The organism is Amycolatopsis coloradensis (assembly GCF_001953865.1).
GTDB lineage: Bacteria > Actinomycetota > Actinomycetes > Mycobacteriales > Pseudonocardiaceae > Amycolatopsis > Amycolatopsis coloradensis.
Map to the genome: position 1 here is coordinate 109379 of NZ_MQUQ01000021.1, position 56362 is coordinate 165740.

Genomic DNA, 56362 nt, shown 5'->3' on the forward strand with positions numbered 1-56362 from the left:
CCGCGGCCTCCTGTGTCCTGGTCTTCGAACTCCCAGGACAACGCGTTCAGTTCCTTGAGGTAGTCCTCGATCGCATCGGCCTCGATGCGATCTGGGTCGAGCAACTCGTACAGACTGGGGTGTTTTTCTTGAATCTCCTGCAGATACTCCTGAAAGGTAAGATCGGATATGTAGTTGTTGCTGGTCATCGGACTGCCTCCGAGCGAATGTCAGGCGTCGCCGTCGAGCGCGTGGTGTCAACTGTGGCGATATCGTCAAAAATCCCGAGCACGATCCGTTCGGCATCGACAGTCTGCCTCGACGCAATTCCCGGACGAGGCAAGGCATGCGTATAGAAGTGCGGCCCTTCGACCACGAACCCGACGGCCCACAACCTGGAGTGGACTCGCCCGTCAGCCTTCTTCACGCGCAGGTTCTCGTCGATGTCGATCCCGGAAGGATGGTACTCCCCGTTCATGAACGGTCTGACCAGACGACGCCGCAAAAGGTTCGCCGACAGGGGAGAAGAGTCGGTGCGGGGCGAGTACTTGTCGAGTCTCGCGGAAATCACCACGTCGGCGGCGGTATATTCTGGCCCATCGGGGTAGTCCAGTGAAATCCGGTAGTTGGGCTCGTTTTCGGGTGTATCGATCCTGCTGGCGGCGCCACCGGCGACATCGAGGATTCCGGCTTCGAACAGAGCCAGCCATTCTTCATTGCGGCGCAGGGGAGGGCCAAAGGCAACCCGGTTCACGATCGGGTCGAACTGCTCGACGAAATAGCGATGTGAGGCTGGTGTCAAGCCGCCGTACTCCACTGCTGCGCGGAACGCCTCGCGGGCATCCCGCAAGACATCGGTCGCGGCCTTGACGCCGCTTGTGCGGTTACCGCGATACGCTTCGCCGAGATCGTTTGTCATGAATGCCAAGAACCATCGGCGAAACTCCGCCCGCGATCTGAAGTGCTCGTCCTCCAGCGGCCACAGGATCTGCCGGATCAAACGAATTTCTTCTGGAGTCGTTGTGAAGCCGGTTACGTCGACGTGCTCATTGCCTTCCGCGGTCCGATAGGCATAGGCCATCTCAGTAATGAGCAGCGGTAGAAGATCAGTACCGAAATCGATCCGCGCATCACCCAGCGTCATGGCGCGGGCGCGAAGTCGAGCGACGGCCTGCGGCGTGAAAAACTGGCAAATGTGGCGTCCGGTCCGCCCCTTCTGGTTGACGCCGCGGGCTGCGAAAGGCAGTGCCTGACGAGAGCAGAGCCAGAGCCGTGGCTCACGTCCAGAAGCTTTGTACACCAACTTGCTCTTCTCGGTCCGGTACGTGCCACCACGGCCCAGAGTGAGCGCCGATACCACATCGTGAGCAGTGAGACCGAGGCCCTGGATCGCCACCCGCGCGTCGCTTGCGATCGCGTCCAGCTTGCCGATCGGATAGGGAGACGCGAAGTAGGCGAGATGCGGGTTCGCGGCTCCTTTGTCGTGCGCGAAGGCGGCTAGCCGCCGATCCTCAGCTGTCTGCACACGTTGCCCATGTCCCATGGCCAGCACGGAATACCGCGCGAAGACTGTCTGCCCATTGTCGAGACCAATCGCGTACACATCGTTCTCGAACCGCATATCGATTGCCCGTGCGCGCACGTGCTGGACACGGATATTGAGAGGCAGCGCGGAGACGACCTGACGGCCGAAGGCGGCCAGGTACTCGCCAAGGAGGACGCGAGGGAGGTGGCTTCGCTCCGCCACTGGTTGCTCTTCATGTCCATCAGGAGCACGGGCTCCACCCAGATGCCGGCGATAGCGCTGCTCAGCGGCCCAGTCGAGCACCGATGGCGTGCTGTCATCTCCGACGGAGCTCAGCGGTGGGCGCATCGTGACCTGTGACGCGAGGGTGTTGATCAGAAGATGACTGGGCTGATCCGTGGGATGACTGCCCTCACCGAGGTTTCCGGGGTCGATCACCACCACGTGAAGGCTTACGTGCTGGGGTAGCTGTTTTCTGTGCTCCACAAGCCGCTCGAGGATGGTCAGCGCCCGGGGGCCGCCACCGATGATGGCGAGCCGGAAGCTAGACATTGGCCGCGTCCGCACGCGAATCCGCGAAAGCCAGACTTGCGACCGGGGCGGAGTGCACCATCGCGATGTCAGGACCGAACTGAGAGGGGGGAAACGCGGTCAAGACCAACGGATCGTGCCCCGGGATGATGCGATCAAGGTCTTTGGCCCGCGCCGCGAGACGCTCGTAACCGTCGAGATACTCCGCGAAGTCGACAAAGCTCGGGAAGGGAAGGCGCCGACGAATATTTTCGTAATAGTGCACGGCATCGCTGGCGAGTATGATCTCCCCGCGTGCTGTGGCAACGGTGACGAACTGCAGACCTTTGGTATGACCACCACACAGGTGCACGGAGATGCCTGGAGCGATCTCCTCGTCTCCGTCGACGAAGTGTAGCCGACCCTCGTAAAGACTCTGCACGGCGGCAGCCACGTCGACGGCCTCGTAGGTCCTTCGCAATTGCGGATGCCGCATGCTGCGCCCCGTGCAGTACTGCATCTCGGCGGTTTGCATATGAATTCGCGCGCCAGGAAATTCGGAGATGTTTCCAGCGTGGTCGTAATGCATGTGGGTCACGATCACGTCGCTGACATCGTTGGCGGTGACACCCAAACGCCCCAGCAGGTCGAGCGGATGCGAGTGGTAGTGCCGACCACGACGGATAGCGGTTTCGGGCGTGAAGCCGGTATCGACCAGCACGGTGCGCCCTTGTCCGCGAATCAGCCAGACGAAGAAGTCGAGCGGCATTTCCGCCCCATGGAGCGGATCCTCGCCGAGAAAGTTGTCGGCGCTACTGCGGCCGTAGTGCGAGGCGTATCGCAGGGCGAAAACCTCGTAAACGGGCGGGTCGGAAACACTCGGGGTCATCGCTGGGCCGCCAAGGGAGAAGGGTCGACGTTCGTGCACCACAGGATTCCGCCGGTGCGTGTGCTGCCCGCCGGAAAACGACCGCCGATGGTTGTACCGAATCGCGCAAGCGAGGAACTGAGTATGACTGTGACTGTCGGTAGACCTAGGGAGATCATAGCTATATAACATAGCGGGCATCAAACGCCTGCGGCAACAGGTCACATTGACTCATCGAAAACGCGCCAACTGCTTACGGCTGCACGACCTCGATCGGAGTCGCCCGTAGGTGCGGCGTGATTCGGCGTGCATGGCTTGGACGTGTTTCAACGGCACGCCATTCGTACTAACCCGAGCACGACACATTCAAAGCCCGGCATGCCTTTTGGGTGATTTTCGTTGCAGGCGGCCGGTCCGCTGAAAGAAGGGTGCATTTACGGTAAAGCGCGCACACTGTCGATCAGAACAGAATGCGGCTGCCCAATTGTTGAACGTGTTGTCTATTCACGGTACTGAAGCGTCCGCTATCCGGTATTACGGTTCGGCTGCCTCAGTTCGTTGGCAAGATTTTTCCATCGTTCGGCGCACACCAAGGCAAGCTCGGCGAAGTTGTCGCGGCGGTATTCAGGGACACCCTGAATGAGATTATGTCGCTGGTCGTCATTGATGTCACAGATGCTGAGCCAGTGCAGCAAGGTCCGCGCGACGGCATTGAACCGCAATGAAGGATCCTTGCGCAGGCCCTGCAAGTCCGGGCTGACCGAGCCCGGCCGTGGCGGCTCCGGGAGCACCTTCTCTTTCGAATACTTCATCGGCACAGGATCGTCACCGCGTCGCAGCCGGTCGCGGACATCGCGGGCCGTTCCGGTCGAGATTCCGGCCGTGCTCGCGATCTCGCGTAACGGGGCATCCGGTCGTTCGGCGATGATCTTGGCGGCTGCCCGTCGCCCTTCCGCGGTGGTCAGCGGCCGTATCCTGCCGTCTCTGCCGATCCGTGCGTGCGACTGACTGGAATTGTCGGTTGCACGGCTTCGGATGGCCCCTACCGTCGGCGCGCTCAACCCCGTCACCTCGGCAATGGCCCGATCGGACCATGCCGCTTGCGACTCCAGTATCCGCAAGACCGCCGCCTCGCGATCTGCTCGGGTAAGCGGGAGCCCATGCCGCACATTCGACCGGACGGACTGCACGAATGCTTCGAAATCCGTACCGTCGAAGTACGTGATTGTGATTTCCGAGTCTCCACGCAAGCGGGCAGCGAGGATTCGATGTTTCCCATCGATCACCCGCATGGTAGACCGCTGCACGAGAACCGGCGGCAGATCTGCGTCCGCCTCGGCGAGCAATTCGACGTGCTTCGGGTCCTCACCGTCAAGCCGCAGTGAGTCGGCAAGCATCAACGCATCAAGCGACACTGAATCTGACACTGTTTCCCCCACCCCAAGATGCCCGAGTCGTCCACCTCCGACAGAGTTACCACTGTCGCAGACAGGATCCCCGGTTGGCAATAATCGTTCATCCAGGCCAGCTGGTGGACCATCTGCTTGGACTCCCGCGAATCCAGTGCCTTCTTCGCGGCAGTGTGCACCCTGGGCCTCGACCATCACAGCTCCATGGTCCCGATGGCCGGACGGGCATATTCGCCCTGCTGAGAGCACCTTCGGTACTTGACTGCGAATGGTGTCGGATGTGTCCTTATCTCGCGTCCGACGGCTACCGTCCACCACGCCGCTGACAAACAGGACGAAAGTCCGCACGGACTCTGACTCCGGTAGTCCAGGTTCGAGCCCCGGGCCGGGATCCGGCGAGTTCTGCCATATTGGTCCATATGCCTACCGTTCCCGAAAACGTTGCCGTGCCCGTGGAGAACGACTACGACTCCTTCGCCGAGGCGTACGCGGCCGAGAACGAGACCAGTCTCAACAACGCTTACTACACGCAGCCCGCGATCGTGGACCTGGCAGGGGATGTGGCGGGCAGGCGGATCCTCGACGCGGGCTGCGGGGCCGGCCCGATATTCGCGGAACTGCGCGACCGGGGCGCCATCATGACCGGTTTCGACTCCAGCGCCAAGATGGTGGAGCTGGCCAGGAAACGACTCGGTGACGACGCCGCACTGCGGGTCGCCGACATCGGCGACCCGCTGCCGTTTCCCGACGGCGAGTTCGACGACGTCATCTCGGCTCTCGTTCTGCACTACCTCGAAGACTGGTCCGCGCCACTGGCCGAGATCAGGCGTGTGCTGAAGCCCGGCGGCCGGCTGATCATGGCCGTCAACCATCCCGTCATCTTCAAGCTGCTGTATCCCGACGCCGACTACTTCGCGACCGTCAAGTGGTCCGACGAGTACAACTTCAACGGTCGGCAAGCCGTGCTCACCTTCTGGCATCGGCCGCTGCACGCGATGACCGACGCCTTCACCGCGGCCGGTTTTCGCACGGCCGTCGTCAGCGAGCCCTATCCCGCGCCGGGCGCTCGCGAGCGGTTCCCCGACGAGCTGGCGGGGAAGACGGCTTTCCTGAGCTTCCTGTTCTTCGTCCTCGAGGCCGTCTAGCTCCGGCGGCGCTCTCTTCCCCAGTACAGGAAGGCCTCCTTCCTTGCGTTAGGCGCAAGGAAGGAGGCCTTCCTGTACTTCAGGCCGGGGCCGCGAAGGTGCAGCCCTCTGACCAGGCAAAACGCTCTCAGATCGCCGCTGAGCGCCGAAATCCGTCGCCCGGGTGTCCTCACCCCGGCGACTTCCGATTCGCGCGGGCGCGTTTGCCGTCCCCTCGTGCCCACTTTTTGAGCGAGCGCACCGGTCGATCGAGCCCCGGCGATTTGATACTTCTCGATGCTCAGTCATAAGAGGCATTATCACTTTGCATCATCCTGCCTTGAGTTACGCGTCAAGCTGGCGCGTAACTAGTTTCACGTATCGCGTATCACGCGAAAATGGGGGTGTACCCCGGGAAAACGGCCCGGATTTCGCCGGTGGCGATACCGGCGCCCCGCAGGCGATCGCCGCCCTACCGTGACCCCATGAACTCACCGATCACGGGCACCGCCGCCGGAGTCCCGTTCACCGCGTTGCCACCGGACGGCGACGGCGGCGAAAACGCGCCGCTGATCGTCACCTGGCACATGCTCGACGCGCCGAGGTCCGATGCCGCGTTCGCCGCGGCGCTGCCGATGCGCGGGCTGCCCGCGTGGCGGGTGCACCTCGGGATGCCGATGTGCGGGGCGCGCATGATCGACGGCACCATGGACGCGGGCTTGGCGCTGATCCGCGAGGACGTCCTGATGTCCTTCCTGCACCCGTTCGTCGTGCAGGCGACCGAGGAATTCCCGGACGCGCTGTCCTCGATCCGGGCACAGCTGCCGGTCGGCGACGGCCCGATCGGAGTGCTCGGCGGGTCACTGGGCGGGGCCGTCGCGTTGCGCGTTCTCGCCGACACCCAGATCCCGGTCTTCGCCGGAGCCCTCGTGAACGCCGCCATCCGGATGCGGTCGGTCGTCGACCTGTTCCCCGGTGACTACCCGTACGGCGCCGAGTCCGAAAAGGCCGTCGACAACTTGGACTTCCTTCCCCAGGCGGCCGTCATCGCCGAGCGGGCACCGCTGCTGATCGTCAGCGGCGAGCAGGATCATCCGGATCTCCGCGCCGACGCGATCCGGCTCGCCGATGCGCTGGGGGAGAGGTCCGAGCTGCTGTCGATCCCCGGGCTGGCGCATCCGCTCGCCGAGGAGCCCGGCATCGAGCCCGCGCCGCAGTTGCCGGTGGCGCGCGAGGTGGACGCCGGTCTCATCGCGTGGTTTCGGCACCACCTCGCGCGAAGGGGCTAGCTCACCATGCCGCCGTCGAGAGGAGCGGTCACTCAGCAGCCATGCGGCGGCTTCCGCGACCACCCCGGGTTCGGCCACGCGTCCCAGCGGGGTCCGGGCGTTGAGCTGCTCCAGGGTGTCCGGCGAGGCCTCGACCCACTCGGTGAACATCTCGGTCAAGGTCGTGCCCGGGGCCACGGCGTTGATGCGGATCCCTTCCGGGCCATAGGTGACGGCGACCGCGACCAGCAGGTCTTGATCTACACCGCCGAGCCCGGCAGCCGGTCGGAGGAGGCGTTGCGGCTGCTATCGGTCGTCGGGACGCAGCGGATGGGCATCCCGCTCTGAACCCTTTGTAGGTTCCCTCGATACCAGTGGATCGACGCGCAGCGCGATCGCCAGCGCGAACCGGCCCGCCGGATCGTCGATCGTGCCGCCGAACAGCGTCCGCAGCTGCCGGATCCGGTAGCGGACGGTCTGGACGTGGATGTGCAGTTCGCCGCCGATCGCCTGTGGCTGGTCAGGGCGCGCGAGCCACGCCGAGAGGGTCGCGGTGAGCCGTTGCCGCGCCAGCTCGGGCAGACCGGCCAGTGGCGCGAGGACGTCCTGCGCGAACTCGGTGGCGAGTTCGGGATCGGCGGTCAGCAGCAGGTCGATGCGGTGATCGGTGGTGTGGACGAGGGCGCTGTCGCCGAGTGCGCCGGTGCGGGTCAGCCGCCACAGCGCACTCGCCCTGCGGGCGCTGAGCGCGGCCGAGCGCAATGGCACCACCGGGCCGACCCCGGCCTGTTCTCGGCCGAGCAGGTCACGCAGCCTGCCGAGGTACCACTCGAACCGGTCGGCGGGCATGACGACGGCCGTGAGGTCGTGGTGGCGGCCGATCAGCACCCGTCCCGGCATCCGGTCCAGCAACGGTGGTGCTACATCGGCGCTGGTGACGGCGATGACGAGACGAGTGGGCAGCACCCACGCGGCCTGGCTCGCGGCGTCGTCGAGCACGTCGCGCGGGACTGCCGTTTCGGTGAGCAGGAGGCCGAGGAGGCGGTCCCGCCGCGCCTGCCCGGCCCTCGCCGCCTGTGACCGCGCTTCGGCGTAGCCGTCGGCGGCCGCGGCCGAAAGTTCTGCGATGAAGGCGAACAGTGCCTCGCCGAGCTCGACTATCGCCTGGGTCGGCAGATCCACGGCGGGCGCAGCCGAAGTGAGCTGCCGCCAGACCCCCAGCGCGGCCGACTGGTAGAAGCCGAGCATCTCCTCCAGGCTGCGGCCCGCGGTGTGCTGAGCCCGGCCCTGTGCGCGGTAGACCTCGCGGTCGGTAGTGACGTCAGGATGGCCGATCTCGCTGAAGAAGGCGTCCAGTGCGACGTCGAGGGTGACGTGGAGGTTCGCCGCCGTCCGGCCGTCCAGCGGGATCCGGAGCCCGGCGCGGACCTGGTCCATCGCGGCGGACGCGATCGCGGCGATGTCCGGCTCCAGCCGGGTCAGCACCGAGGCGTCCAACCGGCGCCACGGCTGTGCCGACGGCGTAGTCATAGAGGAAACCTACAAAACTCCGGACAAGAACGCGCGGCTGGAATCTAGTGAAGCACCCACCGCCCGGCGGACGCTGTCCCCGGCATTCGACGACGCATGCAGGAGGCGGCAGTGACACGTTCTCGCTGGGGAAGATTCGCTCGTATCGCCGCGGTGGCAGGCACCGCGCTGACCCTCGTCGGACTCGGGACGCCCGCCCTCGCGGCGGAGCGCGAGGTGTACGTCGCCATGGGGGACTCGTTCTCCGCCGGCTCCGTCGTCCTGCCGCAGTCCGACCTGCTCACCTGCGCGCGGTCCACGATCAACTACGCGGGACTGCTGGCTAAGCAGCTGAAGGTGGACGAACTGCGCGACGTCACCTGTGGCGCCGCGACCACGACGAACTTCCCCCATCCGCAGAAGGGCATCATCTCCGGCACCAACCCGCCGCAGTACGACGCGCTCTCGGCCGACACGACACTGGTGACCGTGGGGATCGGTGGCAACGACGTCGGGCTGGTCGGGCTCGCCACGTCGTGCGTGAACCTCCTGCCGGTGGGCACGTCCTGCAAAGCGGCCAACACCGCGGGCGGGGTGGACAAGTACGCGAACAAGATCGACGCCTTCGCCGCGACCTACGGCACGGTCATCGAGACCATCCGGCAGCGCGCCCCGCAGGCGAAGATCGTCATGGTCGGCTACCCGACCGGGATCAAACCCGGTGGCTGCTGGCCGGTCGTCCCGGTGCTGCCGCAGGACGCGGACTACATCCAGGCCAACATCGACCGGCTCAACGCGCGGATGGCCGAGCAGTCCGCGGCGCACGGCGCCGAGTACGTCGACATCCGGACGCCGAGCATCGGCCACGACGCCTGTCAGCCGATCGGCGTCAAGTGGATCGAAGGGCTGATCCCGTCGGTGGTGAACAACAGCTTCGCGCCGCTGCACCCGAACGCCGCCGGTCTCGCGGCCGTGGTGCCGAGCATCCGCAAGGTGCTGTAGCGAACGGTCTCGTGAACCGCCGGAGCCCCACCAGTCACAACTTTGGCGCGTGAAGGCCCCCTTCACGCGGCTCAGCCGAGGAAACGCGACCTTCACACCTTCCCCAAGTACGTGAAGGACCCCTTCACTGCGCCCAGCGCAAGGAAGGGGTCCTTCACGTACTTCAGGTGACCGGTGACCGTCTGGTCAGGCGGTCGGTGCCCAGTACAGGAGCCGGTTCGGGGAGCCGGAGCCCGGGTTGGTCACCTTGTTCGGGGTGGCCGCGTTGATCAGCGCGGTGGCCACCTGCGCGGGCGTGGCGGTCTTGTTGTTCTGGAGGAAGCGGGCCGCGACGCCGACCACGTGCGGGGTCGCCATCGAGGTGCCGCTGATCGTGTTCGTCGCGGTGTCGCTGGTGTGCCACGACGACGTGATGTTCGAGCCCGGGGCGAAGATGTCCACCAGGCTGCCGTAGTTGGAGAAGCTGGACCGCGCGTCGGTGTTGGTGGTCGAGCCGACGGTGATCGCCTGGGACACGCGGGCGGGGGAGAAGCCGGACGCGTTCGCGTTGGAATTCCCGGCGGCCACGCCGTAGGTGACGCCCGCGGCGATCGACCGGCGGACGGCGTCGTCGAGGGTGGTGGAGGCGCCGCCGCCGAGGCTCATGTTGGCCGCGGCGGGCTTGACGTGGTTCTTGGTGACCCAGTCGATGCCGCCGATGACCCCGGCGGTGGTGCCGCTGCCGGAGTTGTTGAGCACGCGGACGCCGTAGATCGTCGCGCCCTTGGCGATGCCGTACTGCGAACCGGCGATGGTGCCGGCGACGTGGGTGCCGTGGCCGTTGCCGTCCTGGGCGACGGCGTCGTTGTCGACGAAGTCGTAGCCGTTGCGGGCGCGGCCGCCGAAGGTCTGGTGGCTGATCCGCACACCGGTGTCGATGACGTAGACGTTCACGCCGGCGCCTGTCGAGGTGTAGCTGTAGCTCTGGTCCAGCGGGAGATTGCGCTGGTCGACGCGGTCGAGACCCCAGGACGGCGGGTTGACCTGCGTCGCGTCCGCGTGGACGACCTGGTTCTGCTCGACGGAGGCCACCGACGGGTCGGCGGCGAGACGCTTGGCCTGCCTCTCCGACAGCGTCGCGGAAAAGCCCTTGAGCGAGCTGCTGTAGACCTGCTCCACCTTCGCGCCGAAGCGGCTGGCCAGCGTGTCCACGACGCCGGAGTCCTTCAGCGTGACGATGTAGCTGTTCGGGATCGCTTCGGCGGATCCCGCGGCGAGGATCTGTCCCTCGGCGGCCTGCGCGGGAGCGGCGGTCACGCTGATCGCCACTGCGACCGCGCTCGCCATTCCGGCACGGGACAGCCAACGTGCTTGTCTCATCTCTCGCATGTGTTCGTCCTGTCGTTAGCAGGGGGACCGGCCGGGTCAAGACCTCAGCGGCGGAAAGCGGTCCAGCTCGACCGCATGGGACGGCACCTGCCGAAGCCCACGGAAATCGAGGTTATTGAGCGTTTGACATGTCCGATATCGACTGAATGGGGCAGGACCTGACCTTCGTCTGGCGGCCATTGGCGGCGGGTGCCCTGCACGGAAAGTGCACGTCGGCCCCGCCGTACGCTGTGGGCGGAACACTTGCCGAGTATCTGGAGTACGAACCACCGTGCCTGTCACTTCGAGCCTGCGAGCCGACTGCGAGAACTGCTTCGGTCTGTGCTGTGTCGTCCCGGCCTTCGCGGCCTCGGCCGATTTCGCGATCACCAAACCGGCCGGACAGGCATGCCCGAATCTGCGCGAGGACTCCCGGTGCGGCATCCACGACAAGCTCCGCAAGACGGGCTTCACCGGCTGCACGGTTTACGATTGTTTCGGCGCGGGCCAGAAGGTCTCCCAGATCACCTTCGACGGCGAGGACTGGCGAAAGACGCCGAAGACGGCGAAGTCGATGTTCGCGGTCTTCCCGGTCATGCGGGACCTGCAGGAACTGCTCTACTACCTCACCGAGGCGGCTGCGCTCCCGACGTCCGCGGCGATCCGCGACGACCTGGCCGCGGCCATCGACCAGACCGAGGCGATGACGCTCGAAACGCCCGGTGTGCTGCGGAAGCTGGACGTCCACACGCACCGGGGCGCGGTGAACGGCCTGCTGCTGCGCGCGAGCGACCTCGCCCGCGCCGAGGTGCCGGGCAAGAAGAAGGACCGGCGCGGCGCCGACCTCATCGGCGCGAAGCTCAAGGGCTCGAATCTGCGCGGCGCGCTGCTTCGCGGGGCTTACCTGATCGGCGCGGACCTGCGGGGCGCGGATCTGCGGCGGGCCGACGTCATCGGGGCGGATCTGCGCGACGCCGACCTCCGGGGCGCGGACTTGCGCGACGCGTTGTTCCTCATCCAGTCGCAACTGGACGCCGCGAAGGGTGACGCGACGACGACACTGCCGCAGTCGCTCTCACACCCCGCTCACTGGTAGTCCTGTGTGGACGATTTCCTGCTCCCAGTCTTACGGTCACCGTGGCCACGTGCGCCCTTGACGGGCGAAATTCCGTGTCCAGCAAGGAAACCACGGCCCTCACACCGGCCTGCCCGAGTGAGAGGCTCGTGTAGGCCGGTACAGCGTCGGGCATCCCACCGGTGACGATGATCGTGCCCCACCCCCGTTCGGCCATCCCCGGCGCGGTCCCGCGCCGACGATCACCGCGCCTGCCATGTCTGCTCCTTCGAGGTCGGTCGCGGCTGCCCCCAAGGCCTGACACCAGCGTGAGGGTCAAGCGCGATTCGTCCTCTGGATGCGGAAAGTGCGCATCGGATGAGCGGTTTGGCTGCGACACTGGGCCTATGCGTGCCGATCGCCTGGTGGCCACCCTCCTGCTCATGCAGGCCCGTGGCCGTGTCACGGCTTCTGAGCTGGCCGACGAACTCGAGATCTCGGTCGCCACGGCCCGGCGTGACCTCGAAGCGCTCTCCGCGGCGGGTGTGCCGGTCTACCCGCAACCGGGACGGGGCGGCGGATGGTCGCTGATCGGCGGTGCGCGGACCGACCTCAGTGGACTGTCGGCGCCGGAGGCACAGGCGTTGTTCCTGCTCGCCGGGCCCGCCGCCTCGGTCTCACCCGAGGTCAAATCCGCGCTGCGGAAGCTGGTCCGTGCCTTGCCGGACACGTTCCGGGCCGATGCCCAGGCCGCTGCGGACGCGGTCGTCATCGACCAGTCGCGATGGGGTGACCGAGAGAAGGAACGGCCGGAACTGCTCACCGTGCTTCAGGCGGGCATCGTCCGGCGCCGCAAAATCCGCTTCGGTTACGCGAAGAGGGGCGCGGAACCGGTCGAGCGGGTCGTGGATCCGTGGGGCCTCGTGGACAAGGACGACGTCTGGTACCTCATCGCGGGTACCGAGAAGGGTCAGCGCACCTTTCGCGTCGATCGGATGTCCGGCGCCGAGGTGAGTGACCTGCCCGCCGGGCGCCCGGACGACTTCGAGTTGTCGCGGGCGTGGGAGCAAGTGGTCGATCGGGTCGAGCAACGCCGGTCGGGCCTGGACGCGACCGTGCTCATCGCCGAGCGGCACCTGCCGATTCTCCAGGACCACTTCGGACGGCAGTCCACTGTGGAGGAGACGCTCGACGACGGGCGCGTGCGGGTGACGGTTTCGGCGCCGGTGGCGTGGATGATCGCCCAGCAACTCGCGGGCTGGGGCTCGACGATCGAGGTGCTCGGCCCGCCGTCGGTGCAGGAGGAACTCGCGCGGATCGGCGCGGAGCTGGTCGAGCGTTACGCGGCGCCGGTGCGGTAACCCTGCGGACTGACACCGTGCTCACGTTTGAACGCGGTGCTGAGCGCGAACGAACTGCCGTAGCCGACCTGCCGCGCGACCGCGCCGATCGTGACGTCGGGGTGCTGGCGCAGCAGGTCCGCGGCGAGCGCGATGCGCCAGCTCGCGAGGTAGGCCATCGGCGGTTCGCCAACGGCGGCGGTGAACCGCCGGGCGAACGCGGCACGGGAGACTCCGGTGTCGGCCGCGAGGCTCGCCACCGTCCACGGCTCGGAAGGCTTGTGCTGCAACAGTTTCAGCGCCCGCCCGACGACGGGGTCGCTGTGCGCGCGGTACCAGGCGGGTGCCGCGGCGCCGGGCCGGTCGAACCAGGTCCGCAGCGCGGCGACCAGGAGCAGGTCGAGCACCCGGTCCAGGACGGCTTCCTGGCCCGGCGTGTCCTTGACGATCTCCCCGGCGAGCAGCGGCACGAGCGGGTTCTCCCAGTCCTCGTCGCGCACGACCAGCAGCGACGGCAGCGCGTTGAGGAGCCGTTTGCTGATCTCGCCCTCGAGCGGGTACGTGCCGGTGAGCAGCACGACGGGACCGTCCGGATCGGTGCCCCAGGTACGCACGCCGAGGTCGGACAGTTCGGTGAGGTGCCGCCCGTCCGGGGTGAGGCATTCCTGTCCCGGCAGGATCATCGCCTGCGGCGGCGTGGCCGGATCGTCGGCGACGAGATACGGGTCCGGGCCGCGGGCTATGGCGATGTCGCCGGTGCCGAGCCGGACGGCGTCCCCGTGGTCGGGCACGACCCAGGACTCGCCACGCACCTGGGCCAGCACCGTCAGCGGTGCCTCGTCCTCGACACGCAGCGACCACGGCGGTGTCATGACCGACTTCAGCAGGAACGCGCCACGCGCGCGGGGGCCGTCGAGTAGTCCGGCGAGAGGATCCATGCCCGAAGTGTAGACGATGAAACATGGAACAGAGCCTTTGAACTATGTCGCGTCTCGATTCGAGGCGCTTGACTAGTGCCATGACAAACACGAAGAACACCGAAACGGTCCTGGTCCTCGGCGCGACGGGCAAGACCGGGCGCCGGGTGGCCCAGCGGCTGACCGAGCAGGGTATCGAGGTCCGGAAGGCCTCGCGGCCCGCGTTCGACTGGGACGACCGATCGACCTGGACGGCCGCGGTCACCGGTGTCGGCGCCGCCTACCTGACCTACTACCCCGACCTCGCCTTCCTCGGCGCGGCCGAAGCGATCCGTGACTTCTCGAAACTGGCCGTGGAACACGGCGTCCGGCGGCTGGTCCTGCTCTCCGGCCGAGGCGAAGAGGAAGCCGTGGTCAGCGAACAGGGTGTGCGTGACTCGGGTGCCGAGTGGACGGTCGTGCGGGCCAGCTGGTTCGCGCAGAACTTCAGTGAGCACTTCCTGCTGGAGCCGGTGCTCGCCGGTGAGATCGTGCTGCCCGCCGGGCAGGTGACCGAGCCGTTCATCGACGTCGAGGACATCGTCGACGTCGTGGTGACGGCACTGACCACCGACGGGCACAGCGGTGAGATCTACGAGCTGACGGGCCCCCGGTTGCTGAGTTTCGCGGACGCGGCGGTGGAAATCAGCAAGGCTTCGGGGCGGGATGTCCGGTACGTTCCGGTTTCCGCTGCGGAGTTCGCGGCGGGCGCGGCCGAGCAGGGCGTGCCCGAGGAGGAGATCGAGGGCCTGACCGACCTGTTCAGCCGGGTCCTCGACGGCCGGAACGCATCACTCACCGGTGACGTCGAGAAGGTGCTGGGCAGGCCCGCGAGGGACTTCTCCGACTATGCCGCGAAGGCCGCGGCCACTGGGGTCTGGAATCGATGAACCAAGCTGTACTCGGAAGAAAGGCGACAGGGATGTCAACGCTGAGCGAGATCGTCCTGATCGCGGCCGTCATCGCGGCGGGATTGATCGCGGGCTTGTTCTACGCCTACACGTGCTCGGTGATGCCGGGACTGGCGCGGGCCGACGCCCGGACGTACGTGACGGGGATGCGGGAGATCAACATCGCGATCCTCAACGGCTGGTTCGCGCTGAGTTTCGGCGGCGCGCCACTGCTCGCCGCGGTGGCGGCGGGGCTGCACTTCCGGTCGGAGCTACGGTCGGCGCTGCCGTGGCTCATCGCGGGTTTCGTTCTGCTGCTGGTGATGCTGATCGTGACCATGGCGATCAACGTGCCGCTGAACAACGCGCTCGAAGCCGGTTTCGACGGCGACAACACGGACTTCGAGGCGCTGCGGGCGAAGTTCGAGGGCGTCTGGGAACGGTGGAACCTGGTCCGGACCCTGGCCGCGATCGGCGGCTTCGGCGCTCTGGTGGGCGGGTTGATCGTGCACGCCCGCGCTTGATCCGCTGCCGCGCGTGTTATGAACGGACCTTTCATAACAAATTCTGTTATGAAAGGTCCGTTCATAACACCGGGTCAGGCGTCGAGAGCCTCCCGAAGCCGCGGAGCGAAAGAAGCGGCGTCGGCGGCGAAGCCGCCGTGGTCACCGGGGAAGTAGGTCGGCTTCACCCCGAGGAGACCGGCGGCGAGGACAGCGGCCTCGTGCGCGGGCTGCCCGGCCGAAGTCTCCCCGACACCGACGACGATCCGCGTCCCGGACGCCTTCAGCGCCGAGTAGTCCGGCGTGAAACTCCCGATCGTCTTCATCAGGCGCACGATGAAGAACTCGAAGTTTTTCGCCATCTCCGGCGGGAAACCGCCCTCCGGCGCCTCGAAACCGGCGTCGGCCATGAACTTTCCCATCGCCGCGTCGATACCGTGCTCCTGGTGGATGTGCAGCAGTTCGTCGGGATCGATGTCGGGCTGCCCGTCCAGCAGGGTCGTCAGCGGCGGTTCGTGCGCGACGAGGGTCCGAACCCGGCCGGGATGGCGGGTGACGAGGTCGAAAGCCTGCATGCAGCCGCCACTGGACGCGAAGACGGCCGCCGGTTCATCGCTCACGCTGTCGAGCAGGCGTAGCGCGTCGTCGGCGTGGACCTCGATCCGTTGCTCCTCGTCGGGATCGTCGAGAGCGCTGCGGGAGATCCCGCGCGGGTCGTAGGTGATCACCGTGTAGTGCTCCGCGAGCGGTCCCGCGATCGGGGCGAACATGCCGGAATCGGCGGCACCGCCGGGAACGCACAGCAGCACCGGGCCGCTGCCGGTGACGGTGTGGTGGAGCCGGGCGCCGGGGACGTCGAGAATGGCCATGAGCTGACCCCTTCCTCTTGCGGGACTTGTCGCCCACCGACGAACGGCGTCACCGGGGCCCGACATCCCCGCGTCAGGAGATTTCGGCGAGTTTTCCCGACAGGTAGGCGCGTTCGGCGTCGGTGCCGGTGAGCGCGAGCGCCTCGCGGTAGGCGTCGGCGGCGTCGGCGAACCGGTCGAGGCGCCGGAGGAAGTCCGCGCGGGTCGCGGGAAGCAGGTGGTAGCCGGGGAGGCTGCCGTCCGCGGTGAGCTTGTCGACCAGTTCCAGCCCGGCCTCGGGGCCTTCGGCCATGGCGACGGCGACCGCGCGGTTCAGCTCGACGACCGGCGAGGGCACGAAACGCAGCAGCTCCCCGTACAGGGCGGCGATCTGGGCCCAGTCGGTGTCGGCGGCCTGGGCCGCCGTCGCGTGACAGGCGGCGATGGCGGCCTGGATCTGGTATTGCCCCGGCACTCCGCGGCGGAGCGCGGTCTCCAGCAGTTCGGTGCCCTCGCTGATCTCGGCGGCGTTCCAGCCGTCGCGGTCCTGGTCTTCGAGCGAGACGAGGGTGCCCTCGCCGTCGACCCGGGTGGCCCGGCGGGCGTCGTGCAGGAGCAGCAGCGCCAGCAGTCCGAGGACCTCCGGTTCGCCGGGCATGAGTTCGGCGAGGACCCTGGCGAGGCGGATGGCCTCCGCGGACAGGTCGGGCCGCAGCAGATCGGTGCCCGCGCTGGCCGAATAGCCTTCGTTGAACAGCAGGTACAGCATCCCCAGCACGGCGGACGTGCGTTCGGGCAGCAGCTCCGCCGGAGGAACGCGGTACGGGATGCCCGCGGTACGGATCTTCCGTTTCACCCGGACCAGGCGCTGCGACATCGTCGCCTCGGACACCAGGAACGCGCGGGCGATCTCGGCGGTGGTGAGCCCGGCCAGGGTCCGCAGCGCGAGCGCGACCTGCCCTTCCATTTGCAGGGCGGGGTGGCAGCAGGTGAAGATCAGGCGGAGCCTGTCGTCGTGGACGCCGCTTTCGTCCCATTCCGGCTCGGCGGCCGCGGTCAGCTCGGCCGCTTGCCTCAGCTTCTCCGCGCCGACGGCCTCCCGCCGGATCCGGTCGGTGGCGCGATTGCGGGCGGTGGTGGTCAGCCAGGCGCCGGGTTTCGCCGGGATGCCGTCGCGGGGCCAGGTGCGCAGCGCGAGCGCGAACGCCTCCTGGACGCATTCCTCGGCCAGGTCCCAGTCGCCGGTGACCCGGATCAGGGTGGCGATCACCTGGCCCGACTCCTCACGGAACGCCTGGGTGATCGAGGCGTCGAGTTCGGCCGTCACCGAACAAGCGCTTCGAGCAGCGGAACGGTCTTCTCCGGCGGCGGGTAGGCGGCGACCTCGTCCCGCAGCCGCCTGGCCGTCTCCCGGTAGGCCGGTTCCCGCAGCACCGAGGACACGGCGTCACGGATGTCGTCCGGTGTCGCCTCGATGACGTCGAGGACGGTGCCGAGCCCGAGTTCGGTGACCCGGTCGCCGTTGTGGGGCTGGTCGGCGCCCATCGGCAGCAGCGCCATCGGCAGTCCGTGCGCGATCGCGCCGAGCAGGCTGCCCGAGCCGCCGTGGGTGAGGACGGCGTCGCAGTACGGGAGGATGTCGTCCTGCGGCAGGTACTTCGCGAGGTGGATGTGGTCCGGCTGAGGGCCGAATTCCGTGGGGTCGATGAGGTTCCCGACGGTCACCACACAGGTCGCGTCGACCTCCCGCAGTCCTGCCAGCACTCGGGCGAACAGATCACCGGACTCGGTGTTGAAGATCGTGCCGAGGGTGAAGTAGAGCGTCGGCCGTCCTTCGACGTACCAGTCCGGCGCCGGGCCGCGGCCGGGAACGGGGATGTGGAAGGACTCCGCGGTCGGCGGCAGCGGGAAACGGGGATCGCGGAAGCTCGCGGGGAACGGGGAGAGCACGAGATGGCGGTAGGCCATCTCCAGGTTCCGCTGCGGTGGAAGCCCGTGTGCGGCACGGACCTCGTTGAGCGCGTCTTCCACCAGATCAGGTCGAATGAGGGCGCCGGCGGCGGTGACCAGCACGGTCGCGTGGGGGAGACCGAGCTTCTCGGCGACGATCATCGCGCCGTGATCGGCCTCGTCGCACACGAGGAGATCCGGTGCCCAGTCCTCGCACAGTGCCAGGACGTCTTCCGCGCGCCGGGGTGCGGTGCGGCGGACGAAGCCGTCGCGGAGGTCGGCGTCCTCGCGGTCCCGGTCGACGGGGAGCAACGGGTGGCGTTCACCCTCGCTGCCGAGGTTGGGGCCCGACGGGAACACGGCGAATCCGGCCGCCTCGACGATCGGGACCATCAGTGGCTCACCGGTGAACGCGATCGTGTGACCCGCGTCGGCGAGCGCGCGGGCGATCGGGAGGAGCGGCCGGAAATGGCCGTTGCCACCCGCGAAGGTGAACAGGACACGCATGTGGCTGACTCTATCGGGGGGATCGGGCAGCGCTAACCTGCTGCGGTGATCGATACGGACGCCGACGAGGTCCGGCTGTGCGCGCTGGAAGGCTGCGAGAATCCCCTGCCCCCGCCCGCGGTGGACGCCGACGGGAAACGCAAGGGCGGGCGCCCCTCGGCCTATTGCGGCAAGACGCACGCCGACGCGGCATCGCGGGCCCGGCGGGCGGCCGCGGTGGCGAGCGTGGCCGACCCGCTGCTCGAGGTCCGCCGGATCGCCGACGAGTTCACCCCGGCGTCGGCGTCGCTCGTGGAGTTGCTGGACGCGATGCGCGCCCGGTTCGACGACGCCGCCGACGCGGCGCTGGGCCGGGTCACCGAAGCCGAGACCGAGGCGGCCACGGCCCGGCGCGAGGCCGAGGACGCCCAGCAGGCGGCGGCGAAGGCCGACGCGGCCCGGGCGACGGCGCTGGCCGCGTCCCGGGACGATAAGATGGCCAAGGCCAAAGCGGAACGCACCGCCGAACAGGCCTTGAAGGACGCTGAGGAAACCCGGCAGCGTTCGTGGACCGAAGTCGCCGCGCACGAACGAGCCCGAGGTGCCGCGGAAGCCGCGACCGTCGCGGCCGAACGCGCCCGCGACGCGCTGGTCTCCGATCTCCGGGCGCTGCGGGAGGACTTCGCGGCCGTACGCGAGGAAAAGACGCGGCTGACCGCGGATCTGGGCGAGCGGGACACGGCGCTGGCGCGCGCGGTGGCCGAACTCGAAGCCTTGCTGGACCGGCTCGACGAGGCGAAGGCCAGGGTGACGGTGTCCGAAAAGGACTGTGCCGCCGCACGGGAGGAATCCGCCGGCCTCCGGGGCGAGCTGGACCGCGTCCGGGCATCACTCGCGGAAGAACACACGGCCAGAAGCCTCGCCGAGGCGCGGGCGACGGCCCTCGGCGAGGAACTGGAGCGCGCGCAGGCGCGGGCGGTCGCGGACCAGGCACGATACGACGACGTCGTCCGGAAGCTGGCCGAACTCGCCCGCCCTCCGGCGGTGACAGAAGGGCCTGTTCTCCCGCCCGAATCGGGTGGGGAGGCTTCCGAGCCCCAGTAGAGTCCCGCTGACCTATCCAGGGTTGGGGGTCGCGGCGGTGAGCGGGTACGAGGTCGAGATCGGACAGCTGCGGAACGTGGCCAAGGCCGCGGGATCCGCCACGGGCGTGGACCCCGTGCCGGCTCGGACGCGATAGCGCGGAGCCGAATATGGACAGGCCGGAAGACACTACCCGCACGAGCGCGCCGCGGACAGCGCTCCGACGCGTCGTTCTCGGCTCGTTCGCCTGCGTCGCCGCGGTGATCGTGCTGCTGGTCGGCACGGCAGTGCTCAGCGCCATCGGAGTGTCCTCCGATCCTCACGGCTACGGAATGTTCGCGGGAATCCTGTTCGCGGCGGTTTTGTCACCGGTCGCGCTCGCACTGTGGCTGCTGTACCGCTCGCTGCGACGACGCGGCAATCGGACGTAGACGCTCACGAAGGCAGTTCCTGGTCCGCCCCGGTCACCAGCTGCTCGACCCCGTCCAGGATCCGTGCCAGCCCGAACCGGAGAGTGGGCAGCGGCGCGCTCGCCGCACCGTGTGCCTCTCCGGCCGCCTGGCCGATCCGCGCCGCCAGCGGGAACAGGCCCGCGTCGGCCTCCGGGATCTCCGCGAGCACGGGAGCGCTGGCCGTCCACCACTCCATGTCCGTCATCCCGGACCGCTTCACGAGACTCGCCGATTCGACCGATCCGCGTGCGATGCCCTGAACGAAACCGTTGACCATCGCCACCACGGCGTCCATCTCCAGATCGGTGAGCCCGATCGCGTCGACGGCACGGAGTTCGCGTTCGTGTTTGGCGAAGGTGTTGGGGCCGAGGGGGAGCCGGCTGCTGATGAGCTGGAGCAGCCACGGGTGCCGGTGGTACATCTCCCAGGCGTCCTCGGCGAGAATCGTCACGGTGACCCGCCAGTCGTGGCTCGGCGGCGGGTCGGTCAGCTCGCCGTGCACCCGGTCCATCATCAGATCGAGCAGTTCGGCGCGGCTGGGGATGTAGGTGTAGAGGGACATGGGGGAGACGCCGAGCCTTTCCGCGCCCCGGCGCACCGACAGCGCGGCGATCCCCTCCTCGTCCGCGAGGTCGATCGCGGCGGTGACGATTCCGTCGACGGTGAGCTTCGGCTTGGGGCCGCGGCGAGGTTTCTCGCGCACGCCCCAGAGCAGTTCGATGGTCCGCCGTGGATCGCCGGTTCCGGTGTGGTCCGCGTAACTCATCCGCTTCTCTCTACGCCGTACGGAGTTATGTTATCCTGAACTGTACACCGTAAAGAGATTGGGGCTGAGTGACGTCTCACGACGGTTTCGACAGTGTCGTGTTCGAACCGAAAAATCCAGCTCGGACCAGCGGATTCGTCTTCTGGAACGCCGGCGGGGGCACACCGGGCACCGGGGAGGTGACGGTCGCTCTGCCGGAGATCCGGACAGTGCCGTGTGTCCGGCTCCCGATAGCCGAGGCGCTCCCCGTCCTCCTGCGGCTGCGCACGAGTGACGATCCCTCCGCGCGCTTCTGGAGCACAGCGGCCACGGCGGCGTTGAGGCTCGCCGAGGCGGGCCGCCTGCTTCCCGGTATCACGGAGTCCGATGTGGACGCCTGGCGCGCGGGGCCGCTGGAACCCGCCGATGCCTCGTGGCTGCGCGAGCTGTCCGAGGCGATGCCGCCGGAGGCACGGGCGATCCCGGGCGAGGGCAACCTGCTGCCCGCACGGTATCCGCTGTTGCGCGCGTTTCTCGACGCGGTGGCCGACACCCTTCCCCGGACACCCGCGGCCGCGCAGGCGGCAGGCGTCAAGGCCTTCGCCGCCCCACCGGCGCACCGCGTCCCGCAGCTGCGGGACTGGGCGGCCGAGGTCGCGGCCGGACTGGACTCCGGTGTCCGGGTCTCGGTGCGGATCGAGGCGTCAGGGGACGACTTCACCAGCGGCCGGTTCACCGGGATCGTCCAGGTGCACAGCCTCGCCGATCCGGGTGTCCTGGTCGACGCGGCCGCGCTGTGGTCGGGTGACGACCGGTTCGGCCCGCGTGCCCGGATCGACGTGATGCTGGCCCTGCGCCGCGCCGCCCAGCTCTGGCCACCGCTGGAACCCCTGCTCGGCGCGGCGGTGCCCGACGAGGTCGGACTCCGCGACAGCGACGTCACCGAACTGCTCACCACCGCCGCGCCCCTGCTGGCGACGGCGGGCATCGACGTCCACTGGCCCGCCGATCTCGCCCGTGATCTGAGTGCGAAAGCCGTCATCGGCGGCGGTGACGCGCCACCGGACGACCTTCCGTCGTTCTTCGCCGGCGGGAAACTACTGCAATTCGACTGGCAGCTGGCCCTCGGTGGCGCCCCGCTCACCGCCGCCGAGATGGACACGCTGGCCGAGGCTCACCGTCCCGTCGTGCGGTTGCGTGATCAGTGGGTGCTCGTCGACCCCGCGCTGGCGGCGAAGGCACGGGACCGTGCCCTGAAACCGCTGACCCCGATCGACGCGCTCGGCGCCGCCCTGAGCGGCACGGCCGAGGTCGACGGCGAACGCGTCGACGTCCTCACCGACGGCTGGCTCACCGCCCTGCGGGAACGGCTGCTCGCACCACCCGAACCGCAGGCCCCGCCGGCGGGCCTGGCCGCGACCCTGCGCGACTACCAGATGCGTGGCCTGCAATGGCTCACCGCGATGACGTCGATCGGGCTCGGTGGCTGTCTCGCCGACGACATGGGGCTCGGCAAGACGATCACGCTGATCTCGCTCCACCTGCATCGCGCGGACGGCCCGACCCTGGTCGTCTGCCCCGCCTCGCTGCTGGGCAACTGGGAACGCGAGATCACCCGGTTCGCCCCCGGCGTCCCGGTCCGGCGGTTCCACGGCACCGAACGCTCCCTCGAGGATCTCGGCGGCGGTTTCGTGCTGACGACCTACGGCACCTTGCGTGTCGACCCGGAACCGCTGGGAGGAGTCCACTGGGGACTGCTGGTCGCCGACGAGGCCCAGCACGTCAAGAACCACCGGTCCGGCACGGCGAAGGCGTTGCGGACGCTGACGTCGTCGGCCCGGGTGGCGCTGACGGGCACACCGGTGGAGAACAACCTCGCCGAACTGTGGGCGATCCTCGACTGGACCACCCCCGGCCTCCTCGGCACGATGGCCGACTTCCGCCGGGTGTGGGCGAAACCTGTCGAGTCCGGGAAGGACCCGGCCGCCGCGGAGCAACTCTCCCGGCTGGTCCGTCCCTTCCTGTTGCGGCGCCGCAAGTCCGATCCGGGGATCGCGCCGGAACTGCCGGCGAAGACCGAGACGGACCGGCCGGTCACGCTCACCACCGAGCAGGCGGCTCTGTACGAGGCGACGGTGCGGGAAATGATGGCCGAGATCGCCGGCAGTGAAGGCATCGCGCGCCGCGGCCGGATCGTCAAGCTGCTCACCGGGCTCAAACAGATCTGCAACCACCCCGCGCAATACCTCAAGGAACCGTCGGACGCGGTGCTGGACGGCCGGTCCGGCAAACTCGAACTGCTCGACGAACTCCTCGGCACGATCATCGCCGAGGACGGCGCGGTGCTGGTGTTCACGCAGTACGTCGCCATGGCGCGGCTGCTGGAACGCCATCTCGCGCAGCGCGGGATCGCCACGCTGCTGCTGCACGGTGGCACCCCGGTGCCCAAACGCGAGGACCTCGTGCGGCGGTTCCAGGCCGGTGAGGCGCCGGTGTTCCTGTTGTCGCTCAAGGCGGCCGGGACCGGGCTCAACCTGACCCGCGCCGATCACGTCGTGCACTACGACCGCTGGTGGAATCCCGCGGTGGAGGACCAGGCGACCGACCGCGCGTACCGGATCGGGCAGACCCGCCCGGTGCAGGTGCACCGGCTCATCGCCGAGGGCTCGGTCGAGGATCGGATCGCGGCGATGCTGCGGGAGAAACGCGCGCTCGCGGACGCGGTGCTCGCCGGCGGCGAGGCCGCCCTGACCGAACTGACCGACGCGGAACTGGCCGATCTGGTCGAGTTGAGGAGCCGCCGATGAGTACCCCCGACGATCGCGTCCGCGGCTTCCCCGCCTTCGGCAGGCAGGGTGGTCACGGCCAGTTCGCCCGCTCGTGGTGGGGCCGCGCGTGGATCAGCGCTATGGAGGACACCGCGCTGGACCTGCGGCAGCTCAAACAGGGCCGCAAGTACGCCGCGGCGGGCCGGGTGGGGCCGATCACGGTCAGCCCCGGCCGCATCGCCGCCGTGGTCGACGACGAGGAGGGCCAGTACCGCACCGAGGTCCGGCTCGCGGAGCTGACCGGCACCGAATGGGACCGGTTCCTCGACCGGGTCGCCTCCCGCGCCGGGCATCTGGCCGCGCTGCTGGACCGGGACATGCCGCACGACCTCGTCGAGGCCGCCGACGACGCCGGGGTGCACCTGCTGCCCGGGATCGGTGACCTCGACCCGGACTGCGACTGTCCCGGCTGGGAACTGCCGTGCCGTCATGCCGCGGCGCTGTCGTTCCAGGCCTCGTGGCTGCTCGACGCGGATCCGTTCGTGCTGCTGCTGATGCGCGGCAAAGGCGAGCGGGAGCTCCTCGACGAGTTGCAGCGGCGCAACGCGCCACGGTTCGTGCGCACCGGGGACGACGACACCCCGGCCGAGCGGGCCTACGCCGACGAGCCGGGCCCGTTGCCGGATCTCGCCGCGTTCGTGCCCGCCGGGGGACCGACCGTGCCGGAAGCACCCGGCATCCCGGCGGAGACCTTCGCCCTGCTGGCCGCCAACGCGAGTCAGGCGGCCGTCGCGCTGCTGGCGTCGCAGCCGAAGCTCACCCGCAAGCAGGACGCCGTCCGCCTCGCCGCGACCCGTCCGGAGACCGCCGGCAGGCTGCGCCCGGCGGAGAACGGTGAGAACTTCGACCGCGCGGTGCTGGCCTGGCGGCACGGTGGCCGAGCCGGTCTCGAAGTCCTGGAGACCGCGTGGACACCGCCGTCGCAGGCGATGGGCCGGGCGCGGGCGGCCTTCACCGAGGTGATGGACGATCCCGGCGAGGGCCTGGACGTCGAACGCAACCACTGCACCGTCCACGGAACGGGTGTGCAGGTGCGGCTGGGCAAGGACGGGCTCTGGTACCCGTACCGCGATCAGTGGCCCGCCGGCCCGCCCGAAACCGATCCCGGAGCGCTGTTCGCCGCGTTGCTCGGCTGATCCCACTGCCGTCCTCGCCGCAGCTCAGGCAGCTGTGGCGAGGACAGGTGGAGGATCCGGTACCGGACCTCGTCCGACTCCGGCGCCTGGTCACGCCACAGGCTGTAGCGCACCACCTCCCACGTACGCGGATCGACGGCCAGCGCGCCGGAATGCGCGCCGTCCCGCCGCAGGTGCTCGCGAAGCCCGTCGAGCGCCTCACTCAGGAACGCGACCGGGTCGGTCTCGGCGGGGATCCGCTCGACGTGCTTTCCCGCCGCCACGGGGGCAGTGCCGAACGCCGGTCCCTCCTCGAACCCGAGCACGGTCCAGTGCTGCACGGCGGGACGCCCGAACGAGTCGACGATGCCGCTGAACGGGCCGCCGAACAGGAAGGCGTTCATCCCGGCCTGGTCGTGCCACAGGTAGAAGGGCGAGTACTGGTTGAGCGTCGAGCCGTCAATGCCGCGCTCGCGGATCCCGTACACCTTCAGCCCCAGGCCGCCGAAGTCGTCGAGCAGATGTCCGCGAGTGGCGACGCGTTCGCGGATGACGCCCATGTCGTAGTCAGCGGGGAGAGTGATCTCGTACTGCATCGCATGCATGCAGTACATACTAGTAGGTACAGAACGTGGGCAGGGGACTCCGACCCGAAACTCCCGGTGGGAACTTCACCGCTCCCAGCGTAGTCCGTTACTTCCTGCTGAGCCGGACGATCCCTTCACCGTCCTGCACCGCGACGACGACGATCACCTGCCGGTTGATCTGGTGCGTCATCCCCGGTGGACCGGACACCGCCCCGCCCATCCCGCCGGACGAGGGAGCGAGACCCACCTTCCCCGCCTGGACCGTGACCGACAGCGGCCCGGCACCGCCGTCGTTGGGAACCTGATCGCCGGTCCGCACCAGCACCTCACACTCCCCGTCGGAGCAGGCTCTCAGATTCCGCCCGTCCACCGCGACGAACGGCGCACCGGACGGGGCCGCGACCCCGGCCAACGGCGCATTCTCCGCCGGCGGAGTCGAACTCGCCGCGGCGAAGATCGGTGTCGGCTGAGCCGTCGAGCAACCGGCGGCCAACAGCGCCAGGGGAACCAGGACCAGGCATCTTCGGCGATCGACCATGACCGACGAACGTAGCCGACGCAGACGTCCCTGGATGCACCCGAATTCCGCAATCCTGCCGCCGTTCGCCCTGATCAGCGGCCGTCCCGCCGGGGAAGCCGGCCGAACCGGAGCACCACGTGGTCAGGCGAGTACGGAGTGTCCGTGGACGTCTCTATTTCCCCACGCCCCTACTTCTCTCCACCGGTCCGGCCGACTTGACCTTGCTCCGTCGTCGACCCCAGACTCAGACCTCCGCACGGGCAAGGATCGCCCGCGTGTCCACACCGGACGGAAGCGTCCCGAACGCGACACCCCAGTCACCACCCAGCCGCGACGCGCAGAACGCGTCCGCCACCGCCGTCGTCCCGTGCCGCACCAGCAACGAGCCCTGCAACACCAACGCCATCGACTCGACCAGCCGCCGCGCCCGGTACTCGACGTCCGACAGATCGGACAACTCCTTGCGCAGCCTGCCCACCGCGTCGTCCAGCCGCGCGTCGGCCCCGGACGCCTGCTCGACCTCCGCGAAGTACGCCGCCACCGACTCCGGCTGCTTCGCCATCGCCCGCAACGCGTCCAGCGCCGCGACGTTGCCCGAACCTTCCCAGATCGACATCAGCGGAGCCTCACGGTAGAGCCGCGGCATCCCCGACTCCTCCACGTACCCGTTGCCGCCCAGGCACTCCAGCGCCTCCACCGCATGCGACGGACCACGTTTACACACCCAGTACTTCGTCACCGCCAGCCCCAGCCGACGGAACGCCTGCTCCTGCTCGTCATCCGGCCGGTCGGTCGCCGCCGCCAGCCGCATCCCGACCGTCGTCGCCGCCTCGGACTCCACGACGAGGTCCGCCAGCACGTTGCCCATCAGCGGCTGATCCACCAGGTTCGCCCCGAACGCGTGACGATGCCGCGCGTGGTGGAGGGCACGCACGGCGCCGTACCGCATCCCCGACGCGCTCCCGACCGCGCAGTCCAGCCGGGTGTTGTTCACCATCTCGATGATGGTGCGGACGCCGCGGCCTTCCTCGCCGACCAGCCAGCCGATCGCGTCGTCGTACTCGATCTCCGACGACGCGTTGGACCGGTTGCCCAGCTTGTCCTTCAGCCGCTGCAACCGGATCCCGTTGCGCGACCCGTCCGGCAGGACACGGGGGAGAAGGAAACACGACAGCCCGCCCGGTGCCTGGGCCAGCGTCAGGAACATGTCCGACATCGGCGCCGAGGTGAACCACTTGTGCCCGACGATCACGTAACCGCCGTCACCCAGCGGCCGCGCCGTCGTCGTGTTCACCCGGACGTCCGAACCGCCCTGCTTCTCCGTCATCGACATCCCGGCGATCAGCCCGCGTTTCGTACTCGGCTCACGCAGCCCGAAGTCGTACTCCGTCGACGCCAGCAACGGCTCGTACCGCTCGGACAGCTCAGGAGTGAACCGCAACGCCGGAACCGCCGCGTACGTCATCGAAATCGGGCACGTATGCCCCGCGTCGACCTGACCCCAGACGTACATCTTCGCCGCCCGCGCCGCGTGCGCGCCCGGCCGGGAATCCCGCCACGGAGCCGCGTGCAGCCCGTAGGACACCGCGACGTCCATCAACTCGTGCCAGTACGGATGGAACTCGACCTCGTCGATCCGGTTCCCGACCCGGTCATGCGTCCGCAGCACCGGCTCGTTCTCGTTGACCAGCCTGCCCCATTCCTGGGCCTGCTCACTCCCGGCCAGCCTGCCGAGGGCGTGCACCTCCGCCACCGCCCAGCCGGCGCCCGCCCGCTCCAGACCCTCCAGCAGAGCCGGATCCGCGGCGACGTCGTATTCCGCCAGCGGCGGCACCTGGTTGGTGACCTCATGAGTGACCGGCATCGGAACCTCCCAAAGAACGCAGGACGAAAGTGCGCAGCCCGGACACCTCGTCCGCACTGCCGGTGGTCAACGGGCCGATCAGCACTTCGGCCGCCGCCCCGACGAGCGCCGCCGCGGTGACCTCCGCGTCCTGAGCCGGGAGCACCCCGGAACGGACGCCGTCGGCCACGTGCTGGGCCACCACGTCACGGAACGCGCGCCGGAACACCAGCCGCTCGGCCTCGATCGGCGCGTCGACGGGCTCGGCCAGCAGCGCGTACGCCATCCGCGGCGTCTTCAGCGCACGGCTCGCGAAGGTGTCGAAAACCGCCACGACCCGCTCCGCCGGCGTGCCGGGCCGCTCCGACACCGCGCGCACGGCCTCGACCTCACGCGTGACGACCTTCCGGAACAGCTCCACGACCAGCGCGGCCTTGGTGGGGAAGTGGCGGTACACGCTCCCGACCGCCACCCCGGCCCGCTCCGCGACCGCCGACACCGAGCAACCCGCGTACCCACGCTCGGCCAGCTGCTCCATGGCGGCGGCGAGGACGGCGTCGCGCTGGGCGTCCAGTCGCTCCTGGACCTTCGGGGTTCGGCGGTACGGCACTCAAGAAGTGAAGCACCGATTCACACCTTCAGTCAACGCATCCGCACGAGTTCGTCCAGCGCGACGGCGATGCCCTTCCTGTCGTACGCGCTGGTGGGCATGGTCGCGGAATGAGCGTGCCGGACCACCCCCTCCCGATCGATCAGCAAGCTGCCGGACTGCTGCAAGGCACCGAACACCTTTTTCACCAGCCCGACAGCCTCATGCGGGGTACCGCGCCGACCGGTCACCACCTGAAGCGACAACCCACGCTTCGCCCGCCAAGCCGCGGCCTCCTCCCGGCCTTCGGGAACAGCGACCAGCACCCGCACACCGGCGAGCTTCGCGAGGTCCCTCACGTGGCTGTTGCAGACAGGACACGTGGTCGAACGCAGGAAATACAGCAGCACATCGTCCGTACCGCGACAGTCCGAGAGGCGGACGACCTGCCCGGCCGTGTCCTCCAGCGCGAGGTCGGGGACCGTGGAACCGATTTCGAACATGACGACTCCTCGAGAGAAATCAGGGAATGGGGTTACCGAGAAGGACACGAACCGTCGCCCGCGCCCGATGCAGCCGGGACTTCATCGCGGCCGTACTCAAACCGAGCGCGTCGGCGACCGCACGGCCCGAATACCCCTGGACGTCACGCATGATCAGCACGCGACGCTGATCAGCGGGCAACTCGGCGATCGCCGCCGCCACCCGCCGCGCCTCCAGCCGCTGCAGGACGTCGTCCTCCGCCGAGACCACCGCGTCCGACCACACCAGGTCGTCCCCGCGCAACTCCCGCCGAGCCCGCCGCAGGCACTCGTTACGTACGATCCGGAACATCCACGACGCCAGCGCACCGGAAGCCCGCAACGTGCCGATCTTGCGGTACAGGATGATCAGCGCCTCCTGCGCGGAATCCTCCGCGTCCTCCGGCGAAGCACAGAGCGACCGCGCGAAACGCTGCACATGCGGATGGGAACCCGAGACCAGGGTGGCGATGGCGGTCTCATCCCCGCCCGGCGCGGCCACGATCAACGACTCCCTCGGCCACTCGGCCTTCACGACGACCTCCTCCAGCACCGGGCTCGTCCCGGCCCCTACAAGAGCAGCCATCCAGGCCGAAGGATTCAGCCGTCCTCACGTGACCCCGCTCACCACCCCATCGCGCGGTTCACCAGCCGGCCCCACACCACCCGATGGCATGATCGCCACTATGACGTGGACCGCCCCCGAGGTGACCCGCCCGTCCGGCGACACCGCCGCCGACGAGCGCATTCTCCTGCCCGCCCTGCTGGCCTGGCACCGCAGCACCTTCCTCGGCAAACTCACCGGCCTCACCGGAGAACAACTCGCCCAGGCCTCGGTCCCGCCCTCCAACCTCACCCTCCTCGGCCTCATCCGCCACCTCGCCAAGGTCGAACGCATCTGGTTCCGCCTGCGCTACGCCGCACAGGACCTCGAACCGCTCTACGACCTCGCCCTCGGCAAGGACCACGACTTCGAAGTCCTCGACGCCACCAAAGCCGAAGAGGCCTACCACACCCTCCTCGAGGAAATCCGCCTCGCCGACGAAGCCGCCGCCGACGGATCCCTCGACGACACCTTCGACCTCGGCGGAAACCCGTTCTCACTCCGCATGCTCTACGTCCACATGATCGGCGAATACGCCCGCCACAACGGCCACGCCGACCTCATCCGCGAACGCGTCGACGGCACCACCGGCGCCTAGGGGAGTGACCATGGAATACGGATTCATCGGCGCGGGCGAGATCACCGCCGCCATCGCCGAAGGCCTCAGCAACGACATCGCCGACCCACCCACGATCTACCTCTCGCCCCGCAGCCGCAGCGTCGGACAAGAACTCTCGGCACGCTTCGCCAACGTCAAAGTCTGCGACAGCAACCAAGCCGTCCTCGACAGCGCCACGACGATCATCCTCGCCGTCCGCGCCCCGATCGCCCGAGAAGTCCTCCAGGACCTCACCTTCCGGCCCGAGCACGTCCTGATCAGCGCCCTCGCAGGCGTCCGCCTCGACCAGCTTCGCGACTGGGCCGCACCGGCACGCGAAGTCGTCCGGAGCATCCCGCTGCCCCCGGCCGCCCGCCGCCAAAGCCTCACCGCCATCCACCCCGACAACACCGAAGCCCGAGCCCTCTTCGACAGCATCGGCGGCACCGTCGTCCCCGACGCCGAGAAAGACCTCGAAATCTTCAGCGCCGCCACGGCCACCTTCGCCGCCCACCTCGACTACCTCGGCACCATCGCCGCCTGGATGACCGACCAGGGCATCGAAGACACCACCGCGACCACCTTCACCAGCCACATCTTCGGACAACTCGGCCAATCCCTGCTCCAGCAGACCGGCTCCCTCGAAACCCTCACCGGCAAGCACATGACCCCCGGCGGACTCAACGAACACTTCCTCACCGACCTGCGCACCAACGGCGTCCCCGACACCGTCCGGCACGCCCTCGACGAAATCCTCACCAGACTGCGCGACGAGTGACCATCATCGAGAAACTCCGGGCAGCCGGGTGCGTCTTCGCCGAAGACGAAGCCCGGCTCCTCGGCATCGAAGCCCGCACACCCGCCGAACTCGACACCATGGTCCAACGCCGCATCGACGGCGAACCCCTGGAAGTCATCCTCGGCTGGGCCGAATTCCACGGACTCCACATTACCGTCGAACCCGGCGTCTTCGTGCCACGCCAAAGATCCGAACTCCTCGTCCGTCACGCCGTCACCCTCGCCGGCCCCGGAGCGATCGTCCTCGACCTCTGCTGCGGCACCGGCGCACTCGGCGCCGCCATCGCCGCCGAACTCGGCGACATCCGGCTCTACGCGGCCGACATCGAACCCGCCGCCGTCCGCTGTGCCCGCGTCAACGTCGCCAAAGCCGGGGGAGAGGTCTTCGAAGGCGACCTCTACGAACCTCTTCCCGCGTCGCTACGAGGTCACGTCGACCTCCTCGTCGTCAACGCCCCGTACGTCCCCACCGACGCCATCGCGATGATGCCGCCCGAAGCACGCGACCACGAACCCCGCATCGCCCTCGACGGCGGACAAGACGGCGTCGACGTCCACCGCCGCGTCGCCGCTGAAGCTCCACAATGGCTCGCACCGGGCGGGCACCTGCTGATCGAAACCGGCGAAAGCCAGGCCGCGAACACCGCGGAAGCCATGGCACACAACGGTTTGACCCCTGAAGTGATCACCGACGACGAGCTGTACGCGACGATTGTTGTCGGTGCCGGGGGATAGGGTCTCCGCCGTGACCGACTACCTCCACAAGACCCGCACCGCCTACGACACGGTCGCGGCAGACTACGCCGAACTCCTCCACGGCCACCTCGCCGGAGCCGTCTGGGACCGCGCCGTCCTCGGCGCGTACACGGAACTCGTCCAAACAGCAGGCGGCGGCCGCGTCGCCGAGATTGGCTGCGGACCCGGCCGCATCACCGAACACCTCCACGGACTGGGACTCGACATCCACGGCGTCGACCTCTCACCGGAGATGATCGCCGTCGCCCGGAAGTCGTACCCACACCTGGACTTCCAGATCGGGCAGATGCCCGGTTTGTCCATTGAGGACGGTACACTGGCCGGCGTCGTCGCGTGGTACTCGATCATCCACACCCCACGAGAGCGGCTGCCGGAGATCTTCGCCGACTTTCACCGGATCCTCGCGCCGGGAGGTCATCTGCTGCTGGCGTTCCAGGTCGGCGACGAAGTCCGTCACATCGAGCACGCTTACGGACACGACATCTCGTGCGACGCCTACCGGCTGGTGCCGGAGAAGATCGCCGGACAGCTGGGGGAGTCGGGGTTCACCATGATCTCCCAGCTCGTCCGCGAACCGTCCGAAGAGTTCGAGAGCACACAGCAGGCGTACCTCATCGCCCGCAAGCCGTAAGTCAAGGACGCCGAGCCTCGACAAGCCAGGCCGCCGAGTCGTAAAAGACGCCTCGGCCGGTCTGGTGCTCGGCGAGATCGGCACGCAAGTCCTCGATGACCTTCGCACGCGTGGCCTCGGCCAGATCACCCAGCCGCCCGCCATGCTGCTCGACGATGAATTCGGCCGCGTCATCGACGTCCCGGCCGAAGTACATCGGCTTGTTCACCGCGGTCAGCTCGACATCGGTGTACCCGGCCGAGGTCAGCAGCTGCTCGGTTTCGAGTGGGTCGCTGAGCGCCAGATTCGAAGACGGCACCTCACGACCGGCGGCGAAGATTGTCCGGAAAGTGGTGATCCATTCGTTGAGCCGCAACGGTTGCCACGTCAACAGCACGAGACGGCCACCGGGCCGGGTCGCACGGGCCAGGTTGGTGAAAGCGGTCAGGGGAGTACCGAAGAACATCGACCCATGCCTGCTGATCACCACATCGAAGTCCGCCTCGGGGAACGGATGGACCTGTGCGTCCACCTGTTTGAAGGCGACGTTGGGAACACGTTCCTCGTCGGCAAGCCGACGAGCGAGGCCCAGCATCGCACTGGAGAGGTCAACACCGAGCGCCGAACCGTCAGTAGCTTGCCGAGCCGCGTCCCGCGTCGTCTGCCCGGCGCCACAGCCGACGTCGAGCACCCTGTCTGTCGACTGGATCCCGGCCGCGGCGAAGAAGGCTTCGCGGTACGCGGCGACGCCGTCGTTGATTCGCTGTGCGCGCTTCGCCCAGAGCGCGCCGTCCTCACCGTCCCACGCCTTCAGCATTTGCTCGTTGGACGGATCGACGCACACAGCGATGCTCTCGGACATTTTCCGCCACCCCCAGGTTCGATTCCAGGGAAGACCATAGCCGCTCGTCCTACGATGGAGATCGTGACCACAGCCGCTCAAGAAGCCTTCCTGCGCGAATTCCATGCCCGGCATCCGGCAGCGACATCGAGCATGATGAGCCACGGCCGCGCGCCCGATGGCCGGTCGAGCTACGAGATCCTCCGAGATCACGTCACAGGACACCTTCGGGTCCTCGACCTCGGCTGCGGTGACGGCTTTCTCCTCGACCTGCTCGCCGAGGCCGGCCACCAGGTCACCGGAGTGGATCTCTCAAGCGCCGACCTGGCACTCGCGCGGCAGCGACCCGCCCTCCACGGCGTGCCGCTGGCGACAGGGCGGGCACAGGAACTGCCTTTCCCCGACGGCGGCTTCGACGCGTGCGTCTCCCACATGGCCTTCATGCTGATGCCCGACATCGACCAGGTCACCGCGGAAGTGGCTCGGGTCCTGGTTCCCGGTGGACGCCTGGCGCTGATTCTCAGCGGCGGAGGAGCGGGCGGAAGTGGAAGCTACGAGCTGTTCCAGAAACTGATCCGCCCAGCACTCGACGGCGCCCCACCCGAACAGCGGATTCCCCCTTTGGGCGACAACCGCACCCTGCACCGGGACGGCATCGACGAGATTCTCGTCCCCGCCGGATTCTCACCCGTCGCGTGGACCACCGAACCCATCGACCTCGGCGGCACCGCGGAACAGGTGTGGGCACGCCTCTCGGCGATCTACAACTTCATGCCACTCGACCAGGCAGTCGTACGGTCGATCGAAGAGGAATTCCTGGCACAAGCAACGCAACTGGCCGATGCCGACGGCAGGATTCCCTGCACGATGAACGTCCACCTCGCCGTCACTGGTCGCTCCTGATTTCGCCACAGGGGAGGGGCGAGCGTCCTGACATCTGCGCGAGCCTCGCCGACACCGTCTCCATCGCTCGCGGTCGAAGATCGAACTCCGCGTCGGACGCGTCGTCTTCGGCGATGTCGAACACCGCCGACCGGGCGGCGAACAGCTCTCGGGCCGACTTCAGGTACTGCTCACCCAGAATCGAAAACGGTGAATCGGCGCAGGAGTAGCGGACCTCGTCGGCGTCCGGTCGCTGCGCCAGCGTCTCGTGCGACCAGGCCGACACCGGCGGGGAGCACTGACCTCTCGGTTACTTGACATAATGTACATTATCGGCACTTGGTCGACCTTGGGTCACGAGGCTCAAGAGAGGTCTCTGGCGCAGTGCTTAAGGGGTCTTTCGTTGCATGTAGCGGGTAAGTTCCCTTCGCCGCGTGCAATGCGGGCATGGTTCCCTTCGACCCTCCTGGACGCGGTCTGCTCCAAGTCGCCCGAAACGGCCAAGTGTGCCCCCGGGAGCGCAAAACGGATGACCGATCACCCACCCTTAAAACGTCACAGTGACGAATCAATCCCAGTGTCTCGGTCGCCGAGTGCGAACAGAAGCATTTGCGGCGACTGACCTGGTGATCCGCCGCCGAGATCATCGCCCCTTGAGGCTCCAGTTGGCCATGGTGGCTCGGATGTCATGAAGAGAAATCGTCAGGAAAGACCCATCAGGACACGCCGAGAACCGACAAGCGGACCAGGATCCCCCGCGAGGAGCTTCCGGATCCATCACTCCGCTTCATGCATAATCGCTATTATGCATGAAATGGAATATAACCCAGTGTAAGACTGTCGGTGCCATGCGGTACAAGATCTCCATGAGGGTTTCCGAGGCACAGCAAGCCTTTTTCGCCGCACGTCGTCCCCGTAAGGATTCTCCTCACACCACCGACGCCTACCGCCGGGACCTCGCTGGCATCACCGCTCTCCTGCTTCGTGAGTCGAACCTCTCCCCTGACGATCTCACCGTCGAGATGCTCACGGCTCAGTCGCTCCGGAACGCCTTCGGTGCCTTCGCGGACACTCACGCCAAGAGTTCGGTCCTGCGCGCGTGGTCGACCTGGAACCAGTTCCTGACCTTCTGCGTGTCCGACGGGCTGCTCGCAGGCAACCCGATGGGTGCGGTCGCCCGGCCGAAGGCGCCTCCGTTGACGCCGAAACCGTTGCGGGGTGAGGAAACCCCGGAGCAGTTGCTCGCGGCCGCCGCGGATGGGTCGCGCCGGACGCGGGATCCGTGGCCGGAGCGGGACGTGCTGGTGATCGCGCTCGGCCTGGTCGCCGGACTGCGTGCGGCGGAGATGCGTGCGCTGACAGCGCGGTCGCTGGTCGGTCGCCAGGGTGAGATGCGGTTGCACGTCCACGGCAAGGGAAGCCGCGATCGCTCGATTCCGGTGCAGCCGATCATGGAGAAGATCATCGAGGAGTACCTGGCCTCCTGTCGCCGTCGCTTCCCTCAGCAGAGGTTCGGGCCCTCCACTCCCCTCCTCCGGGATCGTGCCGGCGAGCCGATCGGCCGCGGCGCGCTGGAGTACCTCGTCAAGTCCTGCTATCGGTGGGCGGGCCTGCACGACCGCGTGCCGGTCGGGGCGAATCTCCACGCGTTGCGGCACACTTTCGCGACGCGGCTGGCCGAGGACGGCGCGACGGCATCGGAGATCATGGCGCTGCTGGGGCACGCGAGCCTGGCGACCAGCCAGAACTACATCGAGGCGACGGGACGGGAGCAGCGGGCGGCAGCCGCGAGCAACCGGACGTATCGGGCGCTCGACGGGATCGTGTAGGTCAGCGGAGCTGTTCAAGATCCTTGGCCGCTTGCGCGATTTCGTCGGCGAGGCCGCGGAGTTCGGTCAAGGAGGCTCCGTCGTCGGCGGCGGTGACGATGTCTTCGGCGGCGCAGCGGAGTTGGAAGAGCCGGTCTTGCAGAGTGGCGATCTCGGTGTCGGAGAGGACGACGGCGTCTTCGGGGAGGCCGCTGCGCTGGAGCGCGGTGCGGCGTTCATAGGCCCGCTGGCGGCAGGATTGCCCACAGTAACGTCGGCGCCTGCCGACGTTACCGCCCTGTTCGAGCCTGCGGCCGCACCATCCGCAGTGCTTGGGTGCCCCCGCGCGGCGTAGCTCGGACACCTCTTCGGCAGACGTCTTCGGGTGCTCGGCCACTTCCCTCACGGTTCAGACCCTAGCTGGCCACCGGACGATCATGCCGGGGCTACGACCGAAGTGCACACTAGTGGGGTGCCGACACTGTTCCCGTACCTCGCCGACCCGCTCCCTCGTGCCTTCGCCCATCGAGGCTGGCACCTCGGTGACCTGGACGGACTGGAGAACTCGCTGCCTGCCTTCCAGCAGGCGGTGACGGAGGGCTATCGCTATCTCGAGACGGACGTGCACGCGACGTCGGACGGCGTGGTCGTGGTGCATCACGACGAGTCGTTGGACCGGACGACCGATGGTTCGGGATTGATCTCCCGGCAGACGTGGGCGCAGCTGCGGAACGTCAAGGTGGGTGGCCGTGTGCCGTTGTCGCGGTTGGAGGACGTCCTCGAGGAGTTGCCGGAGGCGCGGTTCAACATCGACGTGAAGTCGGATCAGGCGGTGGCGCCTTTCGTGCGGACGATCGAGCGGATCGGGGCGCACGATCGGGTCGCGGCGGCGTCGTTCTCCGACGCGCGGTTGACGCGGATCCGGCGGCTGGCGGGTCCGAAGCTGGTGACGGCGATGGGGCCGCGTTCGGTGGCGGTGATGTGGGCGAACGGGTTTCTGCCGCTGGTGTCGTTGCGGGCGTTGGCGCGGGGTGCGATGGCGCAGGTGCCGGTGCGGCAGGGGCGGTTGAAGGTGGTGGACCGGGCTTTTCTGCGGCAGGCGACGCGGGCGGGTTTCGAGGTGCACACGTGGACGGTGGACGATCCGGCGGAGATGCGGTTGCTGCTGGATCTGGGGGTCCACGGGATCGTGACGGATCGGCCGGATCTGCTGCGTGAGGTCCTTCGGGAGCGGGGTGCCTGGCCGACCTGAACCTGCGTTTGGTCCTCTGGTCGCGAGTCAAACCGCAACCAGAGGACTAAACGCGGCGGGTTACCGGGGTGGTTTGCCATTCCAGGCGGCGTCCCAGGTCTTGGGGCCGAGGCGGCCGGAGTCCTTGATGCCGTTGGCCCGTTGGAGGGCGAGGACGGCTTCGCGGGTTTTGTCGTAGTAGCAGCCGGTGCCGGTGAAGCCGTAGCCGTAGGCGTTCATCCTCAGTTGGAACACCTTGAGCGCAGGCGCGCAGTCGCCATAGGCGTAGACGACGCCGGGCCAGTCGGGTTTGGGGCCGCCGGGCGGGGCGGGCGGGGTCGGCTTCGGTTTGGGCGGGGGCGGCGGGGCGGGCTGTCCTCCCCCGCCGATGTAGGCGGAGTCCTCATAGGACGGGACGCGTTTGCTGCGGCCGTCGCCGTCGTTGCGGAAGCCGAGTTTGCCGGCGCATTCCCAGGGTTGCCAGCCGCGCATGCGGTAGAGGTAGAGGGCCCGGTAATCCTGTTCGCGGGGGCTGGCCTGGTCGGGCCTCCCCTGGCCGCCGACGCTGCGCCAGGTGGGCAGGTCGAACTGGTAGGCGCCGTAGTAGCCGTTGCCGGTGTTGATGTTGTAGCGCCCGCTCGATTCACACATGCGGAGCTTGGCCCAGTGGGAGCCATGGGGATCCGCGGCGGCGGATCCGGTGGTGGCGACCTGCAGGCCCGTCACGGCGAGGGCGAGCAGGAGCGTTCTCGCCACTACGCGGTGTGCTGTGCGAAGGCGATGGGTCCTCATGAGCGGAACAGTAAATACCGGACACTTGCTTCACAAGAGTCACAGCTCGCACACCAGCCTCACATGAAACATACGTGGTTCGTGTCATCGACACGCCGACGATGGTCGGGGAGGTTGCCGGGAAGGGTTCGTCTCGCGTCGAAACGAACACGGTCCGCACTTGTGCCGGACAGCTGGGCGCGATCACCAGTAGTCTCCCGCTGACCTCGACATTCTCGACTTCAGGAGCAGTGCATGACGGTGGCCGTGACCCGTGAACGCAGGCGGGTGTGGCGGGCTTGGTACCTCTACGACTGGGCCAATTCGCCGTTCTATTCGTCGGTTATCACGGTGTTCGGAGCGCTCTATTTGAGCGAGATCGCGTCCGCGGATGCCAAGGCGAATTTCACCCTTAACGGGGACAGAGCGTGCACCGATTCGAGTGGAGCTTCGAGCACCCTTCAGAACTGTGACGTCTTGTTGTTCGGGCTGCACTTCCCGGCGGGGTCGCTGTGGGGGTATCTGCTGTCCATCGCGACGGTGACGCAGGTGCTGGTGCTGCCGATCGCCGGCGCGATCGCGGACCGGAGCAGGCACAAGCGGCGGATCCTCGGCGGGTTCGCGTTCCTGGGCGCGGTGGCGTCGGCGCTGATGTTCTTCGTCTCGGGGACGAACTGGGAGGTCGGGGTCTGGACGTTCATCCTGGCCAACATCGGTTACGGCGGTGCGCTGGTCGTCTACTACTCGTTCCTGGTGGACATCGCGGAGCCTGACGAGCGGGACGCGGTGTCGTCGAAGGGGTGGGCGTTCGGGTATCTCGGCGGTGGTTTGGCGCTCGCGCTCCAGCTGGGGTTCTTCATGGGGCACGAGGACTTCGGGGTGAGCGAGGGGCTGGCCGTCCAGATCTGTTTCCTGACGTCGGGGATCTGGTGGGCGGTGTTCACGTTCCCGGCGGTGCGGGCTCTCCCCCAGACTCATGTGCCGAAGTCGGCGGAGCGGGGGCTGTCGGTGTTGACGGCCGGGTTCAAGGAGTTGAAGCGGACGATCGGTGAGGCGAGGGCCTATCCGCTGACGTTGGCGTTCCTGGGGAGTTACCTGGTCTTCACCGACGGGATCACGACGGTGGTGGCGGTGTCGGCGCAGTACGGCAAGGACGAGTTGAAGTACAGCACTCAGGTGTTGATCGTCACGATTCTGGTGATCCAGTTCCTGGCGTACGCCGGGGCGATGATCCACGGGGCGATCGCGGCCCGGTTCGGGGCGAAGAAGACGATCCTGGGGAGTCTGGTGGCCTGGGTGGCGGTGTTGTGCTTCGCGTTCTTCATCCAGGCGGGGCAGCCGTTGCAGTTCTACGCGGTGGCGGTCGGGATCGGGTTGGTGCTCGGTGGAACGAACGCGTTGTCGCGGTCGTTGTTCGGGCAGATGATCCCCGAGGGGAAGGACGCGCAGTACTTCTCGCTGTACGTGGTCGGCGAGCGGGGGACGTCGTGGCTCGGTCCGCTGTTGTTCGCCGCGGTCGGGCAGATCACCGGTTCGTTCCGGTACGCGATCATCGCGCTGGTGATCTTCTTCGTGCTCGGTTTCGTGTTCGTATGGCTGGTGCCGGTGCGCCGGGCGATCGAGGCGGCGGGCAACCGACCACCGGCGGTGCTGTGAGGGCCTGTTGGCGGAGCTGATGATGTGCCTAAGGGCGACCAAACGCGTGAAACCGCCCGGCCGAAGGCCCCGCTATCGCGGTGGCAGGGCGCCCTGACAGACAATGAGGCGGGAGCGTGCCGATAGGGTCGAGCGTCGTGACCGTACTGAAGGAGAGTGGCCCGGACCCCACGGACGCGTTGTCGTCGGTGCCGGTGGCGGGTTCACGGCGGGGTGTGCCGGTCGTCGGGAAGTTGAAGTTCTGTTACGGGCCGATGGACTGCGGGAAATCGACGCTGGCGTTGCAGATCGACCACAACCACGCGCGGCAGGGTCGTCGCGGGATGGTGCTGGTGCGGCACGACCGGTCCGGTGAGCCGCAGATCACCAGCCGGATCGGGCTGACGCGCAAGGCGATCGAGGTGGGGAACGAGACCGATCTGCGGTTGCTGGTGCGGGAGCAGTGGGCGTCGGGGCGGCACGTGGACTACTTGATCGTCGACGAGGCGCAGTTCTTGTCGCCCGATCAGGTGGATCAGCTGGCTGAACTGGCCGATGACGTCCAGATCGACGTGTACTGCTTCGGGATCGCGACGGATTTCCGGAGCGTGTTGTTCCCGGGTGCGGCGCGGTTGTTCGAGTTGGCGGACGAGTTGCAGCCGGTTCAGGTCGAGGTGTTGTGCTGGTGCGGGCAGACGGGGCGGTTCAACGCGAGAGTGTCCGACGGCGAGGTGTTGCGGGCCGGGGACACCGTTGTGGTGGCGGATACCGAGCAGTTGCTAGTTGAATCTTCACCGATATCACGTTCCGAGGGTGAAATGAACACTGTCCGTTATCAGGTATTGTGCCGTCGACACTTTCGACTGGGCGACCTGGGGCCGACCTCGGCCCAACACGGTCAGTTACGGTTGACGTGACAGGCGTACTACTAGCCCATCTGGGGGATATCCGCACCAAGATGGCCGTATTGACGTCACGCCAGAGCGCGAAACCACTCCTACTAGGAGAAGCTGTTGCCACCGGGTGACGCAGCTCATCGTGAGCAAGGACATGGTGTCCAGGGAATCTCCTGGCCCCCTTCGTCGTTGCATAGGGTGAGCATCACCCTGGCTCCACCCGGAGCTGACTGAAAGGACCCCCATCATGGCCGACCGTGTTCTCCGTGGAAGCCGGCTGGGAGCGGTCAGCTACGAGACCGACCGCAACCACGACCTCGCGCCTCGGCGCACCGTGCGCTACGCCTGCCCCAAGAACCACGAGTTCGAGGTGCCCTTCTCCGACGACGCCGAGATCCCCTCGGTGTGGGAGTGCAGGCTGCACGGCAGCGAGTCCGAGATCGTGGACGGCGGACAGCCGGAGCAGAAGAAGGTCAAGCCCCCGAGGACGCACTGGGACATGCTCCTGGAGCGCCGCTCGATTCCGGAGCTCGAAGATCTGCTCAACGAACGTCTCGCCGAGCTGAAGGGACGCAGGACCACCCGGTCCGCCTGACGCACGGCCAAGTAGCTAGCCCCACCACGAACACGGCGAAGCCCCCGCGACCTCCCTTCGCGGGGGCTTCGTCATGTCTCGGCTGTGCCGGGGCGGCTTGAGACCGGCGCGACCACGGCGCGTGTGCGCAGACGGACGACCCGCGCCCGGCCGGGCGGGCTACGCGGCATGGCGCCAAGGCCAGCCCCGCGATCCGGGCGGTGCTGGCCTTGGCGCCAGGCTGCTTGGTCAGCTCGGGTACATGCTGGTCACGTTGACGAACGTGCCGGTGATCCCCATGGCGTCGTCGGAAGCGAGGAACGCCAGCGTGGCGGCGACCTCGGCGAGGCGCGGTGAACGCTTGGTCATCCGGGCCTCCGTGAGACCGGCGAGGATGTTCTCCATCATCTCCGGGCTCGCCGGCAGCTGGTTGTTGACGGCGGAGAGCTTTTCGGGGGTGAAGGTCTCCGGGATGCCCGCGACCCAGATGCCGAGCGCGCGGACGCCGTGCGGTCCGATCTCGACGGCGAGATTGCGGATGTAGGTGTCCAGCGCGGCGTCGATCGAGCCGGTCGCGCCCATCATCGGACTGCCCTGTGCGGAGCCGCTGTCGAGGGCGAGGATGACGCCGGAGCCCTGGGTGATCATGTGCCGGGCGGCCGCGCGGGCGGTGATGAAGTTGGTCGTGATGCCGGTGGTGATCGGGCGGACGAAGTCCTCGACCGACATCTCCGCGAGCGGGATGCCCTGGATGTCGCCACGCGGGACGAGGTTGAGGGAGATGTCGAGGCTGCCGGCCTCAGCCACGACGGACGCCGCGTGCGCGTCGACCGCGGTCTCGTCCAAGCCGTCGACGACGGCGACTTCGGCCAGTCCCCCGGTCTCCTTGATCTCGTCGGCGAGTTTCGTCAGCGCCGGTTCGTGGCGCCCGGTGAGGAAGACACGGGCGCCCCGCGCGGCGAATTCCCTGGCGACACCGCCGCCGATCGATCCACCGGCGCCGTAGATGACCGCGTTCTTGTCCTGGAGGCTCATGAGGGTGTTCCTTCCGTTTGGTTGGGTTCGATCGTTGAGACGCGGAAGGAGCGTGGATCTCATCGGTCCTCAGGTGATCGTGAGTGGCAGGCCGAACGCGGGGAATAGATGCGGTTCGAACGCGGTGATCTCCGCGACTTTCCCGTCCTCGATCCGCAGCACGTCGAGGACCTGTGCCCGGTAGATCCGGGTGCCCGGCCGCCGGACGTAGCCCGCCGCGGCGGGGAGCCGGTTGGCGATGGCCGGGAGGTGTTTCCATTCGCCGAAGTACGCCGGTGACGCGGGGTCGAAGGACTCGGCGACGAAGTTGAGGAAGACGTCGCGGCCGGAGAACCACAGCGGGTTCGGCGGCATCGTGACCAGTACGTCTTCCCTGAGCAGCTCGGCCATCACCCGGCTGTCGCCGCTGCCGGTGGCGGCGGCCATGTAGCGCCGCAGGATCACCTGCTCCTCCTCGGTCGGCTGGGCCGTCCGTGCCCAGTCGGTGCGGCGTTCCGGCAGGCGTTGGCGCAGGGTGGGCCGGGCCCGCTGGAGTGCGCTGGTGACCGACGCGACGGTGGTTTCCAGCAGTTCGGCGGTCTCCGCGGCCTTCCAGCCGAGGACGTCGTTGAGGATCACCACGGCCCGCTGTCTCGGCGGGAGGTGCTGGATGGCGGCGAGGAAGACCAGCTCCATCGTTTCCCTGGTCTCCGCGATCTCACCGGGTTCGGCTTCCGCCGAGGCGAGCTGGCTGTCCGGGAAGGGTTGCAGCCAGGGCATGAACTGGGGTGGTTCGCCCTGCTGGTCGACGCCGGGCAGCTGGTCGTAGGGGCGCGGGCTTCGCTTGGTGCGCCGCAGGAAATCGAGACAGGTGTTGGTGGCGATCCGGTAGAGCCAGGCACGGAAACTCGACCGGCCTTCGAAGCCTTCGCGGCCACGCCAGGCCCGGAGGAAGGTCTCCTGAACCAGGTCTTCCGCGTCGTCGTACGAGCCGACCATGCGGTAGCAGTGGACGCGCAGCTCTCGCTGGTGCTGCTCGATCTTCCCGGCGAAGGCGACCTCGTCCAGCGTTTCCGTCACGGGGGCAGGCGTGACGTTTTCCTCCTTGCCCCGCAGAGCGAGCTGGGCGATCCGCCGCAACCTGCCGACGTCCGAAGTGAGTGCGGTGAGGTCGGCGAAGAAGGTGTCCGACGGTCGAGGTGTCAGGCGGTTCGCGACGCGGCCGACTTCGGCGATGAGGGTTTCCACGTCCGGGGTGGGGTCGTGCCGTGACCGGTAGGCCCGCTGGCGGCACGCGGCCGAGCAATAGAGGGCCGCACGTCCGCGCGAACCCGCCTTCGACGGCAGCGGCCCGCCGCACATTCCGCAGACCTTTCCGGTCACGGCTCACCTTCCCCCAGAAACGTCACACGCGATCGAGTTACGCATTATGCGGCTTGGTAGCCCGGGATGTCCTCGACACGGTGGTATACGGCGAGTCCTCGGGAGAGTGCGATGGCGACGTCCTGGTCGGCGCCGGTGGAGTCCCCCGGCAGGCGCAGGACGGCGTCGCAGTGGTGCAGCAACCTGTCGGCTGTCGGGTACATGACCTCCTTGGCGACCGGGTCGGCCACGGTCTTCCCGCCGGCTCCGCGCAGCACCGGGAGCGCGACCCATTCGCCGATCATCGGCACGTGGCCGCTGCGGAAGATCGGCCAGGCGGCCTCTTCGAGCCGGGCGAGGTTGCGGGCGAGAAGTTCGGGGTCGTCGCCGGTGCCGGAGCGGAACGGGCCGGCGATGAGGATCATCAGAGGTTTGGTCATGCGGCGGAGCCTAATGTGCAACAATCGGCAAGAACAAGGAGGATCGTGCAAATGTTGGCTGCGCAACGTCGAGACCTGTTGCTCGAACGTCTGAAGACCGAAGGCCGGATCGTGGCCAAAGACCTCGCCGTCGAACTCGGCGTGTCTGAGGACAGTATTCGCCGTGACCTGCGAGAACTCGCGGAGGCCGGGCTCTGTCAGCGGGTATACGGCGGAGCGCTGCCGATCTCCCCCGCCACCGCGGACTACGCGACCCGCATGGCGGTCAGCGTCGCGGGCAAGGAACGGATCGCGAAACGTGCAGCAGCGTTGATCCGGCTGGGGTCGACCGCCATCCTCGACGGCGGCACGACCGCGCTCGCCCTGGCGAAGGCGCTTCCGGTCGACCTCGAAGCGACGATCGTCACACACAGCCCCACGGTGGCGGCCGCGCTCGTCACGCATCCGAAGGTCGAGGTGTTCCTGATCGGCGGACGGCTCTTCAAGCACTCCGCCGTCACCTGTGGCGCGGCCGCGGCGGAGGCGGCCGAGGGAATCAACGCCGACCTGTTCTTCCTCGGCGTCACCGGCGTGCATCCCGAGACCGGGCTCACGACCGGCGACTCGGACGAGGCCGCGATGAAACGCACGCTCGCCAAACGGGCCGCCGACACCTACGTGCTGGCGAGTTCGGAGAAGATCGGCGCGGCCTCGCCGTTCACCGTGCTCCCCCTGTCCGACATCGCCGGCGTGATCACCGACGCGGCGCCGGACGAACCGACGGTGAAGGAACTGGGGAAGCTGGGGGTGAGTGTGCTGGGGGTCAGCCCTTCTTGGCCAGCCCGCGAAGCTGCTGCCAGCGACGCTTGATGCCCCACATCCCGACCATGACGATCGCCTCGCGCACGACCGAACCGCTCATCTTCGACTGACCGACCTCGCGTTCGGTGAAGGTGATCGGCACTTCGACGACCTCGAATCCGGCGAGCTTCGTCCGGAACGCCAGGTCGATCTGGAAGCAGTAGCCGCGCGAGGCGATCTCGTCGAGCGCGAGCTTCTCCAGCACGGTCCGCCGGTACGCGCGGAAGCCTGCGGTGATGTCGTTGATCTTCATGCCGAGTGCGACCTTCGCGTAGAAGTTCGCCACCCAGGACAGCGCCTTGCGCCGGAACGGCCAGTTCACCGTGCTGCCGCCGGGAACGTAGCGGGAGCCGATGGACAGGTCCGCGTCCTCGAGGGCCGCCAGTACCCGGGGCAGATCCTCCGGCGCGTGCGAGCCGTCGGCGTCCATCTCGACGATGGTGGCGTAATCACGGGCGAGACCCCAGCGGAATCCGGCGACGTACGCGGCGCCGAGGCCGGCCTTCTCGGTCCGGTGCATGACCTGGATCCGCTCGTCAGCCTTCGCGAGCTCGTCGGCGACGTCGCCGGTCCCGTCCGGGCTGCCGTCGTCGACGACGAGGGCGTGCACGTCCGGGAGTGCCTTGAGCAGGCGTTCCAGGATCGGGCCGATGTTCTCCCGCTCGTTGTACGTCGGGACCACCACCAGCACCGGGTCGATTTCCTGGGCCCCCCGTGGCGCCTGCGCCATCCGCTTTTCCTCCGTGTTCCGGCGGGTCAGCCCGCCGCTTCCCTCGTTGCCTTGGCGGCGCTCGCGCGCCGGGTGCGAAAACGGAGTACGTACCCGCCGGTAACCCCGGCGACCGCCAGGGCCAGCAGTCCGTACTCCGTCGTCACACCGAGTAGATCCGACAGCGTAGTCTGCTGCCTCAGCGGTACACGCCCCACCAGGGAATCTGCGGTGAAAAGGCTGGTGGAAGCCGTGATCGAACCGTCGGGAGCGACGATCGCGCTGACCCCGCTGGTAGCGGAAACGACCACGGCCCGGCCGTGTTCGATCGCTCGCAACCGTGACATCGCCAGCTGCTGGTAGCTCATCTCCCCCGGCCCGTACCAGGCGTTGTTGGTCGGCACGACGAGCAGTTCCGCGCCATCGGCGACCGATTCGCGGGCCGGGTAGTCGAACGCGGTCTCGTAGCAGATGAAGACGCCGACCTTGGTCCCCGCGACCGACAGCGCGGCGTTGTCGCCGTTACCCGGTGTCATGTTCGCCACGCTGTCGACGAACGGCGTCACCAGCTTCGCGACCTCACGGGCGGGGACGTACTCGCCGAACGGGACGAGCTGCTGCTTGGCGTAGCGCTGGCCCGGACCGGTGACCGGATCCCAGACGAGCGCGGAGTTCTGCGCCGAGCCGTCCGGCAGACGGACCAGCGCGCCGACGATCGCCTGCGTGCCGTAGTCGCGGACCATCTGGTCGACGCCGGCGTCACCGGCGCGCATGGCCATCGCGGTCTCGGGCCAGATCAGCAGATCGACCTTGGTGTTGTCGGCTTTGAGCTTTTCGAGCAGCCGGGCGCTCTCGGCGAGGTGGTTGCTCCGGAGTTCGTCCCGGCGCCCTTCCAGCGCCAGGCCGATGTCGGGCGCATTGCCCTGCACCGTGGCGACGGTGAGTTCGCCGTCCTGGGCCTCCGTCCCGATCGTCGGCCACACGGCGAGTCCCGCCACCACCGGCACCAGCGTCAGTGCGGACGCGGCCACGACCGAACGCCGGGCGTCGGAACCCTTGAGCCGCAAGCAAAGGGCCGCGATCCCGAATCCGGTCAGCACGACGGCGAGACCGACCAGTGGAGCACCGCCGACCGACGCCAGCGAGACGAACGCGCCCTCGGGCTGACTGAACGCCACGCGGCCCCACGGGAAACCGCCGAAGGGGAACCAGGCACGCGGCGTCTCCAGCGCGATGATCACCAGCGCCGCCCAGAGCGGCCCGAGCGGCAGGTTCCACACGACGGTGGCGAAAGCCCCGCCGAAGCCGAGATACACCGACAGCGCCATCGCCAGCCCGAGCCACGGCCAGGGCCCGAAGCCCGGTCCGAGGAAATCCAGCAGCCAGGTCAGCAGCGGCAGGAAGAACCCCATCCCGAACACGAACGCGTAACCGAACGCGCCGCGGAACCGGCGTCCGTGCACCACCAGCGCGAAACCGGTGAACGCCAGCGGCGCGAGCCACCACAGCGGACGCGGCGCGAAACTCAGGTACAGCGTGAAACCCGACGCCGCGGCGACGAGGAAACGCACGAGCCAGGCGCGGGAGAAGCGCTTTCGCGGCCCAGCTTCAGGGTCCGGGCTGGTCACGGTCGAGGACACCCCTGAACCCTAGGCCGTCAGGGTGAACACATCGTGGATGACCTGCCCGTCGCGGACCGTGCGCAGGCAGCGGGGCAGTGTCGCCCCTTCCGCCAGGTTCGGCAGCGGAGGCACACCCGCCCGCGGGTCGGTCGACCAGCGCTGCACCCGCGAGTCCGGTGTCGCGACGACCAGGTCCGTCGCGTCCCAGATCGCGTAGTGCGCGGGAGCGCCCGGGACCAGGCTGCCGGTGACGCCGTCGTTGACCCCGGCAGCACGGTGACCCGCGCGCGTGTGGGCGGTGAAGGACGCGCGAGCGGACAGCCCCGCGCCCGGGGTGCGGTGGTAGGTGCCGGCGCGGACGGTGGCCCACGGGTCGACCGGCGTGACCGGGGCGTCGGAACCGAAGGCGAGCAGGAGTCCTTCGGCGGCCATGGTGGCGAAAGGGTTGAGCTTCGCGGCCCGCTCGGCGCCGAGGCGGTCGACGTACATCCCGTGCTCGCCACCCCATTCCGCGTCGAACTGCGGCTGGACCGACGCGACCACCCCCCAGCCCGCGAGCGCCCGCGCCTGCTCGACGTCGATCATCTCGACGTGTTCGAGCCGGTGGTGCCGGGCGGCAAGGGCACGCCGGCCGACGGTCTTCTCCGAAAGACGGAATCCTTCGACGACCTCGGCGACCGCGGCATCGCCGATGACGTGGAAACCGGCCTGCAACCCCGCTTCGGTGCAGGCGGAGATGTGCTCGCCGATGCCGGCGGCGTCGAGGTAGAGCGTCCCGGAGGTGCCCTGCGCGTCGGAGTACGGCTCGTGGAGGGCGGCGGTGCGGGAGCCGAGGGCGCCGTCGACGAACAGGTCGCCCGCCACTCCCCTGGCGCCCAGCGCGCGGGCGGCGTCGACTCCGCCGCGTTCGCCCCAGTAGCCGACGACTTCCGGCAGTCCGGGTCCCGCGGCGAGCGTGAGCAGGTCGGTGAGGTCGTCGGCGCCGGAGATGTCGGGACCCGCGCACTCGTGGACGCTGACGACCCCCCTCGCGGCGGCTTCGGCGAGGAACGCGCGCTGGGCCTCGCGTCGCTGACCGGGCGTGATCGCCTCGCGCATGGCCGCGCGGACGCGGTGATGGGCGTCGCGGGTCAGTGGCCCGTCGGCCGACCAGCCCGCCGCGTCGCGCACACCCGGCGCCAGGGCGGCGAGGGCGCTGGAGACGAGGGCGGAGTGGACGTCGACCCGGCTCAGGTACACCGGGGTCCCGTTCGCCGCCTCGTCGAGTTCGGCGCGGCTGGGCAGCCTGCCGTCGGTCCAGCGGGACTCGTCCCAGCCGTGTGCGACCAGCACCTGCCCTGGCCGGACGGCGTCGCGGACCGCGGCCAGCAGTTCTCCGGCGCCGCGGATGTTCGCGAGGTTCACTCCGGTGAGGTGCAGACCGGTCGCGGTGGCGTGGACGTGCGCGTCGACGAACGCGGGGGCGACGAAGGCGCCCTCGAGGTCGATCACCTCGGCGCCGGGATGCAGTGCCTTGGCCGGGCCGTCCTGTCCCACCCAGACGACGGTGCCGTCCGTGATCGCCATGGCGGTGGCGTCCGGGGCCGAGGGGCTGTAGATGCGCCCGCCGAGCAGGAGCGTGGTTCGCGCGTTCGTCACCCTTCCGAGTTTGCAGCGTGCGGATGACCACGTGACCGGCGGGTCGGTGTGCTCCCGATACACCCGCAAGACAGGAATATTTACGTCTTCCGAACGATGTGACAGGATATTTTCACGCGTGTCCGACGACGAGGAGTACAAATGACTGCGATCCAGGAGCCGACCTCGCCGATAGCCGCCTACGATCAGCCCTACGACTACACCCGAGTCGAGCTGATCGAACCCGATTGGCGCCGCTTCCCCGGCTGGCATGACGTGACCGAGGCGGAGTGGCGCGACGCGCAGTGGCAGCGAGTGCACTGCATCCGCAACGCCAAGCAGCTACGTGCCCTGATGGGCGATCAGCTCGAGGAGCGCTTCTACGAGGACATGCTCGCCGACCAGCGCGAGATGGCCACCATGTCGATGCTGCTGCCGCCGCAGATGATCAACACGATGGCGCCCAACGCGGGCACCGACCAGGCGAAGGTGACCGAGGCCTGGTACGCCGACCCCATCCGCCGCTACATGCTCCCGGTGCGCAGCGACCGCGACACCGAGTGGCCGAGCCACCCGCACTCGGAACGAGACTCACTGCACGAGGCCGAGATGTGGGTCGTGGAGGGGCTGACGCACCGTTATCCCACCAAGGTCCTCGCCGAGATGATCTCCACCTGTCCCCAGTACTGCGGGCACTGCACCCGGATGGACCTGGTCGGCAACTCGACCGAGCTGATCGAGAAGCACAAGCTCTCGCTCAAGCCCGTCGATCGCCAGGACGCGATGATCGAGTACCTGAAGAAGACCCCCGGCGTGCGCGACGTGGTGGTTTCGGGCGGCGACGTCGCCAACGTGCCGTGGCCGCAACTGGAGTCGTTCCTCATGCGGCTGATGGACATCGACACCGTCCGCGACATCCGGCTCGCGACCAAGGCGCTCGCCGCCCTGCCACAGCACTGGATCCAGCCCAAGGTCGTCGAAGGACTCGAGCGCGTCGCCGGCACCGCCCAGCGCCGCGGCATCAACCTCGCGATCCACACCCACGTCAACCACGCGCAATCGGTCACCCCACTGGTCGCCGAAGCCGCCCGGACCGCGCTCGACGTCGGCGTCCGCGACGTGCGCAACCAGGGCGTGCTGATGAAGGGCGTCAACGCGACCCCGGCCGAACTGCTGGACCTGTGCTTCGCGTTGCAGGGCGAGGCGAACATCCTGCCGTACTACTTCTACATGTGCGACATGATCCCGAACGCCGAGCACTGGCGCGTTTCTGTGCACGAAGCACAGGAACTCCAGCACGCGATCATGGGCTACCTGCCGGGCTATGCGACTCCGCGGATCGTCTGCGACGTGCCCTATGTCGGGAAGCGCTGGGTCCACCAGCTGGCCGAGTACGACCGCGAGCTGGGGATCTCGTACTGGACCAAGAACTATCGGACCGGGATCGAACACGAGGATCCTGAGGCCTTGCAGCGCCGCTACCCCTACTACGACCCGATCTCCACCCTGCCCGAAGCCGGCCAGCGCTGGTGGCGCGAGCAACCCCCGATGGCCTGACCGGCCAGACCGCCAGGTAGGTCCCGGAGGGGGCGTTCAGGCTCATAGAGGAGCTTTGAACGCCCCCTCCGCTGTACGGGCTGTTTGTGCTGGTCAGAACTCGCGATCCGACAGTCCTATTGGTAACCACCGGAGTCAGAACTTGCTGAATTCCGAAGGGTCAGCACCGGTGCCTATGCCCGGCTGGCGTCTCCGAGCGCGGACTCGGGTCTCGTTCCATACGCCTGATGCACGGCGCGCTCAGCTGTGTCCGAGCAGGGTGTGCATGGCGGAGCGGATTGTGTCGTTCGGGTCGGTGGGGAGGCTGCGCGACCGCCAGGCGACGAACCCGTCGGGGCGAACCAGGAGTGCGCCATCCGGCTCGGTGCCGGCCATCTCGGTGAATGCAGCGGGATCGCCCTCGACCATGGCCGCGGTGATCTGCCGCACCTGCAGGTCGTTGGTGCTCGCGGTGAGCCAGCCGGTGCCGTTCGGGCCGGTCAGCAGCGTCCACTGCGCACCGACGAGGTCGAGTGTGGACAGTCGGCGGTTGCCGTCGGTGAGCCATCGATGTGGCAGGCGGCAGCCAGGCGTCGCCTGGTTGTCGAGGATGTCGGGCGATGCGGCGTCGTCGGTGAGCACGGCGTCGGAGTCGTAGCGGTAGAGCATCATCCCGCGTAGGTAGTCGGCGGCCGCCTGCACGTACAGCTGGTTGGTGTCCTGCTGGGCCTGGTATCCGCGGAGCAAGCGGCGGGACGGCGCCAGGGATGCCTCGGCGGCCGCTCGGCGTTCGGGCTCGTAGCTGTCGAGAAGGGTCTCGCCGGCTTGTCCGCGTAGCACGGCGGCGAGTTTCCAGGCGAGGTTGTGCCCGTCCTGGATGCCGGTGTTCATGCCCAGCCCGCCGGCGGAGCTCTGCACGTGGGCGGCGTCCCCGACTAGGAATACCCGGCCGCGGCGCAGCGCCGCGGCGATGCCGATCGCGGCCTCCCACGCATTGCACTCGATGAGGTCGATCGGCACGGTGTCGTCGCCGATTGCCGCGTGCAGCAGTCGCAGGGTCTGCTGCGCCGGCAGCTGGGCGAGTTCGGCGAGTTTGCCAGGGTAATCCATGATGTGCGAGGACCAACGGTCACCGCCCGCGCTCTTCGCGAACAGCGTGCAGTAGACCTGTTCGTTGCGGATGAAACAAACGTGTGTGGCTGACTCCGGCAGTAGGCTCCGCAGGTCGGCGCGGAAGAAGGCCGTGTTGAGCCTGGCGTCGACTTCCCGGTCGGGCATGTCGACGCCGAGTAGCTCCCGCACCCGGCTGCGGGCACCGTCGGCCCCGACCAGGTAGCTGGCGACCACCTCGTATTCGCGACCGGTGCCCGCCTCGGTCACCCGAGCGCACACGACCTCGGCGTCGCCGGTGAACTCGACCAGCTCGGCGCCGAACCGGACCTGCCCACCGCGGCGCTCCAACTCCGTCAAGGCGAGTCGCTGCAGCTCGTACTGCGTCATCGCGCGCCGGGAATCCACCGGGCTGCAGGTGTCCAGCCGTTCCGCGTAGTCCGGCGGAGGGGCCGCCTGATGCAATACGGCTCCGACCGCGCTGGCTTTGAACATCGATCGCATCGGCAGCGGCCCGTCCCAGCCGACGCGATCCAGCGCCGGCCCCAGCCCGATGGACCGGAACAGCTCCAGCGTCCGCACAGTCGTACTGGCGCGCGGTGGACCATCGAGCGGGTCACGCTTGTCCACCACCAGCACCCGCACTCCCCGGTCCGCCAGGAACAACGCTGTCGACAGCCCCACCGGCCCGGCGCCAGCCACTACTACCTCGTATCGCTCCACGGTGTTCTCCTCACTGATCACCCTGGGTCCACCGTGCTCGCTCAAGTGGACTTGAGCGCAACGTGCGATCATGGTGATGTGCACTACTCGATCAGCGAGGTAGCGCGGTACTTCGGTATCGCCGTCTCCGCGCTGCGCTACTACGACCAGGTTGGTCTGCTACACCCGGCTGGGCGACGTGGGACCGTCCGCGTCTACGGCCGTGACGAGCTACGCCGCCTCGCACTCGTTCAACTGCTTCACCACGACGGGATGATGAGCCTGGCGGACACCACCGCCACACTCACCGACAATCCGCCCAGCGGCAGGGCCAGGCACGTCGTGGCCGAGTCCATCCGCGTCATGCAACACCAGATAGAGCGGCTCCGCGCGGCACAACACGTCCTCGAGCACCTGCTCACCTGTCCCCGCGACGACCCCATTCGAGACTGCCCCGTCCTGCGGACACAGCTGGAGGACACCGTCGACACCGCGCTCGGCGCCAACCGGATGGCCGAGCCCGACAGTGGATCGCCGCCGCGCTCGGCGGGACGGCTGTGATGCTGAGCCGACAGGCCGACATTCAGGTCGGCGGCGTTGTGGTCGTTGTCGCGGGGGCGTTCCTCGTCGCGTTCATAATCGTCATCCTCGCTGAACTGATGGCCTTGTTCCGGCCGAGCGTGACGGCCTGACTCGTGGTGGCAGTCCTGTGCGTCACCTTGACGATTCTCATCGTGAGTGTCAGACACCTGTTCGTGGTGGTCACCGTGGCCGGGGCGAGTATGGAGCCGACGCTTCACACCGGAGATCGCTTACTCTCCCGGCGCCGATGGCCACCTCGTCGGTGGAGCGGCGGGAATCGGCGGAGTTCGGTGGTCCCTCGATGACGTAGGTCAACCGCGCGCGTTGTCAGGTCCGCGGTTCCCCACTCGACGGACGGTCGCACCGGTCCAGGCGCCTGCCGATGCCAGCAATGCCGCGTACACGGCAGTGATGACGAGCACCAGCCAGCCGAGGTCGCGGTTCGCCAGCACCATGGCGGACAGGACACGCGCGGTGTCCGGCGCGCCTCCGGTCCAGAGGATCGCGGTCGCCCACGCGGTCATCGCCGCGACGACGGGAAGCCACACCTTGCCCACCGCGAAGCCCGCGAACGCGGCGACGAGGACGGTGGCCCACCACCAGCCGAGCAGCAAGGCCGCCGACAGCACCACCGTGGTCGCGGCGAACACCACCACATTCCGTTTGCTCATCGCGGCTTCAACCTCCACTTGACCGTGCTGACCGGTTCGGCGGCCGGGCCTTCCGCGACCTGCCAGTATTCGCCCCGGCGCCACGGCTCGACGCCGTTGGCCCACCACGGCGAAGACGGGTTTTCGCTCTGTCCGCACGGGCAAATCGCCCGTGCCGCACCCTGGGGAGCGCTCCAGTCGACGACGAAGCGCCAGCTCGGGCCCGCCGTGCCTGCCTCCGCCGTCTCGCCGGACAACGCGTTCACCGTGCGGCTGTTGCCGCCCGCGGGGAACGGGCCCTCGTCCAGTGCGGGCACGCCCAGCAGTGAAGGGAACCGCACCGTGTGCTGCCCCGCCGGTTGCCCCACCGCTTCGTCGAACGCTTCCCGCAGCACGGCCGTGGCGTCGCGCCGGGTGCCGTCCGGCAGTGAGAAGAACCTGTTGCCCGGATCGCTGACGACCCATCGTGCCACCGTGGCACGCAGGACGTCCTTCACCGGTGACGACTTGCCGCTCGACAGCGGCAGCCAGCCGTCCGGGTCCTGCGGCACGTGGTACTGGTCCCACCACGGCTGGAAGGTCCTGCGCACTAACGCGGTGGCGAACCGTTCGAAGAACTCCGCCTGCGCCGAACCCGTGGACGCGCGCAGGTCCCAGCCTGCCAGAGCGGCGCGCAGGTCACTCCCCGCCCCGGCGAGTTCCTTGCCTTGCAACGCCTTCAGCAGCTGCGGCACCAGCATCACCGCCAGCTCGTCGCGTTCGTCCAGTTGCAACGCCGCCATGTCGTCGGCGGTGCGCCCGGTCGCGCCGGAGAGCGCCGCGGTGAGGGTCGCCGCGCGCCAGCCCTGGTCCGGGAAGCCGTAAGACGTCGAGTACCGGTACGGGTAGTCGCCGGTGACCTCGCGCTGGTTCGCCGACACCACCACTCCGTCCGCCGGGTCGTGCACCGCCGGAAGCGCCGCCACCGGGATGGCGCCCGCCACGTCCGCCGAGCCGTCGCCGGGCAGCGGCAGCGCCACGTCGTGTCCTTCGACCTGTGGCGTGACGCCGACGGTGAACGCCCCGATGTCCTCCGGTGAGGCGTACACGAAGTTCAGCGCGGGGGCGCTCCAGGAACTCAGGCTCGCGCGGAAGGCGGTCGTGTCCTTGGCGCGCAGTCCGTTCAACAGCGCGGAGAGGTTGTCGCTCGGCAGCGCGCCGGACCACCACAACGAAGTGGCGACGCCCTGGGTCTGCAACACCGGCCCGTGCGCGGTCAACCGGGTCACGTGCTCGCGCGGCTCCTCACCGCGGACGCCGATCCGGTTGCGTACCAGCGTCATCGGCCGCCACTCGCCCTGCCAGTGGTACTGATCCGGGCGGGCGGGGTCCGTGGCTTCCAGGTAGAACAACGATGTCGGCCGCTGGGCGTTGGTCACACCCCAGGCGAACCGGTCGGTCTTGCCCAGCACCGGCGCGGGGAAGCCCGGCACGGTGACCCCGGTGAAGTGGTAGCCGGGGCTGGTTCCCTCGACCTGGTACCAGATGGCGGGCAACGAGAACCCGAGGTGCGGATCGGCCGCGAGCATTGGCCTGCCGGTGCTGGTGTGCGCGCCGGAAACCGCCCACGCGTTGCTGTTGCCGATCCGGTTGACCGTGCCCGGCGGCAGATCGGCGAGGCGCTCGCGCAAGGGTGCCAGTCCGCCGACGGCCGGTACGCCGCCGCCCCCGCCGCCGCCCGGAACCGGATCCGCCCCGTGCGCGGCGGGATCCGCGCCGACCGGCGCCGGGGTGAGCGGCAACTTCCGGTACGGCCCCTTGTCGTAGGGGTGCTGCGCGATGGCGGGAACCTCGGGGAACCACGCCCCGAAGACATCGGCGGGCAGCGACTTCGCCAGGAACGAGAACGTCACCGGCAGGTCCGTGAAGCCGATCGACTGGGCGAACATGCGCTGCACCACCAGACTGTCGACCGGGGTCCACCGGCGCGGCGCGTAGCCGAGCAACACGAAGTTCTCCGGCAGCAGATCCCGCGCGATGAGCTCGTCGATCGCCGCGTTCACGCCGTCGCTGTAGGCCAGCAGCACCTGCCGGGCGGGCGCGTCCCGCGGCAGCTCCCGCCAGTCGCGTTCGGCGGACCTCGCGAGGCCGAGATCGAGTTGGAACATGTCGGACTCGACGGCGGACGCGCCGAGCACCTCGGCGAGCTGTCCCGCCGCGCGGCGGCGCAGCAGGTCCATCTGGAACAGCCGCTGCCTGGCGTGCGTGTAGCCGATGCCGAGGAAGAGGTCGTCGTCGCTGCCCGCGCTGACATGCGCGAGTCCGTTGGCCTCGAAGGAGATGACCGCGGGCACGGCCAGTCCCGGCACGACCGGGGCCTCGTCGGAGACCGGGGCCGAGCGTCCCCACACGCCGTCACCGGGGTTGAGCACGGGTCCCAGCGCGGGCAGCCCGCCGACCGGGAACGCGCTCGGTACGAGTACCACGAGCAGCAACGCCACGCAGCCGGTAAGTCTCAGGGCACGACGCCGACTCCGGCCACTCGGACGTTCCACAGTGGACGGTTCGGTTCGATTGGTCAAAGTTTCGCTCCCCCAAGGGTTCCGGACGTGGTAAGCATTGACGGGTGATCGCTGGGGATGAGAAGTTTCCGATGTCGCGCCAACAGGAGATCGAGTGGCGGCAAGAGCTGGTACGCCGCAACCCGGTCTTCAACATGGCCTTCGCGCGCCGCATCACCGGGCCGCTCGACGTGGCCGCGCTGACCGCGGCACTGCAGGGAATCGTGACGAGACACGCGGCGCTGCGCACGTCCTACGCGGACGTCGACGGCCGCGGCGTGCAGGTCGTCGCTCCGCACGTTGACATCGTGGTGCCACAGGAGGACCTGTCGCACGTCGCGGACGAGGCGGAGCGGATGAAGCTGCTCGACGACCTCGTGCTGCGCGACTGGGGCGCGCTCTTCGACCTGACGACCGCGCCGCTGCTGCGCGCACGGCTGGTCAAACTCGCCGAAGCCGACCACGTGCTGGTTTTGGTGCTGCACCACGGCATCGCCGACGGCTGGTCCACCACCGTGTTCTTCCCCGAGTTCGCCGAGAACTACACGGCGCACCTGATGGGGACCACGCCGGACCGTGAGCCGCTGCCGATCCAGTTCACCGACTTCGCGCTGCACGAGCGCGCCTGGACGGCGAGCGAGGAGGGACAGCGGCAGGCGGCGTGGTGGCGCGAGCGACTCGCGGGGCTCGCCGAGCCCGCCGAGCTGCCGTACTTCCGGCCGCGCGACGAGGTCGACAGCTACGAGCAGGGCAGCCACGTCCTCGTCCTGTCCGCCGAGCTGG

The 56362-nt window shown here is 68.3% G+C and carries 56 protein-coding genes and 1 pseudogene (2 of these 57 cut by a window edge); 26 read left to right on the plus strand and 31 right to left on the minus strand.

Going from position 1 to position 56362, the window contains the following annotated elements:
- The 4 genes from BS329_RS34985 to BS329_RS42965 form a co-directional block, all read right to left on the minus strand.
- On the minus strand, positions 1-188 hold the beginning of the coding sequence (locus BS329_RS34985) for a class I SAM-dependent methyltransferase (RefSeq protein WP_076166959.1). Its footprint begins 808 nt before the window's first position; only the first 188 of its 996 coding nucleotides appear in the window; the start codon lies at positions 186-188; its stop codon lies beyond the left edge, outside the window.
- On the minus strand, positions 185-2056 hold the full coding sequence (locus tag BS329_RS34990; RefSeq protein WP_076166962.1) for an FAD/NAD(P)-binding protein: 1872 nt from the start codon (positions 2054-2056) through the stop codon (positions 185-187). Before BS329_RS34990 ends, BS329_RS34985 begins: the two co-directional genes overlap by 4 nt.
- Complete coding sequence (locus BS329_RS34995) at positions 2049-2903, minus strand: N-acyl homoserine lactonase family protein (RefSeq protein WP_076166965.1); 855 nt, start codon at positions 2901-2903, stop codon at positions 2049-2051. The genes BS329_RS34990 and BS329_RS34995 overlap by 8 nt, the downstream gene beginning before the upstream one ends.
- 503 nt (positions 2904-3406) lie before the next feature.
- Positions 3407-4309, minus strand: a complete 903-nt coding sequence (locus BS329_RS42965) for a streptomycin biosynthesis regulator (protein WP_244197412.1) — start codon at positions 4307-4309, stop codon at positions 3407-3409.
- A 401-nt stretch (positions 4310-4710) separates the two neighbouring features.
- On the opposite strand from BS329_RS42965, the gene BS329_RS35010 reads away from it, so the two are divergent.
- Positions 4711-5436 carry a class I SAM-dependent methyltransferase gene (locus BS329_RS35010; protein ID WP_076166975.1) on the plus strand — a complete coding sequence of 242 codons (726 nt, stop codon included), beginning with the start codon at positions 4711-4713 and terminating at the stop codon, positions 5434-5436.
- A 464-nt stretch (positions 5437-5900) separates the two neighbouring features.
- The gene (locus BS329_RS35015; protein WP_076166977.1) at positions 5901-6704 is read left to right on the plus strand and encodes an alpha/beta hydrolase family protein; all 804 of its coding nucleotides are present in this window, start codon (positions 5901-5903) and stop codon (positions 6702-6704) included.
- Positions 6705-6782: 78 nt separating this feature from the next.
- On the opposite strand, the pseudogene BS329_RS44880 reads toward BS329_RS35015, so the two are convergent.
- Positions 6783-6881: pseudogene (locus BS329_RS44880) on the minus strand (short-chain dehydrogenase); the annotation flags it as partial.
- A gap of 108 nt (positions 6882-6989) precedes the next feature.
- Positions 6990-8213 (minus strand): PucR-like N-terminal domain-containing protein, encoded by a 1224-nt coding sequence (locus BS329_RS35025; RefSeq protein ID WP_076166981.1) that lies wholly within the window; start codon positions 8211-8213, stop codon positions 6990-6992.
- A 153-nt stretch (positions 8214-8366) separates the two neighbouring features.
- Between BS329_RS35025 and BS329_RS35030 the strand changes: the two genes are divergently transcribed.
- Positions 8367-9194, plus strand: a complete 828-nt coding sequence (locus BS329_RS35030) for an SGNH/GDSL hydrolase family protein (protein ID WP_076166984.1) — start codon at positions 8367-8369, stop codon at positions 9192-9194.
- Between the two features lie 186 nt (positions 9195-9380).
- Here BS329_RS35030 and BS329_RS35035 read toward each other — a convergent pair whose 3' ends face one another.
- Positions 9381-10562 carry a S8 family peptidase gene (locus BS329_RS35035; protein WP_341866350.1) on the minus strand — a complete coding sequence of 394 codons (1182 nt, stop codon included), beginning with the start codon at positions 10560-10562 and terminating at the stop codon, positions 9381-9383.
- Positions 10563-10833: 271 nt separating this feature from the next.
- On the opposite strand from BS329_RS35035, the gene BS329_RS35040 reads away from it, so the two are divergent.
- Positions 10834-11637 carry a pentapeptide repeat-containing protein gene (locus BS329_RS35040; RefSeq protein ID WP_076166989.1) on the plus strand — a complete coding sequence of 268 codons (804 nt, stop codon included), beginning with the start codon at positions 10834-10836 and terminating at the stop codon, positions 11635-11637.
- A gap of 365 nt (positions 11638-12002) precedes the next feature.
- A complete protein-coding gene (locus tag BS329_RS35050) occupies positions 12003-12956 on the plus strand; it encodes a helix-turn-helix transcriptional regulator (protein ID WP_076166992.1) in 954 nt (317 codons plus the stop codon).
- Here BS329_RS35050 and BS329_RS35055 read toward each other — a convergent pair.
- Positions 12935-13873: an AraC family transcriptional regulator gene (locus tag BS329_RS35055; RefSeq protein WP_076166995.1), complete on the minus strand. Its 939-nt coding sequence runs from the start codon at positions 13871-13873 to the stop codon at positions 12935-12937. The genes BS329_RS35050 and BS329_RS35055 overlap by 22 nt on opposite strands.
- Positions 13874-13953: 80 nt before the next feature.
- On the opposite strand from BS329_RS35055, the gene BS329_RS35060 reads away from it, so the two are divergent.
- Both BS329_RS35060 and BS329_RS35065 read left to right on the plus strand, forming a co-directional pair.
- Positions 13954-14781, plus strand: a complete 828-nt coding sequence (locus tag BS329_RS35060) for a Rossmann-fold NAD(P)-binding domain-containing protein (protein WP_076166997.1) — start codon at positions 13954-13956, stop codon at positions 14779-14781.
- Positions 14782-14813: 32 nt separating this feature from the next.
- The gene (locus BS329_RS35065) at positions 14814-15305 is read left to right on the plus strand and encodes an anthrone oxygenase family protein (protein ID WP_076167000.1); all 492 of its coding nucleotides are present in this window, start codon (positions 14814-14816) and stop codon (positions 15303-15305) included.
- Between the two features lie 74 nt (positions 15306-15379).
- Here the strand turns inward: BS329_RS35065 and BS329_RS35070 are convergent, their stop codons facing one another.
- The 3 genes from BS329_RS35070 to BS329_RS35080 form a co-directional block, all read right to left on the minus strand.
- Positions 15380-16153, minus strand: a complete 774-nt coding sequence (locus BS329_RS35070; protein WP_076167003.1) for an alpha/beta fold hydrolase — start codon at positions 16151-16153, stop codon at positions 15380-15382.
- Between the two features lie 73 nt (positions 16154-16226).
- Positions 16227-17459: an RNA polymerase sigma factor gene (locus BS329_RS35075; RefSeq protein ID WP_076167005.1), complete on the minus strand. Its 1233-nt coding sequence runs from the start codon at positions 17457-17459 to the stop codon at positions 16227-16229.
- Positions 17456-18589 carry a glycosyltransferase gene (locus BS329_RS35080; protein ID WP_076167008.1) on the minus strand — a complete coding sequence of 378 codons (1134 nt, stop codon included), beginning with the start codon at positions 18587-18589 and terminating at the stop codon, positions 17456-17458. Before BS329_RS35080 ends, BS329_RS35075 begins: the two co-directional genes overlap by 4 nt.
- 45 nt (positions 18590-18634) lie before the next feature.
- On the opposite strand from BS329_RS35080, the gene BS329_RS35085 reads away from it, so the two are divergent.
- Together BS329_RS35085 and BS329_RS35090 are read left to right on the plus strand one after the other, a co-directional pair.
- Positions 18635-19672, plus strand: coding sequence for a hypothetical protein (locus BS329_RS35085; protein WP_076167011.1), 1038 nt, complete (start codon positions 18635-18637; stop codon positions 19670-19672).
- Positions 19673-19821: 149 nt separating this feature from the next.
- Positions 19822-20082 carry a hypothetical protein gene (locus BS329_RS35090; RefSeq protein WP_076167013.1) on the plus strand — a complete coding sequence of 87 codons (261 nt, stop codon included), beginning with the start codon at positions 19822-19824 and terminating at the stop codon, positions 20080-20082.
- Positions 20083-20086: 4 nt separating this feature from the next.
- On the opposite strand, the gene BS329_RS35095 is transcribed toward BS329_RS35090, so the two are convergent.
- Positions 20087-20869, minus strand: coding sequence for a TetR/AcrR family transcriptional regulator (locus BS329_RS35095; protein WP_076167016.1), 783 nt, complete (start codon positions 20867-20869; stop codon positions 20087-20089).
- A gap of 68 nt (positions 20870-20937) precedes the next feature.
- On the opposite strand from BS329_RS35095, the gene BS329_RS35100 reads away from it, so the two are divergent.
- Together BS329_RS35100 and BS329_RS35105 are read left to right on the plus strand one after the other, a co-directional pair.
- A complete protein-coding gene (locus BS329_RS35100) occupies positions 20938-23655 on the plus strand; it encodes a DEAD/DEAH box helicase (protein WP_076167019.1) in 2718 nt (905 codons plus the stop codon).
- Positions 23652-24812 carry an SWIM zinc finger family protein gene (locus BS329_RS35105; protein ID WP_076167022.1) on the plus strand — a complete coding sequence of 387 codons (1161 nt, stop codon included), beginning with the start codon at positions 23652-23654 and terminating at the stop codon, positions 24810-24812. The genes BS329_RS35100 and BS329_RS35105 overlap by 4 nt, the downstream gene beginning before the upstream one ends.
- On the opposite strand, the gene BS329_RS35110 is transcribed toward BS329_RS35105, so the two are convergent.
- From BS329_RS35110 to BS329_RS35135, 6 genes are all read right to left on the minus strand, one after another.
- The gene (locus BS329_RS35110; protein WP_084750586.1) at positions 24749-25396 is read right to left on the minus strand and encodes a DUF4865 family protein; all 648 of its coding nucleotides are present in this window, start codon (positions 25394-25396) and stop codon (positions 24749-24751) included. The genes BS329_RS35105 and BS329_RS35110 overlap by 64 nt on opposite strands.
- An 88-nt stretch (positions 25397-25484) precedes the next feature.
- Positions 25485-25916, minus strand: a complete 432-nt coding sequence (locus tag BS329_RS35115; RefSeq protein ID WP_076167027.1) for a hypothetical protein — start codon at positions 25914-25916, stop codon at positions 25485-25487.
- A gap of 226 nt (positions 25917-26142) precedes the next feature.
- Positions 26143-27762: an acyl-CoA dehydrogenase family protein gene (locus tag BS329_RS35120; protein WP_076167030.1), complete on the minus strand. Its 1620-nt coding sequence runs from the start codon at positions 27760-27762 to the stop codon at positions 26143-26145.
- Positions 27746-28351, minus strand: coding sequence for a TetR/AcrR family transcriptional regulator (locus BS329_RS35125; RefSeq protein WP_076167033.1), 606 nt, complete (start codon positions 28349-28351; stop codon positions 27746-27748). The genes BS329_RS35120 and BS329_RS35125 overlap by 17 nt, the downstream gene beginning before the upstream one ends.
- Before the next feature lie 32 nt (positions 28352-28383).
- Positions 28384-28833, minus strand: a complete 450-nt coding sequence (locus BS329_RS35130) for a peroxiredoxin family protein (RefSeq protein WP_076167036.1) — start codon at positions 28831-28833, stop codon at positions 28384-28386.
- Between the two features lie 19 nt (positions 28834-28852).
- On the minus strand, positions 28853-29386 hold the full coding sequence (locus BS329_RS35135) for an RNA polymerase sigma factor (RefSeq protein WP_076167172.1): 534 nt from the start codon (positions 29384-29386) through the stop codon (positions 28853-28855).
- A 151-nt stretch (positions 29387-29537) separates the two neighbouring features.
- Between BS329_RS35135 and BS329_RS35140 the strand changes: the two genes are divergently transcribed.
- From BS329_RS35140 to BS329_RS35155, 4 genes are read left to right on the plus strand one after another with little or no spacing between them, the layout of a single operon-like run.
- Entirely contained in the window at positions 29538-30053 is a 516-nt protein-coding gene (locus tag BS329_RS35140) for a DinB family protein (RefSeq protein ID WP_076167174.1), read from the plus strand.
- 10 nt (positions 30054-30063) lie between these two features.
- The gene (locus tag BS329_RS35145) at positions 30064-30831 is read left to right on the plus strand and encodes an NAD(P)-binding domain-containing protein (RefSeq protein WP_076167176.1); all 768 of its coding nucleotides are present in this window, start codon (positions 30064-30066) and stop codon (positions 30829-30831) included.
- On the plus strand, positions 30828-31586 hold the full coding sequence (locus BS329_RS35150; protein WP_076167039.1) for a putative protein N(5)-glutamine methyltransferase: 759 nt from the start codon (positions 30828-30830) through the stop codon (positions 31584-31586). The genes BS329_RS35145 and BS329_RS35150 overlap by 4 nt, the downstream gene beginning before the upstream one ends.
- Before the next feature lie 10 nt (positions 31587-31596).
- Entirely contained in the window at positions 31597-32238 is a 642-nt protein-coding gene (locus BS329_RS35155) for a class I SAM-dependent DNA methyltransferase (RefSeq protein ID WP_076167043.1), read from the plus strand.
- A gap of 1 nt (position 32239) precedes the next feature.
- Here the strand turns inward: BS329_RS35155 and BS329_RS35160 are convergent, their stop codons facing one another.
- Positions 32240-33079, minus strand: coding sequence for a class I SAM-dependent methyltransferase (locus BS329_RS35160; protein ID WP_076167045.1), 840 nt, complete (start codon positions 33077-33079; stop codon positions 32240-32242).
- Between the two features lie 54 nt (positions 33080-33133).
- Between BS329_RS35160 and BS329_RS35165 the strand changes: the two genes are divergently transcribed.
- The gene (locus BS329_RS35165) at positions 33134-33961 is read left to right on the plus strand and encodes a class I SAM-dependent methyltransferase (protein ID WP_076167047.1); all 828 of its coding nucleotides are present in this window, start codon (positions 33134-33136) and stop codon (positions 33959-33961) included.
- Here BS329_RS35165 and BS329_RS35170 read toward each other — a convergent pair.
- On the minus strand, positions 33945-34226 hold the full coding sequence (locus tag BS329_RS35170) for a DUF4303 domain-containing protein (RefSeq protein ID WP_076167050.1): 282 nt from the start codon (positions 34224-34226) through the stop codon (positions 33945-33947). The two genes, BS329_RS35165 and BS329_RS35170, sit on opposite strands and share 17 nt — an antisense overlap.
- Positions 34227-34788: 562 nt before the next feature.
- Here BS329_RS35170 and BS329_RS35175 point away from each other — a divergent pair.
- Positions 34789-35769, plus strand: a complete 981-nt coding sequence (locus tag BS329_RS35175) for a tyrosine-type recombinase/integrase (RefSeq protein WP_076167053.1) — start codon at positions 34789-34791, stop codon at positions 35767-35769.
- A gap of 1 nt (position 35770) precedes the next feature.
- On the opposite strand, the gene BS329_RS35180 is transcribed toward BS329_RS35175, so the two are convergent.
- Complete coding sequence (locus BS329_RS35180) at positions 35771-36154, minus strand: hypothetical protein (RefSeq protein WP_076167054.1); 384 nt, start codon at positions 36152-36154, stop codon at positions 35771-35773.
- A 66-nt stretch (positions 36155-36220) separates the two neighbouring features.
- Here BS329_RS35180 and BS329_RS35185 point away from each other — a divergent pair, with 66 nt between their 5' ends.
- Positions 36221-37000 (plus strand): glycerophosphodiester phosphodiesterase family protein, encoded by a 780-nt coding sequence (locus tag BS329_RS35185; protein ID WP_076167056.1) that lies wholly within the window; start codon positions 36221-36223, stop codon positions 36998-37000.
- 60 nt (positions 37001-37060) lie between these two features.
- Here BS329_RS35185 and BS329_RS35190 read toward each other — a convergent pair whose 3' ends face one another.
- Complete coding sequence (locus BS329_RS35190; protein WP_076167057.1) at positions 37061-37735, minus strand: transglycosylase family protein; 675 nt, start codon at positions 37733-37735, stop codon at positions 37061-37063.
- 270 nt (positions 37736-38005) lie between these two features.
- Here BS329_RS35190 and BS329_RS35195 point away from each other — a divergent pair, with 270 nt between their 5' ends.
- The 3 genes from BS329_RS35195 to BS329_RS35205 all read left to right on the plus strand — a co-directional run bounded on the left by BS329_RS35195 (position 38006) and on the right by BS329_RS35205 (position 40876).
- Complete coding sequence (locus BS329_RS35195) at positions 38006-39406, plus strand: MFS transporter (protein ID WP_076167060.1); 1401 nt, start codon at positions 38006-38008, stop codon at positions 39404-39406.
- 137 nt (positions 39407-39543) lie between these two features.
- The gene (locus BS329_RS35200; RefSeq protein ID WP_076167063.1) at positions 39544-40302 is read left to right on the plus strand and encodes a thymidine kinase; all 759 of its coding nucleotides are present in this window, start codon (positions 39544-39546) and stop codon (positions 40300-40302) included.
- A 226-nt stretch (positions 40303-40528) separates the two neighbouring features.
- Positions 40529-40876 carry an RNA polymerase-binding protein RbpA gene (locus tag BS329_RS35205; RefSeq protein WP_005151365.1) on the plus strand — a complete coding sequence of 116 codons (348 nt, stop codon included), beginning with the start codon at positions 40529-40531 and terminating at the stop codon, positions 40874-40876.
- 228 nt (positions 40877-41104) lie between these two features.
- Here the strand turns inward: BS329_RS35205 and BS329_RS35210 are convergent, their stop codons facing one another.
- From BS329_RS35210 to BS329_RS35220, 3 genes are all read right to left on the minus strand, one after another.
- Positions 41105-41890, minus strand: coding sequence for an SDR family NAD(P)-dependent oxidoreductase (locus BS329_RS35210; protein WP_076167065.1), 786 nt, complete (start codon positions 41888-41890; stop codon positions 41105-41107).
- 69 nt (positions 41891-41959) lie between these two features.
- A complete protein-coding gene (locus BS329_RS35215; RefSeq protein WP_208619323.1) occupies positions 41960-43252 on the minus strand; it encodes a sigma-70 family RNA polymerase sigma factor in 1293 nt (430 codons plus the stop codon).
- A gap of 44 nt (positions 43253-43296) precedes the next feature.
- The gene (locus tag BS329_RS35220) at positions 43297-43671 is read right to left on the minus strand and encodes a DUF4406 domain-containing protein (RefSeq protein ID WP_244197414.1); all 375 of its coding nucleotides are present in this window, start codon (positions 43669-43671) and stop codon (positions 43297-43299) included.
- Between the two features lie 51 nt (positions 43672-43722).
- Here BS329_RS35220 and BS329_RS35225 point away from each other — a divergent pair, with 51 nt between their 5' ends.
- A complete protein-coding gene (locus BS329_RS35225) occupies positions 43723-44520 on the plus strand; it encodes a DeoR/GlpR family DNA-binding transcription regulator (RefSeq protein WP_076167071.1) in 798 nt (265 codons plus the stop codon).
- Here the strand turns inward: BS329_RS35225 and BS329_RS35230 are convergent.
- The 3 genes from BS329_RS35230 to BS329_RS35240 are packed head-to-tail and all read right to left on the minus strand — an operon-like array spanning position 44474 to position 48480.
- Positions 44474-45241: a polyprenol monophosphomannose synthase gene (locus BS329_RS35230; protein WP_076167074.1), complete on the minus strand. Its 768-nt coding sequence runs from the start codon at positions 45239-45241 to the stop codon at positions 44474-44476. The two genes, BS329_RS35225 and BS329_RS35230, sit on opposite strands and share 47 nt — an antisense overlap.
- Positions 45242-45267: 26 nt before the next feature.
- On the minus strand, positions 45268-46860 hold the full coding sequence (gene lnt, locus BS329_RS35235; RefSeq protein WP_076167076.1) for an apolipoprotein N-acyltransferase: 1593 nt from the start codon (positions 46858-46860) through the stop codon (positions 45268-45270).
- A 9-nt stretch (positions 46861-46869) separates the two neighbouring features.
- A complete protein-coding gene (locus BS329_RS35240; protein ID WP_076167179.1) occupies positions 46870-48480 on the minus strand; it encodes an amidohydrolase in 1611 nt (536 codons plus the stop codon).
- 141 nt (positions 48481-48621) lie between these two features.
- On the opposite strand from BS329_RS35240, the gene BS329_RS35245 reads away from it, so the two are divergent.
- The gene (locus BS329_RS35245; RefSeq protein ID WP_076167079.1) at positions 48622-50016 is read left to right on the plus strand and encodes a KamA family radical SAM protein; all 1395 of its coding nucleotides are present in this window, start codon (positions 48622-48624) and stop codon (positions 50014-50016) included.
- Positions 50017-50256: 240 nt separating this feature from the next.
- Here the strand turns inward: BS329_RS35245 and BS329_RS35250 are convergent, their stop codons facing one another.
- The gene (locus tag BS329_RS35250) at positions 50257-51828 is read right to left on the minus strand and encodes an FAD-dependent oxidoreductase (RefSeq protein WP_076167180.1); all 1572 of its coding nucleotides are present in this window, start codon (positions 51826-51828) and stop codon (positions 50257-50259) included.
- Positions 51829-51906: 78 nt separating this feature from the next.
- Between BS329_RS35250 and BS329_RS35255 the strand changes: the two genes are divergently transcribed.
- Entirely contained in the window at positions 51907-52368 is a 462-nt protein-coding gene (locus tag BS329_RS35255) for a MerR family transcriptional regulator (RefSeq protein WP_076167081.1), read from the plus strand.
- Positions 52368-52499: a hypothetical protein gene (locus BS329_RS45275; RefSeq protein ID WP_279628241.1), complete on the plus strand. Its 132-nt coding sequence runs from the start codon at positions 52368-52370 to the stop codon at positions 52497-52499. Before BS329_RS35255 ends, BS329_RS45275 begins: the two co-directional genes overlap by 1 nt.
- A gap of 201 nt (positions 52500-52700) precedes the next feature.
- Here the strand turns inward: BS329_RS45275 and BS329_RS35260 are convergent, their stop codons facing one another.
- Complete coding sequence (locus tag BS329_RS35260) at positions 52701-53060, minus strand: hypothetical protein (RefSeq protein ID WP_076167082.1); 360 nt, start codon at positions 53058-53060, stop codon at positions 52701-52703.
- Positions 53057-55519, minus strand: coding sequence for a penicillin acylase family protein (locus tag BS329_RS35265; RefSeq protein WP_076167084.1), 2463 nt, complete (start codon positions 55517-55519; stop codon positions 53057-53059). The genes BS329_RS35260 and BS329_RS35265 overlap by 4 nt, the downstream gene beginning before the upstream one ends.
- A gap of 152 nt (positions 55520-55671) precedes the next feature.
- On the opposite strand from BS329_RS35265, the gene BS329_RS35270 reads away from it, so the two are divergent.
- A protein-coding gene (locus BS329_RS35270) for a condensation domain-containing protein (protein ID WP_076167086.1) crosses the window boundary here: on the plus strand, positions 55672-56362 show its 5' portion. 647 nt of this gene lie beyond the right edge of the window; only the first 691 of its 1338 coding nucleotides appear in the window; it begins with the start codon at positions 55672-55674; its stop codon lies off the right edge, out of view.

Bases quoted from the DNA above. Each gene is read 5' to 3' on its own strand.
- BS329_RS35220 (WP_244197414.1), bottom strand. From the start codon at position 43,671: ATGACCAAACCTCTGATGATCCTCATCGCCGGCCCGTTCCGCTCCGGC.
- BS329_RS35035 (WP_341866350.1), bottom strand. From the start codon at position 10,562: ATGCGAGAGATGAGACAAGCACGTTGGCTGTCCCGTGCCGGAATGGCG.
- BS329_RS35260 (WP_076167082.1), bottom strand. From the start codon at position 53,060: ATGAGCAAACGGAATGTGGTGGTGTTCGCCGCGACCACGGTGGTGCTG.
- BS329_RS35145 (WP_076167176.1), top strand. From the start codon at position 30,064: ATGGAATACGGATTCATCGGCGCGGGCGAGATCACCGCCGCCATCGCC.
- BS329_RS35090 (WP_076167013.1), top strand. From the start codon at position 19,822: ATGGACAGGCCGGAAGACACTACCCGCACGAGCGCGCCGCGGACAGCG.
- BS329_RS35225 (WP_076167071.1), top strand. From the start codon at position 43,723: ATGTTGGCTGCGCAACGTCGAGACCTGTTGCTCGAACGTCTGAAGACC.
- BS329_RS35115 (WP_076167027.1), bottom strand. From the start codon at position 25,916: ATGGTCGATCGCCGAAGATGCCTGGTCCTGGTTCCCCTGGCGCTGTTG.
- BS329_RS35160 (WP_076167045.1), bottom strand. From the start codon at position 33,079: ATGTCCGAGAGCATCGCTGTGTGCGTCGATCCGTCCAACGAGCAAATG.
- BS329_RS35110 (WP_084750586.1), bottom strand. From the start codon at position 25,396: ATGCATGCGATGCAGTACGAGATCACTCTCCCCGCTGACTACGACATG.
- BS329_RS34990 (WP_076166962.1), bottom strand. From the start codon at position 2,056: ATGTCTAGCTTCCGGCTCGCCATCATCGGTGGCGGCCCCCGGGCGCTG.
- BS329_RS45275 (WP_279628241.1), top strand. From the start codon at position 52,368: ATGCTGAGCCGACAGGCCGACATTCAGGTCGGCGGCGTTGTGGTCGTT.
- BS329_RS35070 (WP_076167003.1), bottom strand. From the start codon at position 16,153: ATGGCCATTCTCGACGTCCCCGGCGCCCGGCTCCACCACACCGTCACC.
- BS329_RS35015 (WP_076166977.1), top strand. From the start codon at position 5,901: ATGAACTCACCGATCACGGGCACCGCCGCCGGAGTCCCGTTCACCGCG.
- BS329_RS35245 (WP_076167079.1), top strand. From the start codon at position 48,622: ATGACTGCGATCCAGGAGCCGACCTCGCCGATAGCCGCCTACGATCAG.
- BS329_RS35050 (WP_076166992.1), top strand. From the start codon at position 12,003: ATGCGTGCCGATCGCCTGGTGGCCACCCTCCTGCTCATGCAGGCCCGT.
- BS329_RS35105 (WP_076167022.1), top strand. From the start codon at position 23,652: ATGAGTACCCCCGACGATCGCGTCCGCGGCTTCCCCGCCTTCGGCAGG.
- BS329_RS35195 (WP_076167060.1), top strand. From the start codon at position 38,006: ATGACGGTGGCCGTGACCCGTGAACGCAGGCGGGTGTGGCGGGCTTGG.
- BS329_RS35120 (WP_076167030.1), bottom strand. From the start codon at position 27,762: ATGCCGGTCACTCATGAGGTCACCAACCAGGTGCCGCCGCTGGCGGAA.
- BS329_RS35095 (WP_076167016.1), bottom strand. From the start codon at position 20,869: ATGAGTTACGCGGACCACACCGGAACCGGCGATCCACGGCGGACCATC.
- BS329_RS35025 (WP_076166981.1), bottom strand. From the start codon at position 8,213: ATGACTACGCCGTCGGCACAGCCGTGGCGCCGGTTGGACGCCTCGGTG.
- BS329_RS35055 (WP_076166995.1), bottom strand. From the start codon at position 13,873: ATGGATCCTCTCGCCGGACTACTCGACGGCCCCCGCGCGCGTGGCGCG.
- BS329_RS35230 (WP_076167074.1), bottom strand. From the start codon at position 45,241: ATGGCGCAGGCGCCACGGGGGGCCCAGGAAATCGACCCGGTGCTGGTG.
- BS329_RS34995 (WP_076166965.1), bottom strand. From the start codon at position 2,903: ATGACCCCGAGTGTTTCCGACCCGCCCGTTTACGAGGTTTTCGCCCTG.
- BS329_RS35165 (WP_076167047.1), top strand. From the start codon at position 33,134: ATGGAGATCGTGACCACAGCCGCTCAAGAAGCCTTCCTGCGCGAATTC.
- BS329_RS35065 (WP_076167000.1), top strand. From the start codon at position 14,814: ATGTCAACGCTGAGCGAGATCGTCCTGATCGCGGCCGTCATCGCGGCG.
- BS329_RS35140 (WP_076167174.1), top strand. From the start codon at position 29,538: ATGACGTGGACCGCCCCCGAGGTGACCCGCCCGTCCGGCGACACCGCC.
- BS329_RS35130 (WP_076167036.1), bottom strand. From the start codon at position 28,833: ATGTTCGAAATCGGTTCCACGGTCCCCGACCTCGCGCTGGAGGACACG.
- BS329_RS35175 (WP_076167053.1), top strand. From the start codon at position 34,789: ATGCGGTACAAGATCTCCATGAGGGTTTCCGAGGCACAGCAAGCCTTT.
- BS329_RS35205 (WP_005151365.1), top strand. From the start codon at position 40,529: ATGGCCGACCGTGTTCTCCGTGGAAGCCGGCTGGGAGCGGTCAGCTAC.
- BS329_RS35060 (WP_076166997.1), top strand. From the start codon at position 13,954: ATGACAAACACGAAGAACACCGAAACGGTCCTGGTCCTCGGCGCGACG.
- BS329_RS35010 (WP_076166975.1), top strand. From the start codon at position 4,711: ATGCCTACCGTTCCCGAAAACGTTGCCGTGCCCGTGGAGAACGACTAC.
- BS329_RS35080 (WP_076167008.1), bottom strand. From the start codon at position 18,589: ATGCGTGTCCTGTTCACCTTCGCGGGTGGCAACGGCCATTTCCGGCCG.
- BS329_RS35210 (WP_076167065.1), bottom strand. From the start codon at position 41,890: ATGAGCCTCCAGGACAAGAACGCGGTCATCTACGGCGCCGGTGGATCG.